This is a genomic window from Stenotrophomonas sp. YJH_SMC_27 (assembly GCF_059369815.1).
In genome coordinates this window covers 112,536-170,206 of the sequence record NZ_JCAFTA010000005.1, presented here as the reverse complement: position 1 = coordinate 170,206, position 57,671 = coordinate 112,536, and the positions used below count along the sequence as shown (strand labels likewise).

Sequence of the window (57,671 nt, the reverse complement as noted above, 5' to 3'; positions counted from 1 at the left end):
ACGCAGCCGGACACCGAGAAGCACTTCGGGCCGCCGTTGGCGGTCAGGCTCAGGCCCTTGAACCACTCCGGGCCGTTGCGGATGATCGCCGGCACCGAACCGTAGGTTTCGGTGTTGTTGATCGTCGACGGCTTGCCGTAGAGGCCGAAGTTTGCCGGGAACGGCGGCTTGTAGCGCGGCTGGCCCTTCTTGCCTTCCAGCGATTCCATCAGCGCGGTTTCTTCACCGCAGATGTAGGCGCCGGCGCCCAGCGCACCGTAGATGTCGATGTCCACGCCGCTGCCGAGGATGTTCTTGCCCAGCCAGCCGTTCGCATAGGCGTCGGCCAGGGCCTGCTCGAAGTGCTCGAACGGCTCGTGGTGGAACTCACCGCGCAGGTAGTTGTAGCCCACGGTCGAACCGGTGGCGTAGCAGGCGATCGCCATGCCCTCCACCACCGAGTGCGGGTTGTAGCGCAGGATGTCGCGGTCCTTGCAGGTGCCCGGCTCGGATTCGTCCGAGTTGCAGAGGATGTACTTCTGCATGTTGCCCTTGGGCATGAAGGACCACTTCAGGCCGGTCGGGAAGCCTGCGCCACCGCGGCCGCGCAGGCCCGAGGCCTTGACCATCTCGATGACCTGCTCCGGCGGGATCTTCTCTTCGAGGATCTTGCGCAGGGCGGCGTAACCACCGGTCTTCAGGTAGCTTTCGTACGACCACGGGGTGTCGTAATGCAGGGTGGTGTAGACCACCTGGTGCGGCAGCGGCGCGGGGCCGACCGGACCCTTGGATTCGTGGTGATGTGCCATGCCCTTACTCCAGCCCGTCCAGCAGCTCGTCGACCTTTTCCAGGGTCAGACGCTCATGGTAGTGACCGTTGATGACCATCATCGGTGCGCCGCCGCAGCCGGCCAGGCACTCTTCCTCGCGCTTGAGGTAGACGCGGCCATCCGGGGTCGATTCACCGTGCTTGATGCCCAGCTTCTTCTCGCAGTGGCGCACGATGTCTTCGGCGCCATTGAGCCAGCAGCTGATGTTGGTGCAGATGGCCACGTTGTTGCGGCCCACCTTCTCGGTCTCGAACATCGAGTAGAAGCTGGCGACCTCGTAGGCCCAGACCGGCGGCAGGTCCAGGTACTTGGCCACGGCGGCGATCAGCTCGTCGGTCAGCCAGCCCTGGTTCTGCTCCTGGGCCGCATGCAGGCCCTGCAGCACGGCAGAGCGCTTGCGATCCGGCGGGAACTTGGACAGCCAGTGATCGATGTGAGCGCGGGTCTTGTCGCTCAGCACCACCATCGGGTCGACGTCGCGCGCCGCCTCGAAATTACCTGTCGCCTTCATCGGCCGACCTCAGCGAAATGCATAACGTGAAATTCCAGAAACTGCGGCGCCGGCTTGCGCCGGCTGCCTGCAGCGGGCGTTGGCGTAGCGGACGGCATTACCGGTCAACCTCGCCGAACACCAGGTCGTAGGTACCGATCATCGCCACCACGTCGGCCAGCATGTGGCCGCGCACGACCGAATCGATCGAGGACAGGTGGGCGAAGCCCGGCGCGCGCAGGTGCACGCGGAACGGCTTGTTGGCGCCATCGGAGACCAGGTAGCAGCCAAACTCGCCCTTCGGGGCCTCCACCGCCGAGTAGGTCTCGCCGGCCGGTACGCAGTAGCCTTCGCTGAACAGCTTGAAGTGGTGGATCAGCGCTTCCATGTCGTCCTTCATGTCCTCGCGCCTGGGCGGAGCGACCTTGAAGTTCTTCACCATCACCGGGCCCGGGTTGGCCTTCAGCCACGCCACGCACTGCTTGATGATGCGGTTGGATTCGCGCATTTCGGCAACGCGGACCAGGTAGCGGTCGTAGCAGTCACCTTCCTTGCCCAGCGGGATGTCGAAATCGACGGCATCGTACTTGGCGTACGGACGCTTCTTGCGCAGGTCCCAGGCAATGCCCGAGCCGCGCAGCATCACGCCGGTCATGCCCCACTGATGGGCCAGCTCGGGAGTGACCACGCCGATGCCGACGGTACGCTGCTTCCAGATACGGTTGTCGGTAAGCAGGGTTTCGTATTCGTCGATGCGCTTGGGGAACTCGACGGTGAAGTTCTCCAGGAAGTCCAGCAGCGAGCCTTCGCGCGAAGCATTGAGCTGCTTCAGCGCCTTGCCCTTGTGCCAGCGCGATTCCTTGTACTTCGGCATGTGGTCCGGCAGGTCGCGGTAGACACCGCCCGGACGGTAGTACGCCGCGTGCATGCGCGCGCCGGAAACCGCTTCGTAGCAGTCCATCAGCTCTTCGCGTTCGCGGAAGGCGTACAGCATCACCGCCATCGCGCCCAGGTCGAGCGCGTTGGAGCCCAGCCACATCAGGTGGTTGAGGATGCGGGTGATTTCATCGTACATGGTGCGGATGTACTGGGCACGCTCCGGCGCCTCGATGCCCATCAGGGTCTCGATCGCGCGCACGTAGGCGTGCTCGTTGCACATCATCGACACGTAATCCAGGCGATCCATGTAGCCGATCGACTGGTTGAACGGCTTGGACTCGGCCAGCTTTTCGGTACCACGGTGCAGCAGACCCACGTGCGGGTCGGCGCGCATGATGGTTTCACCGTCCATTTCCAGGATCAGGCGCAGCACACCGTGAGCGGCCGGATGCTGCGGGCCGAAGTTCATGGTGTAGTTGCGGATTTCCTGCCGGCTTTCGGCGGCGTTGCTGGCCAACGCTTCGCCAGCCTGGTGTACGTGGCTCACTTCACTGCCTCCTGCGCGCGCTCACCTTCTGCGGTCTGCAGACGGGCGTCGTCGCGGATCACGCGCGGCACGCCGACACGCGGCTCCACCGAGGTGACCGGTTCGTAGATCACGCGCTTCTTTTCTTCGTCGTAGCGGACTTCGACATTGCCGATCAGCGGGAAATCCTTGCGGAACGGATGGCCGACGAAACCGTAGTCGGTCAGGATCCGGCGCAGGTCCGGGTGGCCTTCGAAGATCACGCCGTACAGATCGAACGCTTCGCGCTCGAACCAGTTCAGGCCCGGCCAGATGCCGGTCAGCGAGGACACCACCGGCAGCGCTTCGTCAGGGGCGAAGCAGCGCAGGTGCATCATCAGGTTGTGCTGGTACGAACGCAGCTGGGCGACCACGGCGAAGCGCTGGGTCGGCATGTGCTGCGGGCGGGCACCGTCGGCACCGTTTTCCTCGGTGGGGAACTCGCCCCACGCGAAGCGGCCCTGGGCCTTGCCTTCGACGCCACGGCTGAAGCCCTGCGAGGACACATCGGCGGTGTCCCACTCGTCGGAGCCGTAGCCGAGGTAGTCGACGCCGCACAGATCCACGGCCTGCTCGAAACCAAACTCGTCACGCAGCGCCAGGGCGGTGGCGTGCCACTCGGCGGCAGGCACTTCCAGCGTCACTTCGCCGCGGGGTTCGACCACGATGACCTTCGCACCAGCGAAACGTGCGGACAGTCGGTCGATGAAGGATGCTTGCTCTGCCATGGGGGCTTGGCGCGCTCTTGTCAGGTGAAGGGGTCAGCGGGCGATGGTCTGTGTACGCCAGATCTTCTTCTGCAGCTGCAGGATCCCGTACACCAGCGCCTCGGCGGTCGGCGGGCAGCCCGGGACGTAGACGTCCACCGGCACCACGCGATCACAGCCGCGCACCACAGAATAGGAGTAGTGGTAGTAGCCGCCACCGTTGGCGCAGCTACCCATCGAGATGACCCACTTCGGGTCCGGCATCTGGTCGTAGACCTTGCGCAGCGCCGGGGCCATCTTGTTGACCAGGGTGCCGGCCACGATCATCACGTCGGACTGACGCGGCGACGGGCGGAACACCACGCCGTAGCGGTCGAGGTCCAGGCGCGCGGCACCGGCGTGCATCATCTCGACGGCGCAGCAGGCCAGGCCGAAGGTCATCGGCCACATCGAGCCGGTGCGCGCCCAGTTCAGCAGTGCATCGACGCTGGTAGTGACGAAGCCCTTCTCCAGCAGCGGGTTGTCGCCTTCCGGCCGCAGGATGTCATCAACCCGGCCTTCCGGCGTGGGGTTGTTCATGAGGCCATCGAGAGTCTGAATCACTCCCATTCCAGCGCTCCCTTCTTCCAGACGTAAATGAAACCGAGGAACAGCATGCCGACGAACAGGCCCATGGTGATGAGCGAGCGGGCGCCCAGTTCCATGAAGACCTGGGTCCACGGCACGATGAAGATGATTTCCAGGTCGAAGACGATGAACTGGATCGCGATCAGGTAGTAGCGCACATCGAACTTCATGCGCGCGTCTTCGAAGGCCTCGAAGCCGCACTCGTACGGCGAGAGCTTTTCCAGATCGGGGCGGCGGGGACCGAGGAATCGACCAACCAGCATCAGCGTAACGCCGATACCGGTGGCAACGATCAGAAACAGCAGAGACGGCAAATATTCGGCCAGCACAGCGATTCTCTCTTGCCTCTGCCGCCGCGCCTGCAGGCGCTTTGGCATGGGGGAGTGGACGGGAATCTGCCTGGCGCCTTGCGCGCCAGACGAACCCGCTTTACTTACAAATGGTGCCCAAGAGGGGACTCGAACCCCTACGACTTGCGTCGCTACCACCTCAAGGTAGTGCGTCTACCAATTCCGCCACCTGGGCAAACGATCACATCAGACTATCTTCCCGATGCGCCGCGTATTGTAACCGGCTTCAGTGTTTCTGGGAGCCTTCCGAAGGCTTTTCTTCACCAGAAACCGAAGATTCCGCCTGAGCCGGCACATTCGCCGCCGGAACCGGGGCGGCCGGGACCGCATCGGCCTTCGGAACGGCCGGCAGTTCGCCCGCCGGAGCCGCCGGCGCGCTGGCCGCCGGGGCGGACATCAGGCCCAGATCCTGGTCGGCCGCCGGGCGGCTACCGTGACCGGCATACCAGGCCATGAAGAGACTGATGCCGAAGAACACCACGGCCAGCCACTTGGTCGACTTGGACAGGAAGTTCGAGGCGCCGCGCGCACCGAACACCGTGCCCGAGGCACCAGCACCAAAGCCCGAACCTGCCGCCGCACCCGAGCCACGCTGCATCAGGATCAGCGCGATCATGGCCACAGCGACCAGCACGTAGACGACATTGAGGATCAACATCAGCATTGGAAACCGCCCTCGGACAATACTTCTAGGATTAGTTCGCGGCCGCCGCCCGTGCGATGGCCAGGAAGTCCGCGGCCACCAGGGAGGCGCCGCCGACCAGCCCACCATCGACATCCGGCTGCGCGAACAGTTCCCCGGCATTGTCGGGCTTCACGCTACCGCCGTAAACAATGGGCAGTGAATCAGCGATTCTAGCATCGATGCGCGCGACTTCGCCACGGATGAACGCGTGCACCTGCTGTGCCTGTTCCTTGCTGGCGGTACGGCCGGTACCGATGGCCCAGACCGGCTCGTAGGCGACCACAGCATTGGCGAAACCTGCCGCGCCCACCAGCTCCAGCACCGGCGCCAGCTGGCTGGCGATGACCGCTTCGGTCTGCCCGGCCTCGCGCTGTTCCAGGGTCTCGCCCACGCACAGCACCGGCACCAGGCCGGCGTGCTGGGCGGCGGCGAACTTGCGCGCGACCAGCTCGCTGCTCTCATGGTGGTACTGGCGGCGCTCGGAATGGCCGACCAGGCCATAGCGGGCCCCAACCTCGACCAGCATGGCCGCGCAGACCTCGCCGGTGTAGGCGCCCTTCTCGTTGCTGCTCACGTCCTGCGCGCCAAAGGCCAGGCCAGTCGCGCCGAAGTCCTCGACCAGCTCACCCAGGTACGGCAGCGGCGGCAGGATCACCACGTCCACGCCCTCCAGCGGAAGCCCGGCAGCCACCTGCCCCAGCAGTTCATTGGCGAATTGACGGCTGCCATGCAGCTTCCAGTTTCCGGCGACGATCTTGCGGCGCATGAGCGGGTGGCTCCTGTGTGAAGTCAGCCGAGCATGATACCCGCTGCGGCAAAAATCCGTTTCCTTGTAAGCGGTTACATGGATTTTCAGCCAACGGCGCAGCCCCTCGTGGCGGAGGGGGGGGGGCGGGGTTTGGTTGGTCGCGGAGAGCCCGGCTAGATCTGGGGCTTGGCCGGGCGGGTGGGACTGCGCAGGGGGCGCTGCAAGTACGTCCATGTAAGCTCGATCGCCGCATCCATGCGGCTCACGCCCCTGCGCAGCCCCACCCGCCCGGCCTTTGACACATTCCGGCGGTTCCGCCCGCCACGGAAAGAAAAAAAGAAGAGCAAGAGCAAAGGCAAAAGCTGCATCCCGGGTTGATGCTGGCTGGACCAACCCCCTACCCCACTTCGAACAGAGATATCTCATCCACGCATGGCGTGGATCTACCGCGTCGACCAAGGTCGACACCCACCGGGAATCGCGATTTACCCACCGTCACCGGGAAGCTGTCGGGAACGGGGCGGTGTGGGTTGGCAGGACCGTTGGCGCCATGGGCCCGAGGCATGCCTCGGGCGGGTTGGGCAGGACGCCCAACCCCGGTCTTGCCGTGTGCGCAGGACAGCGCACACGAGCAAGGCGCCATCGAGCCCCCAGGGGTGAGGTCGCTTTGCTTGCGAAGCACTGCTTCGCAAGCGCCCGAACGCACAGCCGCCAGCGGCTGGGCCGGTCTTGGGGTTCACGGCGTGTCCTGCCAACCCACGCCGCCCCGCCCAACACGCAGAAACCCAGAGCCGCTTTGGCTTTGGGTTTGCCGGCCAGCGGCCGGCACTACCGCGGGTGCAGGGTGCAACCCTGCAAAGAAAAAGGCCGCCTTTCGGCGGCCTCGCTTCTCTTTATTTCAGCTTGATCTCGCGCAGGCGCTCCTCGAGGAAGCCGTGGGCGGTGATCGGCTCCGGGTACCGGCTCGGGTTCTCCGGGGTGATGCACGAGGGCAGCACGTCGATCAGGAAGTCCGGGTTCGGGTGCAGGAAGAACGGCACCGAGTAGCGCGGCTGGCGCGCCAGCTCGCCCGGGGGATTGACCACGCGGTGGATGGTCGACGGATACACGTGGTTGGTCAGGCGCTGCAGCATGTCGCCGATGTTGACCACAATGGTGTCCGCGTCTGACGTGAACGGCACCCACTCGCCATCATGCGACTGCACTTCCAGGCCTGCGGCACTGGCACCGACCAGCAGGGTGATGAAGTTGATGTCGCCATGGGCACCAGCACGCACGTTCGGGATGTCGTCGGTGGTGATCGGCGGGTAATGGATCGGGCGCAGGATCGAGTTGCCGAAGTTGGTCTTGTCGGCGAAGAAGTCTGCAGGCAGGCCGATATGCAGGGCCAGCGCCGACAGGACGCGCGACCCCAGGTTGTCCAGTGCCTGGTACAGGCCGTAGCCGCGCTCACGGAAGCCCTCGACCTCGGTCGGCCACAGGTTCGGCGCCATCACATCGCGGTACTTGGAGTCGTCGGCGATCTCGCGGCCGATGTGCCAGAACTCCTTCAGGTCGAAGTGCTTGGAGCCCTTGGCGGTCTCCACCCCAAACGGGGTGTAGCCGCGGGCGCCGCCGCTGCCGGCCACGTGGTACTTGCGCTTGACCTCTTCGGGCAGGGCGAAGAAGGCCTTGAAGGCATCGTAGGCCGCATCGATGTCGGCCTGCGGAATGCCGTGGTTGCGGATGCCCGCGAATCCCCATTGGCGGTAGGCCGCGCCCAGCTCGGCCACGAAGGCCTCGCGGTCGCTGTCGAAACGGGTGATGTCGAGGGTGGGGATCTGGCTCACAGCGGTTCCTGGCTTGTCATTGGGTCTGGGGGGCCAGCGCATTCATGGCCCACCTGAACATTGTGACAGATCGCCCGGGGGACGCCACCCGATACGAAGAAACAAACAGATACAATGCGCGACCCGCGCGCGGCCCCACGATTCCGTCACCCCGGGGATCCCGCCGCCTGCATCACCCGCCGCCCCAGTCCCTCATGCGCCCTGCTGCTCCCTCTGCCGACACCGCCCTGCCCTCCGGCCCCGCACGCCACTGGCGCCGCCTGGCGTGGTGGTCGCTGTTCGTGGCCGGCAACGCGCTGCTGGCCATGGCGATCACGCTCGGCAACGTACCGCTGGCAGACAACCCGGGGGGCAGCGTGGGCCTGGCCTATCTGGCCGTTGCCCTGCCCGGTCACCTGCTGGCATTCGGCGCCCTCGCCGGCCTGCTGCCGCTGCTGATGGGCCTTTGGCCGCGCAGCGCACGCCCCCTGAGCCTCAGCGCCGTGCTGCTGCAGGGCCTGTGGCTGTGCCTGTTGCTGGTTGATGCAAAGGTTTTCACTCTGTATCGGTTTCACCTCAATGCCATGGTGGTGAACATGGTGTTCGGCGGTGCGCTGCAGGACCAGGTCGCGTTGTCGTGGAAGACCTGGCTGCAGGCCGGACTGCTGGTGGCCGCCATCTTCACGGCTGAAGGACTGTTGGCCTGGGCATGCTGGAAGCTGCTGCCCGCCCGGCCGCGCCGCCGCCGGGTCCTGCAAGGGTGGGCCATCGTTGCGCTGCTGATGGCCGGCGGCCAAGCCGCCACGGCCTATTACGATGCCCGCGGCGACCGTGCCGTCATCGCGCAGTGGAACTACCTGCCCTGGGCACAGCCGATCACCGCCAAGAGCTTCATGCGCAGGCTCGGGGTCATAAGCGAACAGCAGGCGGGCCTGCCCGACCCGCGCCATGCGCAGCTGCTGTATCCGCTCCAGCCCCTGCGTTGCCAGAACCCACACCGCCCCAATGTGCTGATGGTGGTGCTGGAATCGCTGCGCCAGGACGTGCTGACGCCGCAGCTGATGCCCAACACGTCGGCGCTGGCGCAGGACGCGCGCGTGTTCGATCGCCATTTCAGCACCGGCAATGCCACCCGCTACGGCCTGTTCGGCCTGCTCTACGGCCTGCCCGGCGGCTACTGGCAGAGCATGCTGGACGAACAGCGCGGCTCGCAGCTGTTCCAGGTGCTGGGCCAGCAGGGCTACGACCTGCACCTGTACGGCAGCGCGCCGTTGTACAGCCCGGAATTCGATCGCACGGCATTTGCCGATGTGCGCGACCAGCTGCACCAGGGCCCTTCCGCCATGACCCCCGACAAGCGCGACGCAGCCATCGTCGCCGCGCTGCGGAATGACATCCGCAGCAGCCAGGCGGCGCAGCACCCATGGTTCGGCTTCGTGTTCCTCGACTCCACCCACGCCGGCTACCACCTGCCCGCCAGCTACCCACCGGTAGCCACGCCGATGGCCAAGGAGATCGACTTCCTGTCCTTCGGGCCGGACCACGACCCGACGCCGGAACTCAACCGCTACCGCACTGCCGTGCACTATGCCGACAGCCTGATCGGTTCGCTGCTGGACGACCTGCGCGCGCAGGGCCTGGCCGAGGACACCATCGTGCTGGTCACCGGTGACCATGCCGAAGAGTTCAACGACCTCAAGCTGAACTACTGGGGCCACAACGGCAACTTCTCCGATTACCAGCTGCAGGTCCCGTTCGTGCTGCATTGGCCAGGCAGGGCCGCTGGCCGCGACGTCCGCACCAGCTCGCACGAAGACTGGGTACCGACGCTGATGCGCCATGCGCTGGGCTGCGAGAACGCATTGACGGACTTCAGTACCGGCCAGGACCTGCTGGCCACGCCCGCCGCCAGCGAACGTGCACTGGTGGTGGAGAGCTGGTCGCAACGCGCTGTACGCCATGGCGATGCCATCTACGTATTCGACAAGTTCGGCAACGCGACCGCGCTCGACCGGCACTACCGCCCGCTGCCGCAGCAGGCTCCGGACGCCGCAGCCATCCGCTCTGCATGGGAAGCGCTGACGCGCTTCCGCAACCGCTGATCTTCAAGGACCGATCCTGCATGAACCGTCCTCTGCGCATCCTGCATACCGAAGCCGCCAAGGGAATGGGCGGGTAGGAGATCTACATCTTCCGGCACATGCAGGTGATGCGCGCGCGTGGCCATGAGGTGTCATTGCTGTGCCAGCCCGATGCACGCCTGGCCACACTGGCACGCGAGGACGGATTCACCGTGCATCCGCTGCGCATGGGCGGCCTGGCACGCCTGCTGCGCGGCATGTGGTCGGTATCGCGGCTGGTGCGCCGCGAACGCTTCGACGTGGTCAATACCACCAGCCGCCGCGATGCGCTGATCGCCGCCGCCGGTGCACGCCTGGGCGGCACGCCGCTGGTGGTGCGCTCGCGCCATCTGATGAGCCCGGTCAACTCGTTGCTGACCTATACCGGGCTTCCACACCGGGTGCTGACCGTCAGCAGCTTCGTCAAGCAACTGCTGGTCGACCGCGGCATTCCAGCCGAGCGCATTGGTGTCGTGCCGCCGATCGCGGTGCCTCCGCGCTGGAGTGATATCCGCAAGGCCGATCCTTGGCAGTGCCTGCAGGACGTACGCGCGGAAGTGCGTGCCGAGCTTGGCTTCGGCGAGCAGGACATCGTGGTCGGCTGCGTGGCCGTGCTGCGTGAGCCCAAAGGCCATGCCGACCTGCTGCAGGCGATGGTGCCGCTGTGCAAAGCCAACCCGGACCTGCACCTGGTGATTGTCGGTGATGGCCAGGCCGTGACGGAACGACTGCAGGCGATGTGCGCCGAGCACGGGCTGCAGCGCCAGGTCCACCTGCTCGGCTACCGCGATGGAGCCTGCAGGCTGATGGCCGGCTTCGACATCTTCGCACTGGCCTCGCACAAGGAAGCGGCCGGCACCGTATTCCTGGAAGCGGCCTACGTGGGCGTACCGATCGTCGCCACGCGGGTGGGCGGCGTGCCGGAGATGGTGATCGATGGCAGCAATGCGATCCTCACCCGTTTGGGTGACAATGCCGCCCTGACAGGTGCATTGCGCCTGCTGGTGGACGACCCGGAACGGCGACGGCAGATGGGGCGCGCTGGCTGGGAGTGGATGCACGGCGCACATCGCTTCACGCCGGACGGCCACGGTGAAGCGACCGAACACTACTACCACCAGTGGCTGAAGGAGCTGGGACATGGCTGATGCACGAACCGTTCCGGTGCTGATGCACCACCACGTCAGCCCTTCGCCGGGCATGATCACCGTGTCGCCGGAGAACTTCGAAAGCCAGATTGCGTGGCTGGCAGCCAATGGCTGGACCTCACTGACGCTGGAGCAGTACGCCGGCTTCCTGGCCGGCAAGCCGGTGCCGCGCAAGTCGATCGTCATCACCTTCGACGATGGCTATCTCGACAACTGGGTGTATGCGCACCCGATCCTGCAGAAGTACGGCATGCACGCGGTGGTGTTCGTGGTCACCGGCTGGATGGGCGAAGGCCCGGAACGTCCGCACGCCGGCATTGCCGGCGCGGCACTGCCGTCGACGCCGGACCATCGTGGCTGCGAAGCGGCGATCTACGAGCAGGACCGCAGCGACGATGTGATGATGCGCTGGAGCGAAGCACGCGCAGCCATTGCCGCCGGCACCTTCGAAGTGCATTGCCATACCCACACCCACACCCGCTGGCTGCGCCGCGACGATCTGGACCGTGCGCAGCGCCGTGCGGGCCTCAGCCGGGATCTGGCGATCTCGCGCGACGTCCTGCAGGACAAGCTCGGCGAGGTGTCCGATACGCTGTGCTGGCCCTACGGCGATTTCGACCAGGACCACATCGAGGTGGCACGCGAGCAGGGCTTCCGCTACCTGCACACCACCCACCCGTTCGGCCGCAACGTGGTCGGCGGTGATCCGGAGCGCATCTACCGCTTCGCGATCCGCAACCGCCCGGCCAGCTGGCTGCGCAAGCGCATCGCGCAGAGCTACAACCCGCTGATCGCGCCACTGTTCAATGGCTTCAAAGCGCGCCAGAAGAAGATGGTGCCGGGGCCATAAGCACCACGCCCCTGCCGGTTGAATGAAAAACGCCCCGGCTTTGCGGGGCGTTTTTCGTTGGTGCGAATATGCACGCGCTTCAGGCAGCGGCTTCACGCACCGCTGCGGACAGGCGGTCCAGCGTGTCCTGCATCAGCGTGGCGTCATCGGCCTCGACCGTGACCCGCACCACCGGCTCGGTACCGGACGGGCGCAAGAACGCGCGGCCACGGCCGGCGACAGCCTGCTGCGCCACAGCCAGCGCGGACTGCACGCTTTCAGACTGCACCGCAGTCTTGGCCGGGACATTGCCCAGACGCACGTTCACGGTCTTCTGCGGTACCCGCGCAAGGCCCTTCAGCGCCTGGCGCAGGGTCTGCCCACTGTTGCGCAGCGCGACCAGCACCTGCAGGGCGCTGACGATGCCGTCCCCCGTGGTGGCGCGGTCCAGGCACAGCAGGTGGCCGGAGGCTTCACCGCCGAGCACACCACCGCCTTCGATCAGCGCCTGGTGCACGTAGCGATCGCCGACATTGCTGCGCACGAATGGAATCTGCAGGTCGGCGAGGGCCTTCTCGATGCCATAGTTGCTCATCAGCGTGCCGACCACCGGGCCGCGCAGGCGGCCTTCGGCCTTCCAGGCACGGGCCAGGATGTACAGCAGGTCATCGCCATCGACCGGGTTGCCCTGGTCGTCGGCCATCAGCACGCGGTCGCCATCACCATCGAAGGCGATACCGAGATCGGCGCCGGTCTCGCGGACCTTGGCCGCAAGGTTGTCGATATGGGTGGAGCCCACGCCGGCGTTGATGTTGATGCCATTGGGCTCGGCGCCGATGCCGATCACCTCGGCACCCAGTTCGCGGAACAGCAGCGGCGCGATCTGGTAGGCGGCACCATGCGCGCAATCCAGCACCAGGCGCAGGCCACGCAGATCGAATGTGCGCGGCACGCTGGCCTTGCAGAATTCGATGTAGCGGCCGACCGCTTCGCGTGCACGGAATGCCTTGCCCAGCTTTTCCGATTCGGCGGTGGTGAACGGAACGTCCAGCGCCGCCTCCAGGGCCAGCTCGGTGGCATCGTCGAGCTTCTCGCCCTGGGCCGAGAAGAACTTGATGCCGTTGTCGTAATGCGGGTTGTGCGAGGCGCTGATGACGATGCCGGCGTCCACGCCCAGCGTGCGGGTCAGGAACGCCACCGCCGGGGTCGGCATCGGACCCAGCAGCTGCACGTCGGCGCCGGCGGCGACCAGGCCGGCCTCCAGCGCCGCCTCGAACATGTAGCCGGAAATGCGGGTGTCCTTGCCGATCACCACGATCGGCCGGCGTCCGTCCTGGCCACGCTGGGCGAGCAGGACACGGCCCAGCGCATTGCCCAGGCGCAGCACGAAGTCGGCCGAGATCACGCCCTGCCCGACCCGGCCACGGATGCCGTCCGTGCCGAAGTACTTGCGGGCACCCATCAGGCTACCTGCGGCGCGGGCTGCCGACCCAGCATGGCGAGCAGATCGGACAGGCGGTCGCGCAGTTCGCGGCGATCGCAGATCTGGTCGATGGCACCGTGCTCCAGCAGGAACTCCGAACGCTGGAAACCTTCCGGCAGCTTCTCGCGCACGGTCTGCTCGATCACGCGCGGGCCGGCGAAGCCGATCAGTGCCTGCGGTTCGGCGATGTTGATGTCGCCCAGCATCGCGAACGACGCCGAAACGCCGCCGGTGGTCGGATGGGTCAGCACCGAGATGTACGGCAGCCCGGCTTCACGCAGCTTGCCCAGCGCAGCGGAGGTCTTGGCCATCTGCATCAGCGAGAACAGGCCTTCCTGCATGCGCGCGCCGCCACTCTGCGAGAAGCACACGTAAGGCGCACCGATCTCGACCGCGGTTTCTGCGGCCAGCGCGAAACGCTCGCCCACCACCGAGCCCATCGAGCCCCCCATGAAGGCGAAGTCGAACGACGAGGCGACCAGCGCACGGCCCTTGAGCAGGCCGCGCATGGCGATCAGCGCGTCGTATTCGCCGGTGTTCTTCTGCGCGATCTTGATGCGCTCGCTGTACTTCTTCTGATCCTTGAACTTGAGCAGGTCGGTCGGTCCCAGGCGCGCACCGATCTCGGTGGTGCTGTCGGCGTCGAAAAGGGCCGCCAGGCGCGCACGCGCGCGGATCGCCATGTGGTGGCCGCACTTCGGGCAGACCTCCAGGTTCTCTTCCAGTTCCGGACGGTACAACGCGCTGCCGCAGTTGCTGCACTTTTCCCACAGGCCCTCGGGGACACTGCGCTTCTTGCTGGGGGTGTTGTCGGTGCGGATGCCGGACGGCATCAACTTGCTGAGCCAACTCATGCGGGAGGACACTTCCGTTCAGGGCGGCCCATGGGCCGCAAAGGCGGACAGTCTAGCTCCGCTTTCCCCGGCCGTGCACCCCCTTGCCAGCTACGGGGCAGCCGGAAAAACCATGCTGGGACGTACGTTTAGGTGCTGCGCGGTGCCGGCCGCTGGCCGGCGGCCCTGCACGCGGGTGGGTACGGACGATGCCGGCCAGCGGCCAGCATTACCGCTACGCGTCCAGCGCCTGCCGCAGCGGGGCGAGGAACGCCCGCGCACGCTGGGCCGCGTCTTCAGCCGAGCCCGCTTCGGCCAGCGCCGCCACCAGCGCACTTCCGACCACCACGCCATCCGCCTGGCGGGCCATGGCTGCGGCACTGCCGGCGTCCTTGATGCCGAAGCCCGCCACCACCGGCACCGAGGCGCGCGCCCGCAACGCCTGCAGGCGGGCGCTGGCGGCGTCGCTGTCCAGGCGCTCGGAGGCGCCGGTCACGCCGGCAAAGCTGACGTAATAAAGGTAACCACGGGCCAGGGCCAGCAGCTTGTCGGCACGCGCCTGGCTGGTGGTCGGCGACGCCAGCAGGACCAGCGCCAGGCCCGCTGCATCGAAGGCCTGCTGCGCTTCAACGGCTTCTTCCGGCGGAAGGTCGACCAGCAGCACCCCGTCCACGCCAGCCTGCACGGCCGCCCCGGCGAAGGCAGCGTAGCCGTGGATCTCCACCGGGTTCAGGTAGCCCATCAGCACCACCGGGGTGTGCGCATCACGCTCCCGGAACTGCGCCACCGCCTGCAGCACATAGCGGCTGCCGGCTCCCCGCGCCAGCGCGCGTTCGGAACTACGCTGGATGGTCGGGCCATCGGCCATCGGATCGGAGAACGGCACGCCCAGTTCAATCACGTCGGCACCAGCATCGACCAGCGCGTGCATGACCGGCACGGTGGCTTCCAGCGAGGGATCACCTGCGGTGATGAAGGGAATCAGCGCCTTGCGCTGCTGTTCGCGCAGGCGCTGGAAGCAGGCATCGAGTCGGGATACGGACATGTCAGGTACATCCTTCGATCAGGTCAACGGCGCCGCTGGCGCCCCAGTACATTCGGGAGATGGTGCCGTCGACGATCTCCACACGGATCGCCAGGTCGGAACCGGGGTCCTGCCAGAGCAGGCTCTCGCCGGCCTCCGCATCATCACCATAGGGTTGCGTGGAAACGCCCTTGGGCAACTGCTGGAGTGCCTGCGCGCGTGGCATGCCCAGATGAAGGCCGAACGGCCCCGGCTGCAGCACCACCTGGCCGGAATCGTCGATGGGGGCCAGGTCGAAGCGCACCACGTCGCCGTCCTGCACCATCATCGCCACGCCCTCGGGCAGCGTGCCGCGCTCGTAGTACTCGCAACGCCCAGCGGTCGACTCGCCCAGCCCGGCCGAGTGCCACTGCGCCTCGCCCTGCAGTTCGCTGAAGGGCTGGCCGATCAGCACCTCACCGGCATGGTCCAGGGCCACCGACACCACCGCCCGGGCCGCCTGGTCCTCGCCGCCGTCGCCTGCCGTGGACATCGCCGCGCCCTCGATCGGGCGATGTGCGGCCTCATCGTCGTTGCTGGCCGGTTCGCGTGCCGGGGCGATCGCCGCGGGGGCGGCCGGCGCCGGGGCAAGCACCGGTGGATCGGGCGGCGTGCAGCCGCCCATGCCGATCACCAGCACCAGCGCCCCGCCGTGGCGCAGCACGTGATTCACAGCACAAGCCCTTCGCGCGCGGCGATGGTGTGCACGTCCTTGTCGCCGCGGCCGGACAGGTTGCACAGCACGATCTGGTCACGCGGACGCTCACGCGCCAGCTTGATTGCCTGTGCCAGCGCATGGCTGGATTCCAGCGCGGGCAGGATGCCCTCGGTATGCGCCAGCAGATGGAAGGCCTGCAGCGCTTCCTCGTCGGTGATGCCGAGGTAGCGCGCGCGGCCGGTATCGGCCAGGAACGCGTGCTCCGGGCCGACGCCCGGATAGTCCAGGCCGGCCGACACCGAATGGGTCTCGATGATCTGGCCGTCATCGTCGCACAGCACGTACGTGCGGTTGCCGTGCAGCACGCCGGGGCGGCCTGCTGCGATGGAGGCGGCATGGCGACCGGTACTGATGCCATCACCGGCGGCTTCGGCGCCGACGATCTCGACCTGGCGATCGTTGAGGAAGGCGTGGAACAGGCCGATGGCGTTGCTGCCGCCGCCGACGCAGGCGGTGATCGCATCGGGCAGGCGGCCGTACTCGGCCAGCATCTGCTCACGCGCTTCGCGGCCGACGATGGCATTGAAGTCGCGCACCATGCGCGGGTACGGGTCCGGTCCAGCCACGGTGCCGATGATGTAGAAGGTGTCCTGCACGTTGGTCACCCAGTCGCGCATCGCTTCGTTGAGCGCGTCCTTCAGGGTGGCCGAGCCGGAGGTGACCGGCACCACCGTCGCACCGAGCAGCTTCATGCGGTAGACGTTGATCTTCTGCCGCTCGATGTCGGTGGCGCCCATGTAGACCACGCATTCCAGGCCCAGACGCGCGGCAACGGTGGCACTGGCCACGCCATGCTGGCCGGCACCGGTCTCAGCGATGATGCGCTTCTTGCCCATGCGTGCGGCCAGCAGTGCCTGGCCGATGGTGTTGTTGATCTTGTGCGCACCGGTGTGGTTCAGGTCCTCGCGCTTGAGCAGGATCTGCGCGCCGCCGACGTGATCGCTCAGGCGCTGGGCGTGATAGATCGGGCTCGGCCGGCCCACGTAGTGCGCCAGGTCGCGGTCATAGGCCGCCTGGAACGCGGGGTCCTGGCGGGCCTGGTCATAGGCCTGGGCCAGTTCCTGCAGCGGGCCGACCAGGGTTTCGGCAACGAAGCTGCCACCGTAGCGGCCGAAGTGGCCCTGGGCATCCGGGAAGGCGTGGTAGTCGGCAATGGGGGAGGCAGACATGGATACGACCGGTGGTTCAGACAGGTGGATACTCTAGCGCACGGGTCAAGACCGGAAAAATGGATATTATCTGGCACATATCGTCAGGAAATCTCACGTGAGCCGCTCCCTGCTGCCTCCCCTCAATGCGCTGCGCGCGTTCGAAGCCACTGCCCGCCTTGGCGGCGTCGGGCGCGCCGCACAGGACCTGCACGTCACCCACGGCGCGGTCAGCCGGCAACTGAAGCTGCTGGAGGATCACCTCGGCCTGGCGCTGTTCCAGCGTGCCGGTCGCGGCCTGCGCCTGACCGCTGCGGGTACGCGCCTGCAGGCAGCGTGCAGCGAGGCCTTCGCCGGGATCGAAGGCTGCGTGCGCGAGCTGCGGCGGCCCGCGGCCTCCCCAGCACTGGTACTGGGCTGCAGCGGCAGCGTACTGGCACGCTGGATGATTCCGCGCCTGCCTGCCCTGCAGGCCGCCCTGCCCGGCGTGCGCCTGCAGTGGTCGGCGCTGGACGGCAGTTTCACCGAAGCGCAGGCGGCGCTGGACGCCGTGCTGTTGCTGGCGCAGGGACCGTGGCCACGCGGCTGGCAGGTCCGCGAGCTGGCACCGGAACGGGTCGGTGTGGTGGTGGCCCCGTCACATCCGGCGGCGCAGCGGCTGCGGCAGGCACCGCCCTCGGCACTGCTGCAGGAAACCGTGCTGCACACCACGTCACGTCCACAGGCTTGGCCCGCCTGGGCGCAGGCACACCGCCTGGACCCGTCAAAGCTGCAGCTGGGCACCGCTTTCGAACATCTCTATTACCTGCTGGAAGCAGCCATGGCCGGGCTGGGCCCGGCAATCGCGCCCGAGCCGCTGGTGGCCGAAGATCTGGCAGCAGGCCGGCTGGTCGCACCGTGGGGGTTTGCGGCCACCGGCGGCTTCTGGGTGCTGGCGCGGCCGGATGGCCCGGCCGATGCACGGGTAGACGCCCTGGCCGACTGGGCAGCAGCGCAACTGCGATGAGACGAGGCCCCGGGCGGCATTCACCTCCCGGAGCCGGCAACGCAGGCCTCAGCGACCGCCCATCGCGACCCGCTGCTGCTCCTCATGCACCTGCTGCTGGTGCGACGGATCTGCCAGCAGCTTGGCACTGGTCTGCTCCAGCGACGGCGGCGCCTGGGCCAGATCGACAGCGGTGCGGAAGCCAGGCGTCGTGCCCATCACGAACGGCTTGCCATCCTGCACCGTGATGCTCTGCAGCTTGTGGGCCGCGTCGATACCGTTCTGCTTTGCATGCAGGGTGATATTGGCCGCAGCCTCTTCGGAAAACACGCTGGGAAGCTTGCTGCGGCCAGCGTTGTGCAGTGCGTGGTCCGGATGCGATGCATCGTTGAGCGACGGCCCTTTGGGCACAGCCGCTGCGGGTTCATGACCCTGCACACGCCACGCCGCCAGGGCGGCAGCGGTGTGGCGACCGACGATGCCGTCGGCGGACAGTCCCTGGTTGAGGGTCTGCTGCAAGGCTCACCGTCGACGATGACATCCCGGCGCCCCTCAGGTGACGCGGATCACTCCAGGACGGTGCAATCGGCGCGCCGCACTTCCTCGACGAAGGTGCGCATCTTGTAACCGTCCTTGATGCCCGGCTCCAGTTCGATACCGCTGGAGACGTCCACGCCCCACGGCAGCGTCGCCAGCACGGCGTCGTAGACGTTTTCCGGGTTCAGGCCACCGGCCAGCAGGAACGGCCGATGCAATCCGGTCGGGACGCGGCCCCAGTCGAACGCCACGCCGGTGCCGCCACCACCACCCGGCGCGTGGCTGTCGAACAGGAAGCCGGCAGCGCTGGGATAACGCAGTTGCAGGGTGCGGGCATTGACCTCTTCGCGCCCCCCCATGGCAATCGCCTTCAGGTACGGCATGTTGAAGCTGCGGCAGAAGCTCTCGTCCTCCTCGCCATGGAACTGCAGCAGCGTCGGTCGTACCGTGCGCAGCACCTCGCGCACTTCTTCCTTGCTGTTGTTGCGGAACAGCGCAACCACGTCGACCATCGGCGCGATTGCCTGGCGCATCGCGCGCGCCTCGGCAGGCGCGACCCGGCGGCTGCTCTCGCGGGCAAAGATGAAACCCACTGCGTCCACGCCCAGCTCACCGGCCAGACGGACATCGCCGGCGCGGGTCATTCCACAGAACTTGATGCGTGTACGGTAGTAGGAACGGCTCATAGCGTGACCTCGGCGGGCAGATGCCAGTTGTCGGGGTACAGGGGCCCAAGGAACACCAGGCCCTGCGGCGGTGCGGTGGGACCAGCTACGGTGCGGTCGCGCCCAGCCAGCAGTTCGGCGATCCATTCCACCGGTTTTTCGCCGCTGCCCACCAGGATCAACGATCCGACGATATTGCGGACCATGTGATGAAGAAATGCATTGCCACGCACTGCGACTTCGATCACTTCGCCCTGGCGGCTGACCTGCAATGACTGCAGCTCACGCCGGGCATGCAGCGCCTGGCACTGCACCGAACGGAACGCGCTGAAATCGTTCTCGCCGAGCAGGGCCTGGCCGGCGGCGTGCATCAGGGTCTCGTCCAGCGCGCGGCGCTCCCAGCTCAGGGTCTGCCGGTCCAGCGCGGGCCGCACCTCGCGGTTGAGCAGCCGATAGCGGTAGCGGCGCGCACGTGCCGAGAAGCGCGCATGAAAATCATCGGTCACCGGCACGCACCAGCGCACCGCGATCGAACGCGGCAGGCGGGTGGTGGTGCCGAGCATCCAGGCGCGCGGGTCACGCACCACGTCAGTGTCGAAATGCACGACCTGGCACTGGCCGTGCACACCGGCATCGGTGCGGCCGGCGCAGACCACCTGCAGCGGCGCATCCGCCACCGATGACAAGGCCTGCTCGAGGCTGGCCTGCACGCTGGGACCACCCTCGCCCAGGTTCTGCCAGCCCCTGAAATCGCTGCCGTCGTACTCGACGCCAAGCGCATAACGCATGTGCTACCTCGATGTTGCGGGTGGGGCGGCGCTCAGGCCGGATCGCGTTCGGACCAGACCGCCAGTTCGTTGCCACCGGGCTCGACGAACTGGAAGCGGCTGCCACCGGGGAAGGAAAACACCGGGCGTACGATCTGGCCGCCGGCGTCGTGCACGGCGGCCTCGACCGGAGCCAGATCGTCGGCATACAGCACCAGCAGCGGTGCACCGCTGTCGTCGGCCCGCTGCGGCTGGCCACGGAAGAAGCCGCCCTGCAGGCGGCCATCGTCGAAAGCCGTGTAGTCGCTGCCGTAGTCGACGAATGACCAGCCGAAAGCCGTTTCGAAAAAGGCACGGCTGGCGGCCGGGTCGCTGGAGGCGAATTCAACGTAGTCGATACGGCGCTCGCGGCTCATGGCAGGGTCCTTGTCGGCGGGTTCGGTCACGGCAGGCGGGCAAGCAGTTCGCGGGCCTGCGTCTGGCTGTGCAGGTCACCGCCCTCGGCCACTTCCAGCAACAAGGTGCGCGCCGTCTGCGCGTCACCCAGATCGAGGTAGGCAATGGCCAGTTCCAGGCGCTCCTGGCCGGCACGTGGCGACCAGCCCGCGTCATCGGCAGGCGCGGGTGCGCTCGACGCGGTGTCGTCGGAATGAGCAGCCTCGGTGCTGACACGGTCGATGCCGTCGATGGCTTCGGGACCTGCGGCATCCGCCGGAGACGGGTTCTCATGCGCGTCGGCCGGCAGATCGAACACACCGCGGAACTGCGGCTGCCGTTCGGCATGCAGTGCGTAGTCGGGCACCACCACTTCGGCCGGCACCTGCGGTACAACGCGATCGTCCTGCAGCGGCTCGGCCGGGACCACCTCGTCGCCGGTGGTTGCGGGATCGTCCCAGCGCGGCAGATCGGTCACCGCTTCGGGCAATGCCACCGCGTCCTGGTCGCGCAGCGTGTCGGCCTCCTGGTCGGCCCGCACCGCGTGCTCAGCGGTGGGTTCGGCGACCACCACGTCGTGCACTTCGGTTCCGGTCGCCCACGCAGGCATCGCCGGTTCCTGGCGGCCGTTGCCGGCATCAGGCGACGACCACGAGGACTGCTCGGCCAGCGCATCCAGCGCGGCACCTGCCGGCACCGCTGCGGCCAGGCCGGCGGCATCGTCTTCCTCACGCAGCGGAGGCAACGGCGACGGCTTGCGGCGACGCAGCAGCCAGGCCGCCCCCGCCACCAGCAGCAGTACCGGCAGCCCCAGCCAGTACCACGGTGTCGCCGCATCACGAGCACCCGGCGCCTGCGCCAGGCGCTGCTGCGCAGCGGCCAGGTCGTTGTCCTTCATCGCGATCAGCGACTGCTGCTGTTCCCTGAGTTTCTCCAGGTCGGCCACGCGCTGCTTCAGCTCGCCGATCTCGGCATCACGGGTGGCGATGTCCTCACGCGCCTGGCGCAGTTGTTCGTTGCCCAGCATGTCGCCCTCGCTGCCGGCAGCTGTGCCGGTGGTTGTGCCCGCGTGCGCGGCGTCTGACGCCAGCGCCGGAGCGATCTCAAGCCGTGGCCCGTTGGCCGCAGCCGGGGAAGAAGCGTTCGTGGCTGCCGCCCTGGCAACTGGTGCGAGCATGCCCGCCGGTTGCGGCACGGTACGCGCCTGACGCCATTGCGCGGCGTGCTCGCGCACCAGCGTCGCCGCTTCGGCGGCGTCGACCGCCGCAAGCGCATCGCTGCCCGGCATGCGCAGCACCGCGCCCTGCTTGAGCAGGTTGACGTTGCCACGGATGAAGGCTTCGGGATTGGCACGCAGCAGGGCGATCATCGCGCGGTCGCGACTGACCTGGTTGCCACGCGCCACCACCCTGGCGATCTGCGACAGGGTCTGACCGCGCTGTACGGTGACGCTGCCATCGGCCGCCGGTGCAGCGACCGGCGCGGAGGCCGCACGCGGGCGTGCCGCTGCAGGCGCCACCGCAGATGGCGGCGCAGCGGGCGCCTCTGCGGCTGGCACCGTTGCCAAAGCCGGTGCAGATTCGCGCACGATCGTATTGGAGAGCGTGCCTGCCGGCGCGACGATTTCCGGCTCGGCCACGGCCAGCGCACTGGGCGGCGCATCGACCAGCGCCGAGTACTCGCGCACCAGGCGGCCCTGGCCCCAGTCGGCTTCGATCAGGAAGCTCAGCGACGGCGTCTCCACCGGTGCCTGCGAGGTCACCCGCACCACCGCTCTGCCCTGCGTGTCGCGGGTCAGCTCGAACTGCAGTTCGCTGACCAGTCCGGTCGGCCGCTGCAGGCCGACACGCTCGAAAGTGACCGGCGAGGCCAAGGCCACCCGCAGGTTTTCCAGCTCGGACGGATCGGCCGAAACGACCGGGATTTCTGCCAGCAGGGGCTGGCCCGGCCTGGACAGGACGCGGATGTCGCCCAACCCCAGGGCGAGCGCCGAACTGCTGGCCAAGGCGAGCAGCGCTGCGGACAGATAGGTGAGCGGGCGCTTTGCGCCCCTGGCCCGTTTATTCATGGGCGACACTATAAAGCGTGCGGACCAAGGTCCGCACCCATGTAGAGCCGAGCCCATGCTCGGCTGCATGGCCTGAGCCGAGCGTAGGCTCGGCTCTACAGAAAAGGCCGGGCATTGCCCGGCCTCTCCATCAACGCTGCTCGGCGGCAACCAGCTCGGCCAGCTGTACGGCATTCAGGGCTGCGCCCTTGCGCACGTTGTCCGACACGATCCACAGGTTCAGGCCACGCGGGTGCGAGAGGTCCTCGCGGATGCGGCCGACGTACACCGCGTCGGTGCCTGAGGCGTGGGTGACCGGGGTCGGGTAACCACCGGCCTCGTGGCGATCCACCACTTCGATGCCCGGCGACTGCTCCAGCAGCGCGCGCGCTTCGGCGACCGTGACCTTGTCTCGGGTCTCGATCGCCACCGACTCGGAGTGGCCGTAGAACACCGGCACGCGCACCGCGGTCGGGTTCACCAGGATGCTGTCATCGCCGAGGATCTTGCGGGTCTCCCAGATCAGCTTCATTTCTTCCTTGGTGAAGCCGTTGTCCTGGAAGTCATCGATGTGCGGGATCAGGTTGAAGGCGATCTGCACCGGGAAACGCTGCGGATCGATCTCCTGGAAGCTGAGCAGCTGGCCGGTCTGCTTGCCCAGTTCCTCCATCGCCGAGCGGCCGCCGCCGGACACCGACTGGTAGGTGGACACATTGATGCGCTCGATGCCGTACTTGCGGTGCAGCGGTGCCAGCGCCACCAGCATCTGCATGGTCGAGCAGTTCGGGTTGGCGATGATGCCGCGCGGACGGTTGGCGACCTGTTCCGGGTTGACCTCGGACACCACCAGCGGCACGTCATCGTCGTAACGGAAGGCCGAGGAGTTGTCGATCACCACCGCGCCTGCTGCGGCGAACTTCGGTGCGTATTCCTTGGACACGCTGCCACCGGCCGAGAACAGGGCGATCTCGACGCCGGTGGGATCGAAGGTGGCCAGGTCCTGGACCTTGACCTTCTGGCCATTGAACTCGATCTCGCCGCCGGCCGAACGCTCGGAGGCGAGAACGCTCAGGCTGCCGACCGGGAAATCACGCTCGGCCAGGATCGACAACATGGTCTCGCCGACGGCGCCGGTGGCACCGACGACGGCGACGTGGAAACTGCGCTGTGCATTGCTCATGGAGGAACTCTCACGAAAACGGGAATGGGGAAAAACACGCACGACAGCTGGGTTCGGGGAACCTCCTCAAGCGGGGCGCGCGGAGGTTCCCTATCGTTTCCCGGTTTTTTTGCCCAGCGTCACGCGCGCGGCCATCGCCGCATCAGCGTTGATCGCGCTCGGCATGCGCGACGGGCCGCCGTCCAGGCCGAGCCCAGCAACCAGGTTATCCACGGCCAGCTGTACCATCGCCGTGCGCGTGGCCAGCGAGGCGCTGCCGATATGCGGAGTGAGCACGACGTTGCGCAGCGCCAGCAGTTCCGGGCGTACCGTTGGCTCGCCTTCGTACACATCCAGGCCCGCCGCAGCCAGGCGACCGTTGGCCAGCGCGTCGGCCAGCGCGATCTCATCGACCAGGCCACCGCGGGCGATATTCACCAGCGTCGCCGACGGCTTCATCTTCGCCAGTGCGGCGGCATCGATCAGATGATGCGAAGCCGGTGTGTACGGCAGCACCAGCAGCAGGTGGTCGGACTGTGCCAGCAGCGTATCCAGATCCACATAGGTCGCGCCCAATTCCGCCTCGGTCGCCGCCGGCAGCTGCGAACGGTTGTGGTACAGCACCTTCATGCCGAAACCGTGCGCGCCGCGACGGGCGATGCCCTGGCCGATGCGGCCCATGCCAAGGATGCCCAACGTGCTGCCGTGGATATCGGCACCGAGCATGGTCTGGAACGACCACTGCTGCCACTGCCCTTCGCGCAGCCAGCGCTCGGACTCGGTAATGCGGCGCGCGGTGGCCATCAGCAGGGCGAAACCGAGATCGGCGGTGGTTTCGGTCAGGACGTCCGGCGTGTTGCTGGCCAGGATGCCGGTCGCGCTGAGCGCGTCCACATCCAGGTTGTTGTAGCCCACCCCGACATTGGCGATCACCTGCAGCTGCGCGGCGCCGGCCACCTGGGCCGCGCCGATGCGCTCGTTGAGCGTGATGATCGCGCCGTCGGCGCTGGCCAGTTGTTCGGCGATCTGGTCCGGCGCCCAGGCGGTGACGGTGTCGGTGCTGCGCAGCTGCACGCGATCGCGCAGCGGCGCGATGGCCGCGTCGATCAGCGGCTGGCTCACCCACACGATCGGCCGCGTGTCAGCCATCGATCTGCCCGGGAATGCGCGGGGTGACCGTGCCGACATCGCCGCACTGCGCGCGGTGGCGCAGCGCCTGGTCCATCAGCACCATCGCTACCATCGCCTCGGCGATCGGGGTGGCGCGGATGCCGACGCAGGGGTCGTGGCGGCCGGTGGTGACCACCTCGACCACGTTGCCGGACGTATCCAGCGACGGGCCCGGCAGGCGCAGGCTGGAGGTCGGCTTCAACGCGATCGAGGCGACCACCGGCTGGCCGGTGGAAATGCCACCGAGGATGCCACCCGCGTGATTGCTGGCGAAGCCCTGCGGGGTCAGCAGGTCGCGGTGTTCGGTGCCCTTCTGCGCGGCGCTGGCGAAACCGTCGCCGATCTCCACGCCCTTCACCGCGTTGATGCTCATCAGCGCGGCAGCCAGTTCACCGTCGAGTTTGCCGTAGATCGGCTCACCCCAGCCCGGCGGCACGTTGTCGGCGACCACGTCCACGCGCGCACCGACCGAATCTCCGGACTTGCGCAGCGCGTCCATGTACGCCTCCAGTTCGGGCACCTGTGCGGCGTGCGGCCAGAAGAACGGGTTGTCTTCCACCGCCGACCAGTCGAAACCGGCCGGGGTGATGTCGCCCAGCTGCGACAGGTAGCCGCGCACGGTCACGCCGAAGCGCTCGGCCAGCCACTTCTTGGCGACCACCCCGGCGGCTACGCGCATGGTGGTTTCGCGCGCCGAGGAACGGCCGCCACCGCGCGGGTCACGGATGCCGTACTTGTGCCAGTAGCTGTAGTCGGCATGGCCCGGCCGGAACTGCTGGCCGATGTTGGCGTAGTCCTTGCTGCGCTGGTCGGTGTTGCGGATCAGCAGCGCGATCGGGGTGCCGGTGGTCAGGCCCTCGTACACGCCAGAGAGGATCTCGACCTCGTCGGCCTCGCGCCGCGCGGAAGTGTGCCGGCTCTTGCCGGTGGCACGGCGCTGCAGGTCGTGGGCGAATTCGGCCGCGTCCAGTGCCAGCCCCGGAGGGCAGCCATCGATCACGCAGCCGATGGCCGGCCCGTGCGACTCGCCGAACGTGGTGACGGTGAACAGCTTGCCGAACGAATTGGAGCTCACGGGCGCTGCGCCGCCAGTTCGGTGATGCGTGCGCTGTGGGCGATCAGCTCGCGGCATTCGACCGCGAAGATACCCATCTGGCCGACCTTGAACTCGATCCAGGAAAAATCGACTTCCGGCAGCAGCTTGATCAGGTGCTGCTCGGATTCGCCCACTTCGCAGATCAGCAGGCCGTCCTCGCTCAGGTGCAGCGGCGCGTCACGCAGGATCTTCAGCACCAGGTCCAGGCCGTCGTCGCCGGCACGCAGGCCCATCTCCGGCTCGTAGGAGTATTCCTGCGGCAGGGCGTCGGTCTCGTCGTTGGTGACGTACGGGGGGTTGGTGACGATCAGGTCGTAGTGGCGGCCGGTCAGGCCGTTGAACAGGTCCGACTTGATCAGGGTGACGTTGTGCGCCTGCAGGCGTTCCTTGTTTTCCTCGGCCAGCGACAGTGCTTCGTCACTGAGGTCGACGCCATCCACTTCCCAGTTCGGGTAGTAGTGGCCCATGGCGATGGCGATGCAACCCGAACCGGTGCACAGGTCCAGCGCACGGCTGACATCGCGGCCGGCCAGCCACGGCTCGAAGCCGCATTCGATCAGTTCGGCGATCGGCGAACGCGGCACCAGCGCGCGCTTGTCGCTCTTGAAGCTCAGGCCGGCGAACCAGGCCTCACCGGTCAGGTAGGCGGCCGGGATGCGTTCATCGATGCGACGCTGGAACAGTTCCAGCACGCGCAGCTTTTCGGCCTGCAGCAGGCGCGCCTGGCCATAGGCCGGGCCCAGATCGTGCGGCAGGTGCAGGCTGTGCAGCACCAGCTGGGTGGCCTCGTCCAGCGCATTGTCGTAGCTGTGACCGAAGGTCAGCCCGGCTTCGTTGAAACGGCTGGTGCCGTAGCGGATCAGATCGATGATCGTGTGGAGTTCGGCGGCCGTTTCAGCGGTCATGGCGGTACTGCGGGCAAAGTGGGCCCCGATTATAGGGGCTGGCGCCCGCGGCAGCATCCGTTGCGGCGGAAACGATCCGGCCTCACCCGGTATGATGGAGCCCACTTCGCGCGGGGGCACCCATGTTCAATCGCAATGCCGGCATCATCCTGCTGATCGCCCTGGCGGCGGGCCTGGGCCTGCTGGCCGCCCAGCAGGTGTTTGCGCCGAAGCCGCCGGCCAATGCCCCGGCCACCGAAGCGATCACGCTGTACCCGCAGCCGCGCGAACTGCCCGACTTCAATCTGGCCCAGTCCGACGGCACCCGCCTGATACCGGGCGAGCTGAAGGGCCACTGGACGCTGGTGTTCCTGGGCTTCACCTTCTGCCCGGACGTCTGCCCGACCACCCTGGCCGAGCTGGCTGGCGCGCAGAACCAGTGGGAGGCCCTGCCCGACAGCCTGCGCCCGCGCGTGCTGTTCATCTCGGTCGACCCGGATCGTGACAGCGCCACCCGGCTCGGCGAATACGCGCACGGCTTCCACAAGGACACCCTGGCCGCCACCGCCGATATCCCGTCGCTGGAGCGCTTCGCCACCTCGCTCGGTTTCGTGTTCCAGAAGGTGCCGGGCAAGCACTTCGACGAGAACCCCGAGGATTACACCGTCGAGCATTCGGCCAGCCTGGCCGTGCTCGACCCGCAGGGCCGCCTTGCCGGCCTGGTACGCCCCCCGTTCAACGCGCCGGCGATCGCCCGCGACCTGCAGAAGCTGACCGAGAAAACCGCCCCATGAGCCTCACCACCGCCCTGACGTACGCCCTGCCCCACCGCCTGCTGTCTTCGATGGCGCGTTCGCTGGCGTACTCGGACGATCCGCGCGTGTCGCGCTGGCTGATCGACACGGTCACCCGCAAGTTCAACGTGAACCTGGACGAAGCGGCCAACCCGGACCCGCGCAGCTATGCGACCTTCAACCAGTTCTTCACCCGCGCGCTGAAGCCGGGCGCGCGCGTGGCCGACGCCGATCCGCGCAGCCTGGTGATGCCGGCCGACGGCCGCATCAGCCAGCTCGGCAGGATCGAGGCCGGCCGCATCTTCCAGGCCAAGGGCCAATCGTTCACCGCCGCCGAACTGCTGGGCAGTGACGAGGACGCCAAACCGTACAACGACGGCCTGTACGCGACCGTGTACCTGTCGCCGCGCGACTACCACCGCGTGCACATGCCGTGGACCGGCACCCTGCGCGAGACCGTGCACGTGCCGGGCCGCCTGTTCAGCGTCGGCCCGGCCGCAGTGAACGGCGTGCCGCGCCTGTTCGCCCGCAACGAGCGCCTGGTCTGCCACTTCGACACCAGCTTCGGCCCGATGGTCAGCGTGATGGTGGGTGCGTTGCTGGTATCGGGCGTCGAAACCGTGTGGAGCGGCGAGGAAATTCCGCATTATGGCGACCGCATCACGCGCAAGGACTACCGCGGCCAGGGCATCAGGCTGGAGCGCTTCGCCGAGATGGCGCGCTTCAACTACGGTTCGACCGTGATCGTGCTGCTGCCGCCGGGCGTGGCTGAGTTCGCCCCGCAGCTGGCCGCTGAAAGCCCGGTGCAGCTGGGCCAGGCGCTGGCGAAGCTGCGCTGAGGTACATGTAGAGCCGAGCCCATGCTCGGCTACTGGCTGCAACCGGCCATGCATTTCTGTGGGCAAAGGAAGCCGAGCATGGGCTCGGCTCTACAGCCAGAAGCGCGTTACTGCAGGACCGGGGCCGGACCGACGTCCATGCCGTCGTAGTCTTCCACGCCATTCTCTGCGGCCAGCGCTGCGAATTCCTGGTTGCGGCGGTCCAGCGAGGCTTCGTCGTGGATCTCCACGCGCTCTACATGCAGCACGTGGAACGGCGCGTCGCCCTCTTCCGGCTCCTGCTCGAACAATTCCACGAAGGTATAGCCCTCCGCCTGCAGGTGCTCTGCCAGCGCCTGCAGCGGCTCAGCGGTGGAGTGCACGAAGAAGTACCCCCACAGCAACGGGCCCTTGATGTCCCAGTCGGTGTTTTCGCGGAGGTTGGCGAACAGGTTGCGGGTGTCTTCGAGGTCCATTGCAGATTCCAGCGGTCGTGGGAATTACTTGTCGCAGCCCTGCAGCTTCAGCGTCTGGCCCTGGCGCAGGCTGTAGGCCGGGGCCTTCAGGCCGTTGGCGCGGGCCAGGGTCGGCACATCGCACTGGAACTTCGCGGCAATGGCGCCCAGGGTTTCACCCCGGCCCACCTTGTGGCTGCGCGGCGGCTTTGGCCGTGCGGCCGGGCGCGGCGCGGCCACCGGAGCGACCGGGGTGGTCGGCACGCTGGTGGAGGCTGCGGCGTCGGCCACCGGCACCACGCCGCCCACGGCCACGCTGCCGGTGTAGCCGGCGGCGGCCGGGCGCTTGATCGCCGCGTTCAGGTCGGCGGTGATCAGGGTACGGGCCAGGTCGGCACGCGGGCCGCTGACGCAGTTGCGCTGGTACAGGCCGGCGATGCGGGTGGTAGCGTTGATCAGCGTGCCGGCCGGAATCCAGCCGTCGGCTTCATAGCGCGGGTTGAGGTTGCGCAGCGCGCGCATGTAGCCATCGCGGGTGCCGTGGCTGCCCAGGCAGATGGTCAGTTCGTAGATGGTGGTGGACTTGGCCAGGCGCAGCGTGGCCGGCTGCGCGCTGATCTTCGGGAATTCCACGCCGTACTGCTGCGGGTGCAGGAAGATCCAGGCCGCCGCGATCACCATCGGCACATAGTCCTTGGTCTCGCCGGGGAACTGGTTGTAGACACTGTCGGTCCAGAAGCTCTGGCCCGCACTCTGCTTGAACACGCGCGCGGCACGGCCTTCACCACCGTTGTAGGCGGCCACCGACATTTCCACGTTGTTGTTCAGTTCGCGCAGGCGCTCGTTGAGATAGCTGGCGCTGGCCTCGGCGGCGCTGCGCGCGTCAAAGCGGGTGTCGAAGCCGGTGCCATCCGGGCCAAGGCCGAAGCGGCGGCCGGTAGCCGGCATGAACTGCATCAGGCCGGCGGCGCCGGCGCGCGAGGAGGCATGCACGCGGCCGTTGGACTCCTTGGCCATGATGCCGAACAGCAGCGCCTCGGGCAGGCCGCGCTTTTCCCACTCCGGCCACATCACCGCACGCAGGTTCTGGTAGTTCTCGTAGCTGGTCAGCAGCGCCGGGCGCATGTCGGTCAGCCAGCGGCGGATGCCCGCCTGCACGGCCGGGTTGTATTCGACCATGCTGTCGAAGGCGTGCCGCTTGTCGTTGAGCAGCGCAGCGGCGCGGGCCGCCTCCGGCACGTCGGCGGTAAGCGGGCCGATATGGTCGGGGTCGGCTTCCAGCCGGTCACCGCCCTCGTCGGCCACCTCATCGCTGCCCGCCGCATCGGCGTCGTGCTTGAGCAGGCGCTTGTAGCTGGCCAGCAGCGTGCCCATCTGGCAGCCCTTCTGCTTCACGCAGTCGTTGAGAACGTCTTCCATGTCCTCCAGCGCGGCGTCGGCCTCGTTGCTGCCCTTGGGGTCGGCATTGGCGACCAGCAGCAGCGCATCGCTGTAGCGCTTCTCGGCGACGGTCATGCGCTGCTGCAGCGCATCCACCTTCGCCTTGTCCCGGGCCGAGACCCGCTGCGCATGGGCGTCGGGCGCCAGGGAAACCAGGCCGGCCAGGGCCAGCAGCGGCCAACCGCGGGAAATCAGGACAGAAACGGGCATTGATGGCACTGTGTGCGAAACAGGCAGGCAGAGTAGCGGCGCCGCCAAGGTCGGGGCAAGCCGACCTTCGGACTGCCACTGCCGGCGGTTAACATTGGGCTATTCACCACAAGGGCTGGACCATGGATCCGATTCTGCTCGGCAAAGGCATCACCGACGATGTGGCCGTCACCCTGCTGCCGAAACTCGGCAACCGCCACGGCCTGGTGGCCGGCGCCACCGGCACCGGCAAGACCGTGACCCTGATGACCCTGGCCGAAGGCTTTTCGCGACTGGGCGTACCCGTATTCCTCGCCGACGTGAAGGGCGACGTGTCCGGCCTGGCCGTGCCGGGCACCGGCGCGGAGAACCTGCTCAAGCGCGCCGCCGAGATCGGCGTGGCCGACTACGCACCGGCCGCCAGCCCGACCATTTTCTGGGACCTGTACGGCAAGCTCGGGCATCCGGTGCGCACCACGGTCAGCGAGATGGGCCCGACCCTGCTGGCGCGCATCCTCGAGTTGAACGACACCCAGTCCGGCGTGCTCGACATCGTGTTCAAGCTGGCCGACGACCGTGGCCTGCTGCTGCTGGACATGGACGACCTGCGCGCCCTGCTTGGCCTGGTGGCCGAGGAGCGCAAGGACATCTCCACCGAGTACGGCCTGGTCAGCGCGCAGTCCATCGCTGCGATCCAGCGGTCGGTGCTGCGCCTGGCGCAGGATGGCGGCGAGAACTTCTTCGGTGAGCCGGCCCTGGAACTGGCCGACATCATGCGGGTCAATCACGACGGCCGCGGCATGATCGGCATCCTTGCCGCCGACCAGCTCGTGCTCAAGCCCAAGCTCTATTCCACCTTCCTGCTGTGGCTGCTGTCGGAGCTGTTCGAACAACTGCCGGAGGTGGGCGACCTGGACAAGCCGAAGCTGGTCTTCATCTTCGACGAGGCCCACCTGCTGTTCGACGACGCACCGCCGTCGCTGGTGCAGCGCATCGAGCAGGTGGTGCGCCTGATCCGCTCCAAGGGCGTGGGCGTGTACTTCTGCTCGCAGTTCCCCGACGACGTGCCGGGCAACATCCTCGGCCAGCTCGGCAACCGCGTGCAGCACGCGCTGCGGGCGTTCACCCCGCGCGACCAGAAAGCGGTGAAGACCGCGGCCGAGACGTTCGTGCCGAACCCGAAGCTGGACGTGGCCAAGGTACTGAGCCAGCTCGGCACCGGTGAGGCCTTGGTTTCCACGCTGCAGGACAAGGGCGTGCCGATGCCGGTGCAGCAGACGATGATCGCGCCGCCACGCTGCCGGATGGGGCCGATCACCGAAGCCGAGCGCGCCCAGGTGCGTGCCGGCAGCCCGGTCGGCAGTCGCTACGACACCGCGATCAACCGCGAATCGGCTGCCGAACTGCTGGCCCAGCGCGCACAGAAGAGCGTCGAGCAGGCGCAGGCGCCAGCCGCGCGCAGCCGCGAACAGGACGATGCGCAGGAAGGCGGTTTCGGCCAGGCGATCAAGGATGCGATTTTCGGCACCAAGCGCCGCCAGGGCATGATCGAGACCATGGCCAAGCAGACCACGCGCACGGTCGGCACCAAGCTGGGCAACCAGATCGTGCGCGGCCTGCTGGGCGGCATCTTCGGTGGCAAGCGCTGATCTGATCCGCCGCTGCTGGGGTCAGAGCCCTTCCCGCGGAAGCGGAGTCTGCCCCCCCCCTCCGCTCGTCCTCCGGAAAAGAAGTCGTATTGCATGTCGCGCTGGCGTCCCCCTGCAGAAAAGAGCACCGCCCTGATCACCGCCTCCGGCCACGCTCGGCTGAAGGCCGAACTGGATGACCTGTGGCGGGTACGGCGGCCCGAAGTGGTGAAAGCACTGGCCGCAGCCGCCGCAGAAGGCGACCGTTCGGAAAATGCCGAGTACACCTACCGCAAGAAGCAGCTGGGCGAGATCGACCGCCGCGTGCGCTACCTGACCAAGCGGCTGGAATCACTGCGCGTGGTCGACACTACGCCAACCGATCCGCTGGCGGTGTTCTTCGGCGCGTGGGTGGAGCTGGAGAACGTGGACAGTGGCGACACCAGCCGCTACCGCATTGTCGGCCCGGACGAGACCGACGCAGGCCAGGGCTGGATCAGCATCGACTCGCCGCTGGCGCGTGCGCTGCTGAAGAAGCGGCTGGATGACGAGTTTTCGGTGGAGCTGCCCGGCGGGCGGTTCACCTTTGCGGTGATCGGCGTGGAATACGAGACGGTGTAGAGTCGCCTGTCAGTCGACTACCGCGCGAAGCGCGGCACAAACCTCCACAGCGGGACGGCAAACGCACCGCGATCTTCATCGCGGTTGGTGACTCGCCAAAGCCATCTGTCAGGCGCTCACGGCCTCGGAACGAAGAGCAGTCGACTGACAGTCGACTCTACATGGCCCCGTGCAATGGCGGCGGGTATGCGCGGCCGGCACGCAGCGGGCGGAAGTAGTCGGCATTGCGATAGAAGGCGGCATCCTGTCCCTCGTGCCACCCCGGGATTCCAGCCAACGGCAGCGGACGCAGCTGCAAGGGATCGGTCACCGCCCTGCCCTCGGCGATGGCCACGGCCACCGCGTCAACGCAGGCCGCATCGGCATCGCTGTGCACCACCACGCACTTGCCCACCAGCAATCGCCCCGGCAGCAGTGCCTGTTCCATCAGCGCATGCCCGAATACCGCGGTGATGGCGATGTCATCGCTCTGCCAGTTCACCGGGTCAAACAACGCGGGCCAGTCGTGTGCATCCCAGGCAGCCCGCAGTGAGTCATCGCGCACGCGCACGATCACACCGGTTTCGTCGAACTGGGTCAACGCGGCCTGCGCGCGGTTGCGCTGGCCAGGCGGCATGGCCTCGATATGCCCGCACTGCTGCACATTGAGCGCATGCTTCAGCTGTGGGCATGAGGCCCAGACCAGCGCATTGAACAGGTCGTGCCAGTTGTCTGCGCGGGTGGCGATGCGCCCCTGCGCGATGCGGGCTTCGTAGTGCAGGCCATCGGCCAGCAGCGCGGCGTCCTGTTCAACCAGGCGCTTCCCGGGCAATGCCAGGCGCGCATCAAGTGCAGCGATGGACGGCCAGCGAGGGCCGAGCAGCAGATCCCGGAAATCCTGCAATCCGGCAAACAACGGATGCGCGAACACCTGCGGATCGACCGCCGCACGCGGCGGCGGCACGAAGCGCCGGACACCGCTGCCGTCACCGGCGGCGGCCGTTGCGATCACAGTACCTTGAGGTTGAACGCCGGGCGGGCATTGGCCGGCAGCGCATCGCCGTACAGGTCGTGCTCGTCGCTCTCGGTGATTTCCACGTCGACGAACTCGCCCACCCGCAGCGGCACCTGATCGGCGTTCTGGATATGCACCAGGCCGTCGATCTCCGGCGCATCGGCCCTGGAGCGGGCCACGGCGATATCGCCTTCGATGGCATCGACCAGGCACTGCTGCACGGTCCCGATCTTGGCTTCCAGGCGCGCGGCGGAAATCTGCGCCTGCTTCTCCATGAAACGGGCCAGGCGTTCCTGCTTTACTTCTTCCGGCACAGCGTCGGGCAGGTCATTGGCGGTGGCGCCCTCTACCGGCGAATAGGCGAACGCGCCCACGCGATCCAGCTGCGCTTCGTCCAGGAACGACAGCAGCTCTTCGAACTCGGCCTCTGTCTCGCCCGGGAAGCCGACGATGAAGGTGGAACGCACGGTGATGTCCGGCGCGATGCGGCGCCAGTTCTGCACGCGCTCCAGGGTCTTTTCGACTGCGCCGGGGCGCTTCATCAGGCGCAGGATGCGCGGGCTGGCATGCTGGAACGGGATGTCCAGGTACGGCAGGATGCGGTTCTCGGCCATCAGCGGCACCACCTCGTCCACGTGCGGATACGGGTAGACGTAGTGCATGCGCACCCACGCATCCAGCTCCGACAGGCCTTCGCACAGCGCCTTCAAACGGGTCTGGTAGGCCTTGTCGCGCCACATCTTTTCGGCGTACTTCACGTCCACGCCGTAGGCCGAGGTGTCCTGCGAAACCACCAGCAGCTCGCGCACGCCGCCACGCACCAGGCGCTCGGCTTCACGCAGCACCTCGTCGACCGGGCGCGAAACCAGCTTGCCGCGCATCGACGGAATGATGCAGAAGCTGCATTTGTGGTTGCAGCCCTCGGAAATCTTCAGGTACGCGTAGTGCCGCGGGGTCAGCTTGATACCGTAGTCGGGCACCAGGTCCACGAACGGATCGTGCTTGGGCGGCAGTGCTTCATGCACCGCTTCCATCACGCTCTGGTAGTCCTGCGGGCCGGACACCGCCAGCACGTTCGGGTAGGCCTCGCGGATCTGCTCCGGGCGCTTGCCCAGGCAGCCGGTGACGATGACCTTGCCGTTCTGGTTCATCGCCTCGCCGATCGCGTCCAGCGACTCGGTCACCGCAGAATCGATGAAGCCACAGGTGTTGACCACCACCACGTCGGCCGAATCGTAGGACGGGACGATGTCGTAGCCTTCCGAGCGGAGCTGGGTGAGGATGCGCTCGGAATCGACAAGGGCCTTCGGGCAGCCAAGGCTGACGAAGCCGACTTTGGGGTTCAGCTGGGACATGGAATCGCGGGACTCTGGGGGCCTGGGCCCCTGCCGGCATGGCAGGGGGTCCTGGGGGCCGGGGCCTGAAAGGGCGCCAGTATACCGGGGTTGGCGGCGGCGCTCTGAACGGCCAGCCGCCCCAGTGAGGATACCGGGCTGGCCTGATGGCTCGCCGCTGTCGTCCCGCGCCCTGAGACGCGCCCCGAGGAAGGGGCCGTCGTTCGGCCCCTTGTACCTCAGGAGCTGGACAATCGCTTGGCCATCGCCACAGCAAGCTCCAGCCTGCCTGTCGGAGCCTCGCGCCCGCCCGCGTCCAAGGCAGATGGGATGCCCACTACCGGGATCTCCCATGCGCAGATCTGATCGCATACGAGTTGCTTGTGCTGACAGATCGGGTGATCAGCACCGTTGTTTGCTACACACTCGGCCCAGCCCCTGGAGCACGCGGTGCACCTCGGATAAGGGTCCGCAGCCTTGGCAGGCCCCATCACCGCAAGCAATGAAATGCCCATTACTGCCATCACGATCATGCTCTTCATCAATCACTCCGTTAATTTGACGAAAAAACGCACGTGCGGCGCCAACTACGATCAAGCGCAGTGGTGCCCCGCCATCTAACCACCCTAGGCCATGGTTTCCAACCCTGCCCGCAGATGGCTGGAGACGCCAGGCAGCTGGAGATCACCGATCCGGCCCAACTGCCGACATGACGTGCACTGACGCGCACCGGATAATCGGGTTTCAGTTTCCAAAGCGAGTCAGCCGCGATGAACGAATGGATCACCCTGGATACGCACCACGGCGCGGTACGGGCCTGGCAGGCACTCCCCGAGGGCACCGCGCGAGGCGGGCTGGTGGTGGTGCAGGAGATTTTTGGCGCCAACCCGCACATCCGCGGCGTGGCCGAGCGCTTCGCCGCCGAGGGCTATGCGGTGCTGGCTCCTTCGTTCTTCGACCTGGTCGATGGACCCGATGCCGACCCGGATGCCCTGCCCTACGACGCCGACGGCGTGAAGCAGGGCCTGGAAAGGGTCAGCGCGCTGGGCATGGAGAAGGCGCTGGAAGTGGTCCGCGCGGCGGCCACCCGGCTGGCCCCCTACGGCAAGGTCGGCACCGTCGGCTACTGCTGGGGCGGCACGGTGGCGATGCTGTCGGCGCTGCGGCTCGGGCTGCCGTCGGTCAGCTACTACGGCGCACGCAACGTCCAGTTCCTCGATGAGACACCCAAGGCGCCGGTGATCTTCCACTTCGGCACCCAGGACAGGAGCATCCCGCCGGAGGCCGTCCAGGCCCACCGCGACAAGCTGCCGCAGATGGCCACTTTCGTCTATCCGGCCGACCACGCCTTCAACCGCGAGGTCGGACATGCGTATGATCCAGACAGCGCCGCCCTGGCGCTGCAACGCACCCTGGACTTCTTCTCGGAGCATCTTGGATGAGCGAATTCGAACTCGATTCACGCCTGGCCACCGATAGCGTGCTGGTGGCGGAAGGACCGTTGTCGCAAGTGCGGCTGATGAACGACGAACGATTCCCCTGGCTGGTGCTGGTACCACGCCTGGCCGGGGTGACCGAGTGGATCGAGCTGGACGGCGAGCAGCAGGACAAGCTGCGCACCGAGCTCAACCGCGCCTGCAAGGCCCTGAAGGGCCACGACGGCGTGGAGAAGATCAATATCGGCGCGCTGGGCAACATCGTGCGCCAGCTGCACTTCCATGTGATCGGCCGCCATGACGGCGATCCGGCCTGGCCCGGCCCGGTCTGGGGTAGCGGCCCGGCGCACCGCTACGAGCCTGCGGCGCTGGACCAGCATGTCGCCTACTGGAAGGAACGGCTAGGATATCCAGCCCGTTCCTGAGCCTTGCCCGACCCGATGCGATTCAACCTCGTTGCCGCCATCCTGCTGATCCTGATCGGCCTGTTCATGCTCGCCAGCAACCTCGGCTGGACGCACCTGAACCTGTCCAAGCTGCTGCTGACCTGGTGGCCGGTGGCACTGGTGGGCGTGGGCATTGCGATGCTGTTCGGTCGCGGCAAATGACGTAGCGCCGGGTCGTGCCCGGCGAACGCACCGCGTGGACCATGCGAAAACGCCGGGCACGGCCCGGCGCTTTCGTCATGCAATGACGCGGGCGATCAGGTCCGCGGCAGGGTCACGCCGGTCTGGCCCTGGTACTTGCCGCCACGATCGCGGTACGACGTCTCGCAGATGTCATCGGCCGCGGCCTGGAAGAACAGCATCTGCGCCACGCCTTCGTTGGCATAGATGCGGGCCGGCAGCGGCGTGGTGTTGCTGAATTCCAGGGTGACGTGGCCTTCCCACTCCGGTTCCAACGGGGTCACGTTGACGATGATGCCGCAGCGCGCGTAGGTGCTCTTGCCCAGGCACACCACCAGGGTGTCGCGCGGGATGCGGAAGTACTCCACGGTACGCGCCAGGGCGAAGCTGTTCGGCGGGATGATGCACTCATCGGCCGTGATGTCGACGAAGCTGCCCGAATCGAAATGCTTGGGATCGACAATCGTCGAGTTGATGTTGGTGAACACCTTGAACTCGCGCGAGCAACGGACGTCGTACCCGTAGCTGGAGGTGCCGTAGCTGACGATGCGCTCGCCATTGGCCTGCTTGACCTGCCCGGCCTCGAACGGCTCGATCATGCCGTGCTGCTCGGACATGCGGCGGATCCAACGGTCACTCTTGATGCTCATGCTTTGTCCTGGGTACGAGGGGGCGCGTGGATTCTAGCAGGGGGCCGGGCGTCGCCGGCGGCCCTGCCCTGGCACCTACAGCAGCGAAGAGAGAATCGGAATGGAGGCACGCGGGCGCTTGCCCACTTCCTCGATCAGGCGCTGGGCGGCATGGCGGTAGGCCTGGGCTGGCACCGAATCGGGCTGCGCCACGGTGATCGGAGTGCCAGCATCCCCCTGCTCGCGGATGCCGATCTGCAGCGGCAGCGAACCCAGCAACGGCACACCATACTGCGCGGCCATGCGCTCGCCGCCGCCCTCGCCGAACAGGTGCTCGACATGCCCGCAGCTGCTGCAGGTATGTACCGCCATATTCTCGACGATGCCCAGCACCGGCACCTCCACCTTCTCGAACATCTTCAGCGCCTTCTTCGCATCCAGCGTGGCGATGTCCTGCGGCGTGGTAACGATCACCGCACCGGCCAGCGGAATCTTCTGGGTCAGGGTCAGCTGGATGTCACCGGTGCCCGGCGGCAGGTCGATCAGCAGGAAATCCAGGTCATCCCACAGCGTGTCATTGAACAGCTGGGTCATCGCCGAGGTGGCCATCGGCCCACGCCAGATCATCGGCGTATCCTCTTCGATCAGGTAGCCGATCGACATGGTGTCCACGCCGAACGCGCGCAGCGGCTCGATGCTCTTGTTGTCAGGGCTTTCCGGACGACCGGACAGGCCCAGCATGGCCGGTACGCTCGGCCCATAGATGTCCGCGTCAAGCACGCCCACGCGTGCGCCAAGCTGCTGCAGCGCCACGGCCAGATTGACTGCGGTGGTCGACTTGCCGACGCCGCCCTTGCCCGAACCAACCGCGATCACGTTGCGGATGCGGGCATGCGGCGTGAGTCCCTTCTGGACCTGGCTTGCATGGGGACGGCGGGGAGAACTGTTCACAACGAGCACCGGCGGGTCAGGGGGAATAACCCAACATCATACAAGCTGGACACAAGCTGACTGAAATTCAGGATTGCTACAGATTCGTGCACAGGTTGTTAAGTTCATGTTACGTTCGCTAAGCACTGGTTTTGGGCTGCGTCGCTGTTTCATTGCACGCACGATGGCGCATGCGCAGTGCCGTATTTGTATTTGCTCTTTGAACGGAACTACATGAAAGACCTTCGCAATTCCGCACGTCGCAACACCCTCGCCGTCGCCTTGATTTCCGCCCTGGTCGCCGCCTCGCCGGCAATGGCCCAGGACAAGGCCACCAACCTGGACAAGATCACCGTCACCGGTTCGCTGATCCCGCAGACCCAGGTTGAGACCCAGACCCCGGTCATGACCATCAGCGCTGAAGCCATCCAGTCGCGCGGCTTCAACAGCGTCGCCGAAGTGCTGCAGCAGTCTTCGCTGACCACCGGCGGCATCCAGGGTGGCCAGACCTCCGCCTCGTTCACCCAAGGCGCTGAAGCCGCTGGCATGTTCGGCCTGAATCCGGGGTACACCAAGTACCTGATCAACGGCCGCCCGATGATGTCCTACCCGGCGCTGTACAACGGCGGCGACGCGTTCAACAACATCAGCGGCATTCCGATCGACATCGTCGAGCGCATCGAAGTCCTGCCGGGCGGCCAGTCCTCCCTGTACGGTTCGGACGCGATCGCCGGCGTGGTCAACATCATCCTGAAGGACCACATGGAAGGCGGCAGCCTGTCCGTGCGTGGCGGCACCTCCACCGAAGGCGGTGGCAGCAGCTTCCGCATCAGTGGCGCGCACGGCTTCTCGGCGCTGGACGACCGCTTCAATGCGCTGGTCAACGTGCAGATCGAAAGCAGCAACCCGATCTGGGGCTACCAGCGTGACCTGACCAAGCAGAACAACACCCACGGCTATACCGCACAGCTGCCGTCGAACGACTTCGCCGTCATCGACGCCAAGACCAATGCGCTGTACATGATGGACCCGGGCAACTGCGCCAATGTCGCCGGCCAGTTCGGCGGCACCACCGTGCTGGCCAACCGCCCGACCGGCCAGTCCTGCGGCTCGGTGTTCGGCGCCGGTTACAAGACCCTGAAGAACGGCAAGGACAGCGGCCAGTTCTATTCGTCGATGACCTTCGACGTGAACGACAACTTCCAGCTGTTCGCCGACGTGCTGTACAGCAAGGAAAAGACCGAGTACACCTCGGGCTCGAACTACCTGTGGTGGGGCACCAAGAGCACCATGGGCGGCTTCTACGACCAGGCGTCAGGCAAGCTGGTCAACCTGCAGCGCGCCTTCGCTCCGGAAGACATCGGCGGCGAAGGCTACAAGAGCATCCTGAACAACGACAAGAGCCGTGCCTATCAGGTCACCCTGGGCGGCAAGGGCGCAGTGGGCAACTGGGACTACAGCCTGAGCTTCACCCGCGGCGAATATCGCCTGGATGAAAGCAAGTTCCAGCGCTTCGGCAATGCCATCAACAGCTACTTCGCCGACAAGGTGCTCGGCCCGCAGCTGGGCACCAAGGATGGCTTCGGCATCTACAACACCAACTGGGGCGCGTTCTACTCGCCGATCTCGCCGGAAGATTTCGCTGGCTTCACCGGTTACACCACCAACCACAGCCGCACCTGGCAGAACCTGGCTCGCGCGCAGGTCACCAACGGTTCGCTGTTCTCGCTGCCGGGTGGCGATGCGGGCCTGGCCGTGGTCGTCGAAGGCGGCAGCGAAGGCTGGGACTACAGCCCCGACCAGCGCCTGCTGGACGGCGACGTGTGGGGCTCGTCGGCTGTTGCCGGCAACGGCCATCGCAGCAACTATGCGGTGACCAGCGAACTGCGCATGCCGCTGCTGGAGTCGCTGACGGTGACCGCTTCCGGTCGCTATGACGCCTTCAAGATCGCCGACAACACCGTCGACAAGGCCACCTACAGCGTGGGCGTGGAGTTCCGTCCGATCGAAAGCCTGCTGTTCCGCGGCAAGTACGGCACCGCCTTCCGCGCGCCGACCCTGCCCGACGCCTTCCAGGGTCGCAGCGGCTACTATGCTGCCAACTCGACCGACTACTACCGTTGCGGCGAGCTGGGCTACACCCCGGGCAACACCGACGCCTGCCGCTACGCCGACAGCGTCTCGGTCTATTCCGAGCGTGCCGGCAACCCGGACCTGGAGCCGATCACCGCCGACGTCTGGAACGCGGGTATCGTCTGGGCACCGATGGCAAACCTGTCGATCTCGGCCGACTACTACAACTGGAAGATCGAGAACGAAGTCGATACGGCCAGCACCGACCAGCTGCTGCTGGCCGAGTACTACTGCCGCAACGGCCTGCCGAATGGCTCCTCGGCCACCTGCCAGAACGTGGCCGACTGGGTCGTGCGCGATTCGGCCGGCAACCTGAGCTCGCTGTACACCCCGAAGATGAACGTGGCCCGGCAGAACCTGCAGGCCGTGACCGTCGGCTTCAAGTACCTGCAGGACATCGGCCGCTTCGGTTCGCTGCAGTTCTCGGGCAACTACACCAACATGCTGAAGCGTGAAGTGCAGGCGCAGCCGGGTGAGGACTTCCAGGACCTGCTGGGCAACCCGAAGTCGATGTGGAACTACGACAGCTACGCCAAGGTCCGTTCCGACGCGTCGGTGGCCTGGTCGCTGGACAAGTGGACCACCACGCTGTACGCGAACTACATCGGCCACACCCCGAACTACCTGGCAGGCCTGAACGGCTACGAGTACACCCACGCCGCATCGGGCTACAAGGCAGGCAAGTGGGGTTCGTACACCACCTACAACCTGAGCGTGAACTACCGTGCGCAGGATGACCTGACCCTGTCGCTGATGGTCAACAACGTGTTCAACAAGATGCCCGAACAGCAGGCCCACAGCTACCAGGGCACCTCCGGCACGCCGTTCAACAACTACCTGTACAACGTCTACGGTCGCACCGTGTACGTGCAGGCCAAGTACGACTTCGGCAAGTAATCCCGTCGTTTTCCGGGTTTGATTCCGGACCAGGCCCCGCTTCGGCGGGGCCTTTTTTTTGGATCGATATTCAGCGCGGAACAGCGACTTCCGCCGCCAGCCAGCATTTATTTACTCATCATTCATTCCGCCAGATTCGGCAAAGTCCACTGATTAATGCAACCAATTGTTTTGTAAAAGAAAAATATTATTCAAGGTCAGCCCCAGCTCAACACATTACAAAGTCGCGCAAATCAGGTTAAGCGTGTGTTACGTTCGAAAAACGCCGCCATTCTGGTTTTGAAGGCTGCTGAACCATCCATGAGTTCCCAGGAAAGGGAAAACGCGTTTCTCACGACCACACGGAGTACCGCATGTCTCGTAATGGCTTCCCGCGTCACCCACTCACCCGCGCCGTCCTCAGCGGCCTGATCCTGGCCGGCAGCAGCGCGATCGCGCTCGCCCAGGAAAACACGCCCACCGATCTCGGACGCGTAACCGTCACCGGCTCACTGATCCCGCAGACACAGATCGAGAACCACACGCCGGTCCTGACTGTTACCGCCGAGGACATCCAGACCCGCGGCTTCACCAGCGTGGCCGAAGTACTGCAGCAGAATTCGCTGACCACTGGCGGGCTGCAGGGCGGCCAGACCTCAGCTTCGTTCACCCAGGGCGCCGAAGCCTCAGGCATGTTCGGCCTCAGCCCGAGCTACACCAAGTACCTGATCAACGGGCGGCCGATGCTGTCCTACCCCGCTCTCTACAACGGCAGCGACACCTTCAACAATCTCAGCGGCATCCCGATCGACATCGTCGAGCGCATCGAGATTCTGCCGGGCGGCCAATCGTCGCTGTACGGCTCGGACGCGATCGCCGGCGTGGTCAACATCATCCTCAAGGACCACATGGACGGCGGCGTACTGAACGTGCGTGGCGGCGCCTACACCGAGGGTGGCGGCAACGATTTCCGAGTCAGTGGCGCGCATGGCTTCAACGCCTTCGATGACCGTTTCCATGCGCTGGTCAACGTGCAGTACGAGAAGAGCAGTCCGATCTGGGGTTACCAGCGCGACCTGACCAAGCAGAACAACACCCGTGGCTACACGCCACAGGTTCCGACCAACGACTTCCTGGTCTACCTGCCGGACCAGCAGAACGCCTACGTGATGATGGATCCAAGCCGCTGTGCCAACGTGGCCAGCCAGTTCGGCGGCACCACCGTACTGGGCACGCGCGCGGTCGGTGAATCTTGCGGCTCGCCCTTCAGCGCTGGCTACAAGACGCTGAAGAACGGCAAGGAAAGCAGCCAGATCTATTCGTCGATGTCCTTTGATGTCAACGACAACTTCCAGCTGTTCGCCGATGCGCTGTACAGCCTGGAGGAGGTCCAGTACAACGCCGGTTCGGGCTACGCGTTCTGGGGCAGTGATGTCGGCTTCGGTGCGTTCGTCGACCAGGCCAGCGGCGAATACATGAACCTGCAGCGCGCGTTCGCGCCGGAGGACATCGGTCCCGCCGGCTACCGTGACACCATGAGCACTGATCGCAACAAGGCCTACCAGGTCACGTTGGGAGGGCGTGGCAACTTCGGCAACTGGGATTACAGCGCCAGCTTCAGCCGAGGTGAGTACAAGCTGACCGAGCGCAGCTTTGCGCGCTGGGCGAACGAGATCGACAGCTACTTCGAAGACCGCGTGCTGGGCCCGGTACTGGGCATCACCGACGACGGCTACAACATCTACAGCCCCAATTGGAGCGCGTTCTATTCGCCGCTGCCGGCCGGTGATTTCCAGACCTTCACCGGCTTCACCTACAACAAGAGCCGCACCTGGCAGAACCTGGGCCGCGCGCAGATCACCAACGGTTCGCTGTTCAAGCTGCCTGGTGGTGATGCCGGACTGGCCGTGGTGGCCGAAGCCGGCAGCGAAGGCTGGTCGTACACCCCTGACCAGCGCCTGCTGGACGGTAGCGTGTGGGGCACAACCTCGGTGGCCGGTGCCGGCCATCGCAGCAACTACGCGGTGACCAGCGAGCTGCGCATGCCGCTGCTGGAGTCGCTGACCGTGACCGCCTCCGGACGTTACGACGCGTTCAGGATCGCCGAAAAGACCGTCGACAAATCGACCTACAGCATCGGTATCGAGTTCCGCCCGATCGAAAGCCTGCTGTTCCGTGGCAAGTACGGCACCGCCTTCCGCGCGCCCAGCCTGTCCGACGCGTTCCAGGGGCGCAGTGGGTACTACGCCAATGGTTCGATCGACTACTTCCGCTGTGGACAGCTCGGCTTCAACCCCAGCGACACGGTGGGTTGTCCCTATGCCAATGAATCGGTGTTCGGCGAGCAGTCAGGCAACCCGGAGCTGGAAGCGATCACCGCCGACGTCTGGAATGCCGGCATCGTGTGGGCGCCGATCAACAACCTGTCGGTGTCGGTGGACTACTACAACTGGAAGATCAAGAACGAGGTCAATACGCTCAGCTCCGACCAGTTGCTGCTGGCCGAGTACTACTGCCGTAATGGCCAGACCAACAACACCTCGGCCAGTTGCCAGAACGTAAACGACTGGATCACCCGCGATGGCGCCGGCAAGCTGGAACAGATCTACACGCCCAAGATGAACATCGCCAGCCAGAACCTGCAGGCGGTAACGGCCAGCTTCAAGTACGTGCAGGACATCGGCCGCTTCGGCGCGCTGCAGTTCTCCAGCAACTACACCAACATGATCAAGCGCGAGCTGCAGCCGCAACCGGGCGATGAGTATCTGGACCTGCTGCGCGACCCGTACGCGATGTGGAACTATGACCAGTACGCCAAGGTGCGTGCCGACGGTGCGGTGGGCTGGGCGAAGGACAAGTGGACTACCACGTTGTACTTCAACTACATCGGCAAGACGCCAAACCGCATGGCGTACCTGGGCAAGGGCTACGACTACGTGCATCCGTCCGGCTACCAGGCCGGCAAGTGGGGCTCATACACCACCTACAACCTGAGCGTGAACTATCAGGCGATGGACAACCTGACGCTGTCGATGATGGTCAACAACGTGTTCAACAAGATGCCCGACGGTCAGGCACACAGTTACGCCGGCAACGTCGGCGCTCCCTATAACAGCAGCATCTACAACCCTTACGGCCGCGCCGTCTACGTGCAGGCCAGGTACGAGTTCGGCGGGAAGTAAGCAGCACACGTCTGTTGGACCAACGGCCCCGCTTCGGCGGGGCCTTTTTTTAACAAATGTTGCACGAATCCACATCCACACCATTTGTTAATATTTCATTAGCATGCCGGCCGTTACGTAAGCTATTGATTTATATATTGAATGTAAAAGTGAACAACACCGTTCCGCAGCGCAACATTTTGAAACATTCCCAAACAAGCAGCCTTAGCTTTTGATTTAAAAGAACTTTTTCAGAGAAAGCCAGCCTGTTGTTGTGACTGGACTATTTTGTCTACGTGAACGCCGTGTTACGGTCCAGCTGAATGGATTGCAACTGAACAAATCATGAAAGCTGTCAGGGAGGACGTCAGCCAGCCGACAACGCTTATACGGGGATCCATCATGTCTTGCCATCGCTCCACGCCGCTGCGCCACCCACTGACCCTCGCCCTGCTTGGCACCCTGCTCGCCTCCGGTACCGCGCTGGCGCAAAGCGGCAACGCACCGACCCAGCTTGACCGCGTCACCGTCACCGGCTCGCTGATTCCACAGACCGAAATCGAGAACCACACGCCGGTCCTGACCGTCACCGCCGAGGACATCCAGACCCGCGGCTTCACCAGTGTGGCCGACGTACTGCAGCAGTCCTCACTGTCCACGGGCGGCCTCCAGGGCGGCCAGACCTCGGCCTCGTTCACCCAGGGCGCCGAAGCGGCCGGCATGTTCGGCCTCAGCCCGGGCTACACCAAGTACCTCATCAATGGCCGCCCGATGCTTTCGTATCCAGCGCTGTACAACGGCGGCGATACGTTCAACAACATCAGCGGCATTCCCATCGACATCGTGGAGCGCATCGAGATCCTGCCGGGTGGCCAGTCCTCCCTGTATGGCTCGGATGCGATTGCCGGCGTGGTCAACATCATCCTCAAGGAACGCATGGACGGCGGCGTTCTCAACGTCCGTGGCGGCGCCTACAGCGAAGGCGGTGGCAACAGTTTCCGCCTGAGCGGCGCACACGGGTTCAATGGCGTCGATGACCGCTTCCACGCGCTGGTCAACGTGCAGTACGAAAAGACCAGCCCGATCTGGGGTTACCAGCGCGACCTGACCAAGGTCAACAATCCAGACGGCTACAGCCCGCAGTACGTTTCCAACGATTTCCTGGTGCTGCTGCCGGCCGCCAACAACCGCTACGCCATGATGGACCCGAACCTCTGCGCCAACGTGGCGGGCCAGTTCGACGGTACCACCGTACTGGGCACCCGCCCGACCGGCCAGGCATGCGGCTCGGTGTACGGCACCGGCTACAAGACCATCAAGAACGGCAAGGAAAGCGCACAGATCTACAGCTCTGCCACCTTTGACCTCAATGACAACCTGCAGCTGTTTGGCGATGCGCTGTACAGCCTGGAAGAGGTCAAGTATGCGACCGGCTCCAACTACACCTGGTGGGGCACCTCGTCCGGCTGGGGTCGCTTCTACGACCAGGCCAGCGGCCAGTACATGAACCTGCAGCGCGTGTTCGCCCCGGAAGACATCGGCGGCGCCGGCTACCGCGACATCATGAACACCGACCGCAACAAGGCCTACCAGGTGACACTGGGCGGCCGCGGCACGGCCGGCAACTGGGACTACAGCGTCAGCTTCACCCGTGGCGAGTACAAGCTGACCGAGCGCAACTTCGTGCGCTGGAACGATCCGATCAACGACTACTTCGAGCAGCGTGTGCTGGGCCCGGTGCTGGGTACCACCAGCACTGGCTACAACATCTACAGCCCGAACTGGGAAGCGTTCTATGCGCCACTGCCGGCAGGTGATTTCCAGACGTTCACCGGCTACAGCTACAGCCAGAGCCGTACCTGGCAGAACCTGGCCCGGGCCCAGGTCACCAACGGGTCGCTGTTCAAGCTGCCCGGTGGCGACGCCGGCCTGGCGGTGGTGGTTGAGGGTGGCAGCGAAGGTTGGGACTACACTCCCGATCCGGGCCTGATGGATGGCAGCGTCTGGGGCACCACGGCGGTCTCCGGCGCCGGCCACCGCAGCAATTACGCCGTGACAGGCGAACTGCGCCTGCCGCTGCATGACATGCTGACCGTGACCGGATCCGGCCGCTACGACGCCTTCAAGATCGGCAGCAACACCGTCGACAAGTCCACCTACAGCATCGGCATCGAGTTCCGCCCGATCGAGAGCCTGCTGTTCCGTGGCAAGTACGGGACGGCCTTCCGCGCGCCGACCCTGTCCGATGCCTTCCAGGGCCGCAGTGGCTACTATGCCAACGGCTCCACCGACTACTACCGTTGCGGCCAGTTGGGGTATGCCCCGAGCAACACCGCTGGCTGCCCGTATGACAGCGTATCGGTGTTCGGTACGCGTTCGGGCAACCCGGACCTGGAGCCTATCACCGCCGACGTCTGGAACGCGGGCGTGGTGTGGGCTCCGATCAATAACCTCTCGCTGTCGGTTGACTACTACAACTGGAAAATCAAGAACGAGGTCGACACGCTCAGTTCGGACCAGTTGCTGCTGGCCGAGTACTACTGCCGTAACGACCAGGCCAACAACACCTCTGCAAGCTGCCAGAACGTCAACGACTGGATCACCCGTGATGCATCCGGCGTGCTGGACGAGATCTACACCCCGAAGATGAATGTTGCGCGCCAGAACCTGGAAGCTTTGACCGCCAGCTTCAAGTACGTGCACGACATGGGTCGCTTCGGTTCGTTGCAGTTCTCGGGCAACTACACCGACATGCTCAAGCGCGAGCTGCAGCCGCAGCCGGGCGATGAGTTCCTGGACCTGCTGCGTGACCCCTACGCGATGTGGGTGTACGACTCTTACGCAAAGGTGCGCGCGGACGGCTCGATCGGCTGGGCCAAGGACAAGTGGACCACTACCCTGTATGCCAACTACATCGGCAAGACGCCGAACTACATGGCATACCTGGGCAATGGCTACGACTATGTGCACAGCTCCGGCTACAAGGCGGGCAAGTGGGGCTCCTACACCACCTACAACCTGAGCGTGAACTATCGCGCGCTGGACAACCTGACCCTGTCGCTGATGGTCAACAACGTCTTCAACAGGATGCCGGACAACCAGCGCTTCAGCTTCGCCGGCACCAGTGGCCAGCCGTACAACAATTACCTGTACAACGCCTACGGGCGAGCCATCTACGTGCAGGCCAAGTACGAGTTCGGTGGCCGCTGATCCGCTGACGCCACTTGTGCTGCAGAAGGCCCCGCTCCGGCGGGGCCTTCTGCTTTGGAACGCAACCAGGGCCGGCCAGAGTTGTAGATTTCACGCCAAGTTGACGAACCGGGCGCCCTCGTTCATCTTCAGGTCATCTTCCAGTCAAACTGCCAAGGATGCCCTGTACATGAAAGCCACACGCCTCTTCGCCCATGTGGGCGCTGCTGCTACGCTGCTGGGCCTGGCCGTGGGCCAGGCGCTGGCTACACCGCTGCCGGTCGACGACTTCGCCAAGATTCCCGCCATCCAATCGGTCACCATGAGCCCCGATGGCAAACAGCTGGTTGCGATCATCGCTGCCCCGGGAAGCAACAACGGTGACACCGCGCTCGCCAACTGGAACCTGGACAATCTCGGCGCAGGCCCGGTGGCCATCACGCCCTCCGGCGACCGCATGAAGTTCATCGCCGCCAGCGCATTGAAGGCCGGCCGCAGCCTTGTCATCGGCCGCCAGGAACTTACCGCGCAGCTGGCCGGTTGTGGAGAAGGCAACTCGGTGGGAAACACCAAGACTTTCCTATCGAAGGCTTACCTGACCGACACTTCCCAGACCAAGTTCGACGAAGCATTCGCCGACAATTCACGCAAGCTTGGCATCAGCGAACAGACACAACGCTGCCTGGAACTGGCGGGAACTGCATCACTGGTTCACTCGCTCCCAATGGACCCTGACAAGGTCATCATTTCACAGATCAATCAGTCAACGTTCTCGGCAGGCTACTACCTGTTCAATCTCAAGACCGGACAGACCGAGCTGCTCTTCCGTGGCGACGCGCGCTCGACGCCCGGGTTGTTCCATCCCCGCAGCGGCGAACTCCTGACAAGGACCCAGATCGAACCGGCCGGGTCGAGCGAGTACGAACAGCAGATCCTGATCAAGGACAAGGCAAGCGGAAAGTTCGAGAAGCACGATGCGCTGACAACCAAGCTCAGCGAACGCTACACGATGGACGTGGCCGGCATCGATGACCAGACCGGCAAGCTCTACATCCTCACCGACAGATTTTCCGAGCAGGTGCAGGCCCGCCTGTACGACCCAGCAACCCGGACCTTCGACAAGGAGCCGCTGGCCGCCCACCCGCAGTATCCGATCAGCGGCCTCATCCTCGGCAGCAAACCCAGCAACTTCAATCAGGTTCTGGGCTTCTATGTGGATGGGCCGCGGCGCGAAGCGATCTATGTCGACCCGCAGATGAAGGCCCTCTTCGACGGCCTCAAACAGGCCTATCCGGGGAAGTACGTCGCCATCACCGGCTACAACGACGATCTCTCCCGCGTGCTCTTTACCACCAACAGTGCCGACACGCCGACGACCTATCACATACTCAGCGACCGCAAACAGGTGACCACCCTGGGCAGTGAGCGACCCTGGATCGATGGCAGGCAGATCGGCCAGCAACGCTGGGTCACCTATACCGCCCGCGACGGACGAAAGATTCCCGCCATCCTTGATCTGCCCGCGGGCTGGAAGGAAGGGGGAGAACCACTTCCAGCGCTCGTGCACCCGCACGGTGGCCCATGGGCTCGTGACTATGCCGGCTGGGATGCATCTGGCTGGGTGCCTTACTTCACCTCGCGTGGCTACGCTGTCATCCGCCCCCAGTATCGAGGCTCAACCGGCTTTGGACGCGACCACTGGCTCGCGGGTGACAGGCAGTGGGGGCTGACCATGCAGGACGACAATGACGATGCGGCTGCGTGGCTGGTGCAGCAGGGCATCGCCGCAAAGGACCGCCTGGCCATCTTCGGGTACTCCTATGGCGGCTTCGCAGCCGCTGCAGCCACGGTCCGCAGCCCCTCGCCTTTCCAGTGTGCCATTGCCGGAGCGCCCGTCACCGATCTCGGCAGAGTCGGCATGTCATGGAGCGAGAACCGCCTGCAGCGCATCCTGCAGGGGCAGACCGTCAAGGGAATGGACCCGATACAGAACACGGCCAAGGCGACCATCCCGGTACTGCTTTACGTCGGAGATCGTGACGTACGCACTCCGGCGTTCCACGCCCGATCGTTCTACAACGCAGTTCAAGGCAAGGTTCCGGCGAAGTTCGAGTTGATCGCCGACATGCCGCACAGCATGCCGTGGTACCCGAGCCACTACCGGGCCACGCTGCCGCTGATGGCCGACTTCCTGGCCAAGGACTGCGGCCCAGGCGGCCTGTAGGCCGCCCAGGGAGGCACCCTGCCGTCGTCCACGCAGCTGGGGAGCTCTGCAGCTCCCCACCGGTACATGAATACGCCTTTAGCAAAAGCGCGTTACATACGGGGAATGTTCATGTTGCATTTACTTTACGCCGTACATACACTCCGTTAACCGAAGCATAACAAGTGGGGATCCGACACAATGCGCAAGACCAACCGCCTTATTACGCCCAGCCGCCTGCCGCTCGCCCTGGCAGTGATTGCCTGCCTGCAGGCAGCCCCGGTGCTGGCCCAGGAATCCACCCGCGAGGAAGCAGCGGCGTCAAGTGCTTCGACGTCTGACAAGAAGGCCACTGATCTTGACAAGGTTACGGTCACCGGCTCCCTGATCCGTCGCGCGGACTATGAAACCACCTCGCCGGTGTTCACCATCGACACCGAGCGCAATGCCGCCCAGGGCCAGACCAGCGTCAGTGAATTCCTGCAGAAGTCGGCGATCGGCGCCGCCGAAACGCAGATCACCAATCAGTTCGGCGGCTTCACCACCAATGGTGGTACCGGCGTACAGACGTTCTCGCTACGCGGCCTGGGTGCCAATCGCACGCTTATCCTGCTTGATGGCCAGCGTCCGGGCCCGGCCGGTACCCGCGGCGCGGTCGGCGCGTTCGACCTGAACGTGCTGCCCACCGCCGTCCTGCAGCGTGCCGAGATCGTGAAGGACGGTTCGTCCTCCATCTATGGCTCCGATGCCGTCGCCGGCGTGGTCAATCTGATCACCAAGAAGAACTTCGACCGTCCCGAGCTGACCGTCAGCGGTCGCGTTCCGACCGAAGGCGGCGGTGAAGTATTCTCGGCGTCGCTGGCCAACGGCTGGAACTTCGACAATGGCAGCATCGTCGCCGCCGTGGAATGGTACCGCCAGAACGAACTGACCCGCGGTGACCGCGATTTCTTCAAGTGCGCCGAAGATATCGTCTGGGACGACAAGGGCAACCGCATCGACCGCGTCGACCGCTCCATCCTGGCCGGCACCAACCTGGCCAACTGCCAGAACATGCTGCACAACGTCATCGACGTCGGTTCCGTCCGTTACGTGCCGAGCACCGATGGCAGCACGGTTGGCCCGTTCCCGGGCTATCGTCCGCGCGCCAACCAGACCTATGCCAACGGCAACCCCGTGGCGACGTATCAGGAGCCGTACAACTTCCAGGCTTACGGCCAAGCCCAGATCATCAACCGCCAAGAGCGCAAGACGGTCTACTTTGCCACTGACTTCGGCTTTGATTCGTTCAACTGGAAGACCCAGTTCCTCTACAACAACCGCACCACGGACAACTTCTCGTGGCGCCAGTTCTTCCCGACAGTGCTGATCCCCGGCACCACCACCCGCGCTCAGCCGGTGCTGCCGTTCAAGTCTGCTTCCGAGACCGAAGTTGATTACTACTACTTCGCCAACAAGTTCGATGGCGGCTTCGGCAGCAGCACCTGGGGCTGGGAAGTCAATGCCAACTACAGCCACTCCAGTGGCAAGTACAGCAACCTTGGCATCCGCAACTCGATCAGCGGCGACATCGGCCGTCCGGGTACCGGCACTGCAGCTGCGAACTACTTCGACCCGGGCTATCTGAATGGCTCGAAGGTCGACGAGCTGGTCTCGATCCTCGGCGTCTGGGCCAAGGGCAAGACCACCTACGATCAGACCACGGTCAACGCCGTGTTCAGCGGTGAGCTGTTCGATCTTCCGGCCGGTGCCGTGGCTTCCGCAGTCGGTGTGGAGTACCGCAACTACAAGATCGACGACCAGCCGGGTGCCGATTTTGCCGACATCTGGGGTTCGACCACCGCCGGTCGCACCAAGGGCGACGAGAAGGTGAAGGAAGCGTTCGTCGAACTGGATGTGCCGGTCTTCAAGGGAGTTCCGGGCATCGAGTCGCTGTCGCTGAACGGCTCGGCCCGCGTCTTCAAGTACGACACGGTGTCCGGTTCGGACAAGGTGTGGAAGTTCGGTGTCAACTGGCAGATCATCCCGTCGCTGCGCCTGCGCGGCACCATCGGTACCTCCTACCGTGCACCGGGCCTGTATGAGCTGTACCTTGGCAATCAGACCGGCTTCCAGGCGCAGACCGCGATCGATCCCTGCATCCGCTGGGCTGAAGGCAACAACAGCAACGCTGCTGCCAACTGCGCCGCTGCCGGTATCCCGGGCGACTACACCGCCGCAGGCAACAGCAGCGCCACCGTCTTCACTCGTGGCGGCGCTGGCGGCGACCTGAAGCCGGAGACCTCGCGTGCACGCAGCATCGGCCTGGTGTTCACCCCGGAATTTGCTGACCTGAGCGTTGCGATCGACTACTTCGACTACGAAGTCAGCGACCAGATCACCGCGCTGAGTGCAGCGTCCATCCTGGAAGGCTGCTACGAGTCGACCACCTATCCGAACCGCTACTGCGACCTGATGCGTCGTAATCCGAATTCGGGTACCAACGCGAACATGATCACCGAGGTGTATGCGCAGTACCTGAACATCAACCGCCAGCGCACCCGCGGCTGGGATCTGACCCTGAACTGGGAACACGAGTTCAGCTTCGGCAAGTTCTCGCTGGACTCGCAGGTCACCTACACGGTTGAAGACACCGCCGAGCTGTTCGACAGCGCAGCGGCCAGCGGCCTGTCCTCGTCGGACCAGCTGGGTGATTTCGGTCGCCCGGACCTGGTCGGCAACCTGGGCCTGAGCCTGGAGCGTGGCGACTGGACCTACAACTGGATGACCCAGTACATCGCGTCGACCAAGGACCCGGACCTGCTGGAGACGTTCACCTATCAGGGCCGTCCGAATTCCTACCGCGACATCACCGCTGGCAGCCGCTGGTATCACACCGCCTCGGTGAGCTACGAGCAGGCCGATTGGCAGATTCTGGTGGGCGTCTCCAACGTGTTCGATGCCAAGCCGCCGCTGATCTCCAGCAGCGTCTACTCTTCGCGCTACGGCAACACCCACCCGTTCGCCACCCAGTACGACTACTACGGTCGCACCCCGTTCGTGCGCCTGAAGTACAAGTTCTGATCCACCGCTGACCGCAACACCCGACAGACCCGGCTTTTGCCGGGTCTGTCTTTTCCGGGCCACCAAGCGGCCCCCTTGCACCCGGCCATGACCTTCGACACCCTTGCAGGTCTGGCCGGCGGCGTATCGTTCGGCCCACGGCCGTCCCACGGCCTTTCCCTGACTCACTCGGCCTGGAGGCCATCAAAGTGACCCGTACTCCCAAGATCGTGCTGCTGACCCTGGCCGTTTCGGCCGCGCTGGTCGGCTGCGGCAAGACTGAAACCCCGGCCAAGGACGCCACCGCCTCCACGCCGGCCGCGGCCGAAGCCACCAACTACACGCTGGACGAAAGCAAGCTGCCGGCCTACAACGCTTTCCAGCCCAGCGATCTGGATACCACCAAGGACGCCTGCGGCGCCTTCGGCGACTATGTGAACAGCAAGTGGCTGGCCGCCAATGAAATTCCGGGCGACCGCACCAGCTGGGGTGCGTTCACCATCCTCGACGAGCGCTCGGTGGCCGTGCAGCACCAGCTGGCCGAACAGGTGGCGCAGGTCAAGAATCCGAACCACATCGAGAAAATCGTCGGCGACCTGTGGGCCACCGGCATGGACGAGGCCAAGATCAATGCCCAGGGCATCGAGCCGCTGAAGGCCGACCTGGCCGCCATCGACGGCCTGCAGGACAAGGCGGCCATCGCCGATTACCTGCGCACCAGCGCGGCCAGGGGCGACAACGTCCTGTTCGGCTTCGGTGCCGAAGCCGACTTCAAGAACTCGGCCGTGAACATGGCCTACGCCAGCCAGGGCGGCCTGGGCCTGCCGGACAGCACCTATTACACCGACGCCAAGAATGCCGACAAGCTGAAGGCCTACCAGGCGCACGTCGCCAAGGTGCTGGAGCTGTCCGGTGTCGCCGCTGCCGACGCCGCCAAGCAGGCCGAGGACGTGGTCAAGTTCGAGACCCGCCTGGCCAAGGCCTCCAAGTCGCGCGTGGAGCTGTCGCGCAACGTCGAGCTGTACTACAACCCGGTCACCCTGGCCGATGCCGACAAGCTGACCCCGAACTTCAGCTGGACCGAGTTCTTCAAATCGCAGGGCGTGGCCGCGCCGGAGAAGTTCTCGCTGGCCATGCCGGCCTTCCATGAGGAAGTGAGCAAGGCGCTGGGCGATACCGACCCGTCGGTGTGGCGCGCCTACCTGCGCTTCCACACCGTGGACAGCGCCTCGCCGTACCTGGCCGATGCCTTCGTGCAGGAAAACTACGAGTTCTACGGCAAGACCCTCAACGGCCAGAAGGAACAGAAGCCGCGCTGGAAGCGCGTGCTGGGCACCATCGAAAACGATGCGGGTGAAGCCTTCGGCCAGCTGTACGTGAAGGTTGCCTTCTCGCCGGAAGCCAAGGCGAAGATGGAAGAACTGGTGAAGAACCTGGCCGCCGCGCTGAAGGAGCGCATCCAGGGCTTGAGCTGGATGAGCGAGGAGACCAAGGCCAAGGCCATCGCCAAGTGGGAAACCTTCACCCCGAAGATCGGCTACCCGGACAAGTGGCGTGACTGGTCGGGCCTGCAGACCCAGCGCGACAGCTTCCTGGGCAACGTGCGCGCGGCCAACGAGTTCAACTACAAGTTCAACCTGTCCAAGATCGGCAAGCCGGTGGACAAGACCGAGTGGGGCATGACCCCGCAGACGGTCAATGCCTACTACAACCCGCTGCAGAACGAGATCGTGTTCCCGGCCGCCATCCTGCAGCCGCCGTTCTTCGACCCGAAGGCCGACGACGCATTGAACTACGGCGGCATCGGCGCGGTGATCGGCCACGAAATGACCCATGGTTACGACGACCAGGGCGCGCGCTTCGGGCCGACCGGCAACATGGAAGACTGGTGGACCGCCGCTGACAAGAAGAACTTCGAAGGCCTGACCGGCAAGCTGGTCAAGCAGTTCGACCAGTACAAGGTCGACGGCCAGGCGGTGAACGGCCACCTGACCCTGGGTGAGAACATCGCCGACCTGGGCGGCCTTGCTACCGCCTACGATGCCCTGCAGAAGGCCAGCGCCGGCAAGGAAGACCCGAAGGTGGACGGCTTCACCCGCGACCAGCGCTTCTTCTTCAACTGGGCCACCGTGTGGCGCACCAAGTACACCCCGGAGAACGCCAAGGTCCGCCTGGCGACCGACCCGCACGCCCCGGCACAGTTCCGCGCCATGGGTGCACCGTCGAACCTGCCGACCTTCGCGGCCGCGTTCCAGTGCAAGGCCGGTTCGCCGATGGCCCGCACCGGCGAGCAGCAGGTGGTGATCTGGTAAGTCCTGGCTGACGCTGTTGCAGACCTGCAAAGGCCCGGGAATTCCCGGGCCTTTGTTTTTCCGGGGTGTCTTTCATCCACGCATGGCGTGGATCTACTGATCCCGGCGCTCCCCGGTAGCTGCCGACCTTGGTCGGCGAATGCACCGCGACGCGTGCATCCCGCGCCCATGCCTGGCTTGCTATAGTGCGCGCGCCCTCAATCCATCACGGATTCGTTCCACATGCCCAACTTCCGTCCGCTTGCCATCGCCCTGGGCATCTGCCTGGCGACCCTGGTCCCGACTCACGATGCGTTCGCCGCCAAGAAGAAGGCCGCACGCGCTCCGGCCGTCAGCGCCCAGTGCAGCGACTTCTACGACGCCACCAATGCAGGCTGGCTGAAGGCCAACCCGGTGCCGCAGACCGGCGCCGTCACCGCGCTGGGACAGCTGGTTGACCGCAGCCGCCAGCAGCAGCGTGAACTGCTCGACGCCGCGATGAAGTCGCCGCAGGGCAATGTGCAGAAGCTGCTGGGCGACTTCTGGGCCAGTGGCCTGGACGAAGCCGCCGTGGAAGCAGACGGCTCCAATCCGATTGCGCCGCTGCTGACCCGCATCAACGCCATCAAGAAGGCCAAGGATGTGCCGGCCTCGATCGCCGCGCTGCACCAGGTCGGCATCCCGGTGGCCTTCAACTTCGGCCCGGACGTCGACCTGAAGGCGCTGGATCGTCACATCGGCTACTTCATGCAGGGCGGCATGGGCCTGCCGGATCCGGCGTTCTATACCCGCACCGACGCCGACACCGTGGCGCTGATGGGCCGCTACCGCAACTACGTCAAGCAGATCCTGGCGCTGACCGGTACCCCGGCCGCCAAGCTGGATGCCGAGTCGCAGGCGGTGATCGCGCTGGAAACCGAACTGGCACGCAATGCGCAGTCGCTGGCCGGCATCAACAACCCGTTCAACAACTACGCGCCCATCTCCACCAAGGAGCTCAACAGCCGCTACCGCAACCTGCAGCTGGATGCCTTCCTGAAGGCACAGGGCGTGGACGATGACCTGGTCTCGCTGGCCGACCCGGGCCTGTTCAAGCAGCTCGATGGCATGGTCACCAAGCTCAAGCCGGAGCAGTGGAAGGCGTACCTGCGCTGGCGCGTGGGCGACTCGATGGCGCCGTACCTGTCCAAGGCCTACCGCGACGCCGAGTTCGAATTCCGTGGCCGTGTGCTGCGTGGCCAGACCCTGCCGCCGCAGCGCTGGGAATCCGTGCTGGATGCAATCAATGTGGCCGCCGGCCCGATGGTCGGCCGCGAGTACGCCGCCCGCTACCTGTCGGCCGAAGATCGTCGCCAGGCCGCATGGATCGTCGACAAGGTGCGCGAAGTACAGATCGAGGCGGTAAAGAACAGCAGCTGGATGAGTGCCGAAGCCAAGACCGAAGCGCAGGCCAAGCTGGCTGCGCTGAAGATCGAGATCGGCACTCCACTGCGCGACCTGGACTACAGCGTGCAGCCGATGGGCCGCGGCTCGTTCGGTGGCAATATGCTGATCGCGTCGACCTGGCGCCATCGCGAGGAAATGAAGCGCATCGGCAAGGGCAACGCCGACCGTCGCTGGGACGTGCTGCCGCAGCAGCCGTCGCTGGCCTATGACCTGGCGCAGAACCGCCTGATCGTCACCGCCGCGATCCTGCAGGGCCCGGTGTTCAACGCCAAGGCCGACGCCGCCGACAAGTTCGGCAGCTTCGGTGGTCTGGTCGGCCATGAACTGACCCGTGCGATCGATGCCAAGGGCGCGCTGGTCGATGCCAAGGGTGAGCTGCGCAGCTGGTGGACTCCGGCCGACAAGACCGCCTGGACCCTGCTCGGCAATCGCGTGGCAGCGCAGTACAGCGCCTACGACTTCCCGGGCGTGAAGGGTGCCAAGGTCAACGGCACGCTCACCCAGGAAGAGAACCTGGCCGACATCGCCGGCCTGGAACTGGCCTGGGCCGCATACACCGCGCAGGAGCCGAAGGCCAAGCCGGCACAGCAGCAGGGCTTCTTCCGCGCCTGGTCGACGTTGTGGGCGCAGCAGCTGTCGCCGAACGAGGCCGCGCGCCGCCTGACCGCCGACATCCGCGCG

47 protein-coding genes, 1 tRNA gene and 1 pseudogene (2 of these 49 cut by a window edge) are annotated in these 57,671 nt (G+C 65.6%); 18 read left to right on the top strand and 31 right to left on the bottom strand.

What is annotated here, in order from left to right:
- From nuoF to AC5P7R_RS10015, 10 genes are all read right to left on the bottom strand, one after another.
- Positions 1-788: the 5' portion of an NADH-quinone oxidoreductase subunit NuoF gene (gene nuoF, locus AC5P7R_RS10060; protein ID WP_005417934.1), read on the bottom strand. It extends 553 nt beyond the left edge of the window; only the first 788 of its 1,341 coding nucleotides appear in the window; its start codon is at positions 786-788; its stop codon lies off the left edge, out of view.
- Between the two features lie 4 nt (positions 789-792).
- Positions 793-1,320, bottom strand: a complete 528-nt coding sequence (gene nuoE / locus AC5P7R_RS10055; protein WP_014647867.1) for an NADH-quinone oxidoreductase subunit NuoE — start codon at positions 1,318-1,320, stop codon at positions 793-795.
- A gap of 97 nt (positions 1,321-1,417) precedes the next feature.
- The gene (locus tag AC5P7R_RS10050; protein WP_111097921.1) at positions 1,418-2,725 is read right to left on the bottom strand and encodes an NADH-quinone oxidoreductase subunit D; all 1,308 of its coding nucleotides are present in this window, start codon (positions 2,723-2,725) and stop codon (positions 1,418-1,420) included.
- Positions 2,722-3,471 carry an NADH-quinone oxidoreductase subunit C gene (locus AC5P7R_RS10045; RefSeq protein WP_005410462.1) on the bottom strand — a complete coding sequence of 250 codons (750 nt, stop codon included), beginning with the start codon at positions 3,469-3,471 and terminating at the stop codon, positions 2,722-2,724. Before AC5P7R_RS10045 ends, AC5P7R_RS10050 begins: the two co-directional genes overlap by 4 nt.
- Positions 3,472-3,504: 33 nt before the next feature.
- The gene (locus tag AC5P7R_RS10040) at positions 3,505-4,059 is read right to left on the bottom strand and encodes a NuoB/complex I 20 kDa subunit family protein (protein ID WP_005410463.1); all 555 of its coding nucleotides are present in this window, start codon (positions 4,057-4,059) and stop codon (positions 3,505-3,507) included.
- A complete protein-coding gene (locus AC5P7R_RS10035) occupies positions 4,050-4,406 on the bottom strand; it encodes an NADH-quinone oxidoreductase subunit A (protein ID WP_010486426.1) in 357 nt (118 codons plus the stop codon). Before AC5P7R_RS10035 ends, AC5P7R_RS10040 begins: the two co-directional genes overlap by 10 nt.
- Positions 4,407-4,517: 111 nt before the next feature.
- Positions 4,518-4,602, bottom strand: a tRNA-Leu gene (locus AC5P7R_RS10030).
- A 51-nt stretch (positions 4,603-4,653) separates the two neighbouring features.
- A complete protein-coding gene (gene secG, locus AC5P7R_RS10025; protein WP_019660586.1) occupies positions 4,654-5,091 on the bottom strand; it encodes a preprotein translocase subunit SecG in 438 nt (145 codons plus the stop codon).
- 31 nt (positions 5,092-5,122) lie between these two features.
- The gene (tpiA, locus tag AC5P7R_RS10020) at positions 5,123-5,878 is read right to left on the bottom strand and encodes a triose-phosphate isomerase (RefSeq protein WP_019660587.1); all 756 of its coding nucleotides are present in this window, start codon (positions 5,876-5,878) and stop codon (positions 5,123-5,125) included.
- A gap of 875 nt (positions 5,879-6,753) precedes the next feature.
- The gene (locus AC5P7R_RS10015; protein ID WP_050563262.1) at positions 6,754-7,731 is read right to left on the bottom strand and encodes an isopenicillin N synthase family dioxygenase; all 978 of its coding nucleotides are present in this window, start codon (positions 7,729-7,731) and stop codon (positions 6,754-6,756) included.
- Between the two features lie 152 nt (positions 7,732-7,883).
- On the opposite strand from AC5P7R_RS10015, the gene AC5P7R_RS10010 reads away from it, so the two are divergent.
- The 3 genes from AC5P7R_RS10010 (at position 7,884) to AC5P7R_RS10000 (ending at position 11,786) form a co-directional block, all read left to right on the top strand.
- The gene (locus tag AC5P7R_RS10010; RefSeq protein WP_111102197.1) at positions 7,884-9,770 is read left to right on the top strand and encodes a DUF3413 domain-containing protein; all 1,887 of its coding nucleotides are present in this window, start codon (positions 7,884-7,886) and stop codon (positions 9,768-9,770) included.
- Positions 9,771-9,850: 80 nt separating this feature from the next.
- Positions 9,851-10,936, top strand: a complete 1,086-nt coding sequence (locus AC5P7R_RS10005) for a glycosyltransferase family 4 protein (protein WP_495213840.1) — start codon at positions 9,851-9,853, stop codon at positions 10,934-10,936.
- Positions 10,929-11,786: a polysaccharide deacetylase family protein gene (locus tag AC5P7R_RS10000; protein ID WP_021203418.1), complete on the top strand. Its 858-nt coding sequence runs from the start codon at positions 10,929-10,931 to the stop codon at positions 11,784-11,786. The genes AC5P7R_RS10005 and AC5P7R_RS10000 overlap by 8 nt, the downstream gene beginning before the upstream one ends.
- 79 nt (positions 11,787-11,865) lie before the next feature.
- Here the strand turns inward: AC5P7R_RS10000 and glmM are convergent, their stop codons facing one another.
- From glmM to trpB, 5 genes are all read right to left on the bottom strand, one after another.
- The gene (glmM, locus tag AC5P7R_RS09995) at positions 11,866-13,227 is read right to left on the bottom strand and encodes a phosphoglucosamine mutase (RefSeq protein ID WP_495213830.1); all 1,362 of its coding nucleotides are present in this window, start codon (positions 13,225-13,227) and stop codon (positions 11,866-11,868) included.
- The gene (gene accD / locus AC5P7R_RS09990; protein ID WP_019660593.1) at positions 13,227-14,102 is read right to left on the bottom strand and encodes an acetyl-CoA carboxylase, carboxyltransferase subunit beta; all 876 of its coding nucleotides are present in this window, start codon (positions 14,100-14,102) and stop codon (positions 13,227-13,229) included. The genes glmM and accD overlap by 1 nt, the downstream gene beginning before the upstream one ends.
- Before the next feature lie 214 nt (positions 14,103-14,316).
- On the bottom strand, positions 14,317-15,126 hold the full coding sequence (trpA, locus tag AC5P7R_RS09985; protein ID WP_019660594.1) for a tryptophan synthase subunit alpha: 810 nt from the start codon (positions 15,124-15,126) through the stop codon (positions 14,317-14,319).
- Position 15,127: 1 nt separating this feature from the next.
- Positions 15,128-15,817, bottom strand: coding sequence for a hypothetical protein (locus AC5P7R_RS09980; protein ID WP_058981118.1), 690 nt, complete (start codon positions 15,815-15,817; stop codon positions 15,128-15,130).
- Complete coding sequence (gene trpB / locus AC5P7R_RS09975; protein WP_014647880.1) at positions 15,814-17,031, bottom strand: tryptophan synthase subunit beta; 1,218 nt, start codon at positions 17,029-17,031, stop codon at positions 15,814-15,816. The genes AC5P7R_RS09980 and trpB overlap by 4 nt, the downstream gene beginning before the upstream one ends.
- A 97-nt stretch (positions 17,032-17,128) precedes the next feature.
- On the opposite strand from trpB, the gene AC5P7R_RS09970 reads away from it, so the two are divergent.
- Positions 17,129-18,016 carry a LysR family transcriptional regulator gene (locus tag AC5P7R_RS09970; RefSeq protein WP_495213829.1) on the top strand — a complete coding sequence of 296 codons (888 nt, stop codon included), beginning with the start codon at positions 17,129-17,131 and terminating at the stop codon, positions 18,014-18,016.
- Positions 18,017-18,064: 48 nt separating this feature from the next.
- Here the strand turns inward: AC5P7R_RS09970 and AC5P7R_RS09965 are convergent.
- From AC5P7R_RS09965 to prmB, 9 genes and pseudogenes are all read right to left on the bottom strand, one after another.
- A pseudogene (locus AC5P7R_RS09965) lies at positions 18,065-18,493 on the bottom strand (peptidoglycan-binding protein); the annotation flags it as partial.
- Positions 18,494-18,561: 68 nt separating this feature from the next.
- Complete coding sequence (locus AC5P7R_RS09960) at positions 18,562-19,218, bottom strand: phosphoribosylanthranilate isomerase (RefSeq protein WP_019660598.1); 657 nt, start codon at positions 19,216-19,218, stop codon at positions 18,562-18,564.
- On the bottom strand, positions 19,215-19,985 hold the full coding sequence (truA, locus tag AC5P7R_RS09955) for a tRNA pseudouridine(38-40) synthase TruA (RefSeq protein ID WP_134734797.1): 771 nt from the start codon (positions 19,983-19,985) through the stop codon (positions 19,215-19,217). Before truA ends, AC5P7R_RS09960 begins: the two co-directional genes overlap by 4 nt.
- 32 nt (positions 19,986-20,017) lie before the next feature.
- Complete coding sequence (locus AC5P7R_RS09950) at positions 20,018-20,380, bottom strand: VOC family protein (protein ID WP_494539957.1); 363 nt, start codon at positions 20,378-20,380, stop codon at positions 20,018-20,020.
- Between the two features lie 26 nt (positions 20,381-20,406).
- Positions 20,407-22,467, bottom strand: coding sequence for a FimV/HubP family polar landmark protein (locus tag AC5P7R_RS09945; RefSeq protein WP_494539958.1), 2,061 nt, complete (start codon positions 22,465-22,467; stop codon positions 20,407-20,409).
- 130 nt (positions 22,468-22,597) lie between these two features.
- Positions 22,598-23,626 (bottom strand): aspartate-semialdehyde dehydrogenase, encoded by a 1,029-nt coding sequence (locus tag AC5P7R_RS09940; RefSeq protein ID WP_065179163.1) that lies wholly within the window; start codon positions 23,624-23,626, stop codon positions 22,598-22,600.
- Positions 23,627-23,716: 90 nt separating this feature from the next.
- A complete protein-coding gene (locus AC5P7R_RS09935; protein WP_494539959.1) occupies positions 23,717-24,754 on the bottom strand; it encodes a 2-hydroxyacid dehydrogenase in 1,038 nt (345 codons plus the stop codon).
- The gene (aroC, locus tag AC5P7R_RS09930; protein WP_019660604.1) at positions 24,747-25,850 is read right to left on the bottom strand and encodes a chorismate synthase; all 1,104 of its coding nucleotides are present in this window, start codon (positions 25,848-25,850) and stop codon (positions 24,747-24,749) included. Before aroC ends, AC5P7R_RS09935 begins: the two co-directional genes overlap by 8 nt.
- A complete protein-coding gene (gene prmB / locus AC5P7R_RS09925; RefSeq protein WP_021203410.1) occupies positions 25,847-26,776 on the bottom strand; it encodes a 50S ribosomal protein L3 N(5)-glutamine methyltransferase in 930 nt (309 codons plus the stop codon). Before prmB ends, aroC begins: the two co-directional genes overlap by 4 nt.
- A gap of 122 nt (positions 26,777-26,898) precedes the next feature.
- On the opposite strand from prmB, the gene AC5P7R_RS09920 reads away from it, so the two are divergent.
- Both AC5P7R_RS09920 and asd read left to right on the top strand, forming a co-directional pair.
- Entirely contained in the window at positions 26,899-27,549 is a 651-nt protein-coding gene (locus AC5P7R_RS09920) for an SCO family protein (RefSeq protein WP_021203409.1), read from the top strand.
- A complete protein-coding gene (asd, locus tag AC5P7R_RS09915) occupies positions 27,546-28,388 on the top strand; it encodes an archaetidylserine decarboxylase (protein ID WP_021203408.1) in 843 nt (280 codons plus the stop codon). Before AC5P7R_RS09920 ends, asd begins: the two co-directional genes overlap by 4 nt.
- Before the next feature lie 107 nt (positions 28,389-28,495).
- On the opposite strand, the gene AC5P7R_RS09910 is transcribed toward asd, so the two are convergent.
- Entirely contained in the window at positions 28,496-28,843 is a 348-nt protein-coding gene (locus AC5P7R_RS09910) for a ribonuclease E inhibitor RraB (protein ID WP_021203407.1), read from the bottom strand.
- A 24-nt stretch (positions 28,844-28,867) separates the two neighbouring features.
- Positions 28,868-30,472: a transglycosylase SLT domain-containing protein gene (locus AC5P7R_RS09905; protein WP_021203406.1), complete on the bottom strand. Its 1,605-nt coding sequence runs from the start codon at positions 30,470-30,472 to the stop codon at positions 28,868-28,870.
- 122 nt (positions 30,473-30,594) lie between these two features.
- Here AC5P7R_RS09905 and AC5P7R_RS09900 point away from each other — a divergent pair, with 122 nt between their 5' ends.
- Both AC5P7R_RS09900 and greB read left to right on the top strand, forming a co-directional pair.
- Positions 30,595-32,100: a helicase HerA-like domain-containing protein gene (locus AC5P7R_RS09900; protein WP_019660610.1), complete on the top strand. Its 1,506-nt coding sequence runs from the start codon at positions 30,595-30,597 to the stop codon at positions 32,098-32,100.
- Between the two features lie 93 nt (positions 32,101-32,193).
- Entirely contained in the window at positions 32,194-32,700 is a 507-nt protein-coding gene (greB, locus tag AC5P7R_RS09895; protein WP_111098598.1) for a transcription elongation factor GreB, read from the top strand.
- Between the two features lie 157 nt (positions 32,701-32,857).
- Here greB and AC5P7R_RS09890 read toward each other — a convergent pair whose 3' ends face one another.
- The 3 genes from AC5P7R_RS09890 to AC5P7R_RS09880 form a co-directional block, all read right to left on the bottom strand.
- Positions 32,858-33,688: a DUF3025 domain-containing protein gene (locus AC5P7R_RS09890; RefSeq protein ID WP_111098605.1), complete on the bottom strand. Its 831-nt coding sequence runs from the start codon at positions 33,686-33,688 to the stop codon at positions 32,858-32,860.
- A complete protein-coding gene (rimO, locus tag AC5P7R_RS09885; protein WP_227854020.1) occupies positions 33,688-35,049 on the bottom strand; it encodes a 30S ribosomal protein S12 methylthiotransferase RimO in 1,362 nt (453 codons plus the stop codon). The genes AC5P7R_RS09890 and rimO overlap by 1 nt, the downstream gene beginning before the upstream one ends.
- Before the next feature lie 218 nt (positions 35,050-35,267).
- A complete protein-coding gene (locus tag AC5P7R_RS09880; RefSeq protein WP_021203403.1) occupies positions 35,268-35,570 on the bottom strand; it encodes a hypothetical protein in 303 nt (100 codons plus the stop codon).
- 228 nt (positions 35,571-35,798) lie between these two features.
- Here AC5P7R_RS09880 and AC5P7R_RS09875 point away from each other — a divergent pair, with 228 nt between their 5' ends.
- Genes AC5P7R_RS09875 through AC5P7R_RS09865 form a run of 3 tightly spaced genes read left to right on the top strand, consistent with a single transcriptional unit; the run spans position 35,799 to position 37,072 of the window.
- A complete protein-coding gene (locus AC5P7R_RS09875) occupies positions 35,799-36,470 on the top strand; it encodes a dienelactone hydrolase family protein (protein WP_021203402.1) in 672 nt (223 codons plus the stop codon).
- On the top strand, positions 36,467-36,889 hold the full coding sequence (locus AC5P7R_RS09870; RefSeq protein ID WP_019660615.1) for an HIT domain-containing protein: 423 nt from the start codon (positions 36,467-36,469) through the stop codon (positions 36,887-36,889). Before AC5P7R_RS09875 ends, AC5P7R_RS09870 begins: the two co-directional genes overlap by 4 nt.
- 15 nt (positions 36,890-36,904) lie before the next feature.
- On the top strand, positions 36,905-37,072 hold the full coding sequence (locus AC5P7R_RS09865; protein ID WP_005410498.1) for a LiaI-LiaF-like domain-containing protein: 168 nt from the start codon (positions 36,905-36,907) through the stop codon (positions 37,070-37,072).
- A 95-nt stretch (positions 37,073-37,167) separates the two neighbouring features.
- Here AC5P7R_RS09865 and dcd read toward each other — a convergent pair whose 3' ends face one another.
- Positions 37,168-37,740, bottom strand: coding sequence for a dCTP deaminase (gene dcd, locus AC5P7R_RS09860; RefSeq protein ID WP_005410499.1), 573 nt, complete (start codon positions 37,738-37,740; stop codon positions 37,168-37,170).
- 75 nt (positions 37,741-37,815) lie between these two features.
- Positions 37,816-38,670 (bottom strand): iron-sulfur cluster carrier protein ApbC, encoded by an 855-nt coding sequence (gene apbC / locus AC5P7R_RS09855; RefSeq protein ID WP_031270225.1) that lies wholly within the window; start codon positions 38,668-38,670, stop codon positions 37,816-37,818.
- 213 nt (positions 38,671-38,883) lie between these two features.
- On the opposite strand from apbC, the gene AC5P7R_RS09850 reads away from it, so the two are divergent.
- From AC5P7R_RS09850 to AC5P7R_RS09820, 7 genes are all read left to right on the top strand, one after another.
- A complete protein-coding gene (locus AC5P7R_RS09850; RefSeq protein WP_019660618.1) occupies positions 38,884-41,679 on the top strand; it encodes a TonB-dependent receptor domain-containing protein in 2,796 nt (931 codons plus the stop codon).
- A 353-nt stretch (positions 41,680-42,032) separates the two neighbouring features.
- Positions 42,033-44,840: a TonB-dependent receptor domain-containing protein gene (locus tag AC5P7R_RS09845; protein ID WP_111102208.1), complete on the top strand. Its 2,808-nt coding sequence runs from the start codon at positions 42,033-42,035 to the stop codon at positions 44,838-44,840.
- Positions 44,841-45,221: 381 nt separating this feature from the next.
- Entirely contained in the window at positions 45,222-48,029 is a 2,808-nt protein-coding gene (locus tag AC5P7R_RS09840; RefSeq protein WP_058981090.1) for a TonB-dependent receptor domain-containing protein, read from the top strand.
- A gap of 169 nt (positions 48,030-48,198) precedes the next feature.
- Positions 48,199-50,232: an alpha/beta hydrolase family protein gene (locus tag AC5P7R_RS09835; protein ID WP_134734790.1), complete on the top strand. Its 2,034-nt coding sequence runs from the start codon at positions 48,199-48,201 to the stop codon at positions 50,230-50,232.
- Between the two features lie 180 nt (positions 50,233-50,412).
- Positions 50,413-53,274 carry a TonB-dependent receptor domain-containing protein gene (locus tag AC5P7R_RS09830; protein ID WP_019660622.1) on the top strand — a complete coding sequence of 954 codons (2,862 nt, stop codon included), beginning with the start codon at positions 50,413-50,415 and terminating at the stop codon, positions 53,272-53,274.
- A 188-nt stretch (positions 53,275-53,462) separates the two neighbouring features.
- Positions 53,463-55,565, top strand: coding sequence for a M13 family metallopeptidase (locus AC5P7R_RS09825; protein WP_019660623.1), 2,103 nt, complete (start codon positions 53,463-53,465; stop codon positions 55,563-55,565).
- Between the two features lie 222 nt (positions 55,566-55,787).
- Positions 55,788-57,671, top strand: the 5' portion of a protein-coding gene (locus AC5P7R_RS09820) for a M13 family metallopeptidase (protein WP_111102211.1). Its footprint extends 123 nt past the window's final position; only the first 1,884 of its 2,007 coding nucleotides appear in the window; the start codon lies at positions 55,788-55,790; its stop codon lies beyond the right edge, outside the window.

Coding starts and splice junctions, on each gene's coding strand:
- nuoE (WP_014647867.1), bottom strand. CDS start 1,320: ATGAAGGCGACAGGTAATTTCGAGGCGGCGCGCGACGTCGACCCGATG.
- AC5P7R_RS10045 (WP_005410462.1), bottom strand. CDS start 3,471: ATGGCAGAGCAAGCATCCTTCATCGACCGACTGTCCGCACGTTTCGCT.
- AC5P7R_RS10040 (WP_005410463.1), bottom strand. CDS start 4,059: ATGGGAGTGATTCAGACTCTCGATGGCCTCATGAACAACCCCACGCCG.
- secG (WP_019660586.1), bottom strand. CDS start 5,091: ATGCTGATGTTGATCCTCAATGTCGTCTACGTGCTGGTCGCTGTGGCC.
- tpiA (WP_019660587.1), bottom strand. CDS start 5,878: ATGCGCCGCAAGATCGTCGCCGGAAACTGGAAGCTGCATGGCAGCCGT.
- AC5P7R_RS10015 (WP_050563262.1), bottom strand. CDS start 7,731: ATGCGCTGGCCCCCCAGACCCAATGACAAGCCAGGAACCGCTGTGAGC.
- AC5P7R_RS10010 (WP_111102197.1), top strand. CDS start 7,884: ATGCGCCCTGCTGCTCCCTCTGCCGACACCGCCCTGCCCTCCGGCCCC.
- AC5P7R_RS10000 (WP_021203418.1), top strand. CDS start 10,929: ATGGCTGATGCACGAACCGTTCCGGTGCTGATGCACCACCACGTCAGC.
- glmM (WP_495213830.1), bottom strand. CDS start 13,227: ATGGGTGCCCGCAAGTACTTCGGCACGGACGGCATCCGTGGCCGGGTC.
- accD (WP_019660593.1), bottom strand. CDS start 14,102: ATGAGTTGGCTCAGCAAGTTGATGCCGTCCGGCATCCGCACCGACAAC.
- trpA (WP_019660594.1), bottom strand. CDS start 15,126: ATGTCCGTATCCCGACTCGATGCCTGCTTCCAGCGCCTGCGCGAACAG.
- trpB (WP_014647880.1), bottom strand. CDS start 17,031: ATGTCTGCCTCCCCCATTGCCGACTACCACGCCTTCCCGGATGCCCAG.
- AC5P7R_RS09960 (WP_019660598.1), bottom strand. CDS start 19,218: ATGAGCCGTTCCTACTACCGTACACGCATCAAGTTCTGTGGAATGACC.
- truA (WP_134734797.1), bottom strand. CDS start 19,985: ATGCGTTATGCGCTTGGCGTCGAGTACGACGGCAGCGATTTCAGGGGC.
- AC5P7R_RS09950 (WP_494539957.1), bottom strand. CDS start 20,380: ATGAGCCGCGAGCGCCGTATCGACTACGTTGAATTCGCCTCCAGCGAC.
- AC5P7R_RS09945 (WP_494539958.1), bottom strand. CDS start 22,467: ATGAATAAACGGGCCAGGGGCGCAAAGCGCCCGCTCACCTATCTGTCC.
- AC5P7R_RS09940 (WP_065179163.1), bottom strand. CDS start 23,626: ATGAGCAATGCACAGCGCAGTTTCCACGTCGCCGTCGTCGGTGCCACC.
- AC5P7R_RS09935 (WP_494539959.1), bottom strand. CDS start 24,754: ATGGCTGACACGCGGCCGATCGTGTGGGTGAGCCAGCCGCTGATCGAC.
- prmB (WP_021203410.1), bottom strand. CDS start 26,776: ATGACCGCTGAAACGGCCGCCGAACTCCACACGATCATCGATCTGATC.
- AC5P7R_RS09920 (WP_021203409.1), top strand. CDS start 26,899: ATGTTCAATCGCAATGCCGGCATCATCCTGCTGATCGCCCTGGCGGCG.
- asd (WP_021203408.1), top strand. CDS start 27,546: ATGAGCCTCACCACCGCCCTGACGTACGCCCTGCCCCACCGCCTGCTG.
- AC5P7R_RS09910 (WP_021203407.1), bottom strand. CDS start 28,843: ATGGACCTCGAAGACACCCGCAACCTGTTCGCCAACCTCCGCGAAAAC.
- AC5P7R_RS09905 (WP_021203406.1), bottom strand. CDS start 30,472: ATGCCCGTTTCTGTCCTGATTTCCCGCGGTTGGCCGCTGCTGGCCCTG.
- AC5P7R_RS09900 (WP_019660610.1), top strand. CDS start 30,595: ATGGATCCGATTCTGCTCGGCAAAGGCATCACCGACGATGTGGCCGTC.
- greB (WP_111098598.1), top strand. CDS start 32,194: ATGTCGCGCTGGCGTCCCCCTGCAGAAAAGAGCACCGCCCTGATCACC.
- rimO (WP_227854020.1), bottom strand. CDS start 35,049: ATGTCCCAGCTGAACCCCAAAGTCGGCTTCGTCAGCCTTGGCTGCCCG.
- AC5P7R_RS09880 (WP_021203403.1), bottom strand. CDS start 35,570: ATGAAGAGCATGATCGTGATGGCAGTAATGGGCATTTCATTGCTTGCG.
- AC5P7R_RS09875 (WP_021203402.1), top strand. CDS start 35,799: ATGAACGAATGGATCACCCTGGATACGCACCACGGCGCGGTACGGGCC.
- AC5P7R_RS09870 (WP_019660615.1), top strand. CDS start 36,467: ATGAGCGAATTCGAACTCGATTCACGCCTGGCCACCGATAGCGTGCTG.
- AC5P7R_RS09865 (WP_005410498.1), top strand. CDS start 36,905: ATGCGATTCAACCTCGTTGCCGCCATCCTGCTGATCCTGATCGGCCTG.
- dcd (WP_005410499.1), bottom strand. CDS start 37,740: ATGAGCATCAAGAGTGACCGTTGGATCCGCCGCATGTCCGAGCAGCAC.
- AC5P7R_RS09850 (WP_019660618.1), top strand. CDS start 38,884: ATGAAAGACCTTCGCAATTCCGCACGTCGCAACACCCTCGCCGTCGCC.
- AC5P7R_RS09845 (WP_111102208.1), top strand. CDS start 42,033: ATGTCTCGTAATGGCTTCCCGCGTCACCCACTCACCCGCGCCGTCCTC.
- AC5P7R_RS09840 (WP_058981090.1), top strand. CDS start 45,222: ATGTCTTGCCATCGCTCCACGCCGCTGCGCCACCCACTGACCCTCGCC.
- AC5P7R_RS09835 (WP_134734790.1), top strand. CDS start 48,199: ATGAAAGCCACACGCCTCTTCGCCCATGTGGGCGCTGCTGCTACGCTG.
- AC5P7R_RS09830 (WP_019660622.1), top strand. CDS start 50,413: ATGCGCAAGACCAACCGCCTTATTACGCCCAGCCGCCTGCCGCTCGCC.